Genomic DNA, 54,697 nt, shown 5'->3' on the forward strand with positions numbered 1-54,697 from the left:
CGCTCAAACCCGCAATGTCAAAAGACGCTGCGGGTTTTTTTAGCGTCATGATGGGACCGGTACCAAAATCTTGCTTCATCGTATTGACTCATACGAAAGTCGTACTATACTTCTTTTCATATCGCCGGCGGGCGATTTGCTTATCTCCTCCGAAAGGCCTCTGGCCTTTCTCGCACTTGGCCTCCTAGTTTCTAGGGGGCTTTTTTTTGTCTGAATTCAGGTGCGGGCGTCGCATGGTTTGCGGCTGCGTTCTCTGGAAGACTATCCGCAGATGCACGCAGATTACGCCGATGGCGAAAACGCTGCGCGTCGATGTTTTGGGAATTGTGGCGCCACGACTCTTAATCACCCATTCAAGCGCTCAAGATAGCCCCTGGAGCTATCGGCAAAGAGATACACGGCTCTTGATCCTGGGTTAATCATCGTGGCGTAACGACTCGCCAACTGTGGCGCCCGGGTCTCAACGGGTACCCGATAACACGACCGCCATCTGCGTAATCTGCGTCCATCTGCGGATTGCCTGAAAGAACGAGGCCCCTTCCCGAAAACGAAGACGAAGACGAAAAAAAGCACCTCCGAAGAGGTGCCTTTTCTATCCGCCGGGAATAGCGCCGAAGCTATTCGTCGGCGGGCGTGGTGTCTTCGCCGCCGGCTTCGTCTTCGGCCAGTGCCTTGATCGACAGGCGCACACGGCCTTGGCGATCGACTTCCAGCACCTTGACGCGCACGACCTGGCCCTCGCTGAGCTCGTCGGTGACGTTCTCGACGCGATGCGCGGCGATCTGCGAGATATGCACCAGACCGTCACGGCCCGGCGCCAGATTCACGAACGCCCCGAAGTCCACGATACGCACGATCTTGCCCTCGAAGATCTGCCCCGCCTCGATATCGCGGGTGATGTCTTCGATACGCTTGATCGCCATATCGGCGGCTGTTTTATCGACCGCCGAGACATGGATGGTGCCATCGTCTTCGATATCGATGCCCGCACCGCTTTCTTCGGTGATCGAGCGGATCGTCGCCCCACCCTTGCCGATCACGTCACGGATCTTGTCCGAGTTGATCTTGATGGTGAAGATACGCGGCGCCCATTCGGAGACTTCCTCGCGCGGGGCGGCGATCGCATCGTTCATGGCCGAGAGAATGGTCATGCGACCGTCCTTGGCCTGGCCGAGCGCGACTTCCATGATCTCACGGGTGATGCCGCCGATCTTGATATCCATCTGCAGCGCAGTGATGCCGTTGGCCGAACCGGCGACCTTGAAATCCATGTCGCCCAGATGATCCTCATCACCGAGGATATCGGTCAACACGGCGAACTTGTCGCCCTCCTTGATCAAGCCCATAGCCACGCCGGCCACCGGGGCCTTGATCGGTACGCCGGCATCCATCAGCGCGAGGCTGGTGCCACAGACCGAGGCCATCGAGGACGAGCCGTTGGATTCGGTCACTTCCGAGACCACGCGCATGACGTAGGGGAACTCTTTTTCCAGATCCGGCATCACGCCCTGAATCCCGCGCTTGGCGAGCTTGCCGTGGCCGATCTCGCGGCGCTTGGGGCTGCCCACGAAGCCGGTCTCGCCCACGCTGTACGGCGGGAAGTTGTAGTGCAGCATGAAGGGCTCTTCATACTTGCCCTCGACGGCATCGATGAGCTGGGCGTCGCGGCCCGTGCCAAGCGTGGCCACGGCCAGTGCCTGGGTCTCACCGCGGGTGAACAGCGCCGAACCGTGGGTACGCGGCAATACACCGGTACGGATCGAAAGATCGCGCACGGTACGCGTGTCGCGGCCGTCGATACGTGGCTGGCCTTCGAGAATACGCGAGCGCACGGTGGTCTTTTCCAGACCCGCCAGCGCGTCTTTTACGTCGCCCTTGGCATAACCCGCGTCCTCGTCGCCGCCGACGAGCTCGGCCACGACCTTGTCCTTGATCTCGGACAGACGAGCCTGGCGCTCCTGTTTGTCGGCGATCTGATAGGCCGCGACGACGTCGGTTTCGGCGATACGCTTGACCGCATCGGCCAGAGTCTCGTCCTTGGCGCTGGCCTGCCAGTCCCAGGCCGGCTTGCCGGCGTCTGCCGCCAGGGCCTCGATCGCCTTGATGGCGGCCTGGAGCTGTTCGTGACCGAACAGCACTGCGCCCAGCATCACTTCCTCGGAAAGCTGCTTGGCTTCGGATTCGACCATCAGCACGGCATCTGTCGTGCCGGCCACCACCAGATTCAGCTCGCTTTCCTTGAGCTGGCTGGCGGCCGGGTTCAGCAGATAATCACCGTCGGCATAGCCGACGCGCACGCCGCCGATCGGGCCGTCGAATGGCAGACCGGACAAGGCAAGTGCGGCCGAGGCGCCCAGCATGGCCGGGATATCGGCATCAATTTCCGGATCGACCGACATCACCGTGGCAATGATCTGGACCTCGTTATAGAAGCCCTTGGGGAACAGCGGACGCAGCGGGCGATCGATCAGCCGACAGGTCAGCGTTTCTTTCTCGCCCGGACGGCCTTCGCGCTTGAAAAACCCGCCCGGAATCTTGCCACCGGCATAGGTGCGTTCCTGATAGTTGACCGTCAGCGGAAAGAAGTTGGCATCGGGCTTGGCTTCTTTCTGGCCCACGGCGGTGACCAGCACCACGGTGTCGCCCATGCTGACCTTGACGGCACCATCGGCCTGACGGGCGATCTCGCCGGTTTCCAGGGTCACATTGTGTGCCCCGTACGCAAACGTCTGGCGGCTGCTTACTTCTACGTTACTCACTCTTTATCTCTGCCTGCTTACTTTTCGGAAACAAAAAAGCGCCCGACCCGGATCATACCGAGGGGCGCTTGTCGCGATCGACCGTGGCCGGGCTGCGCTTAGCGGCGCAGGCCCAGATCCTGGATGAGCGACTTGTAGCGTTCTGCGTCGTGCTTCTTGACATAGTCGAGCAGCTTGCGCCGACGGTTGACCATCTTCAACAGGCCACGACGCGAATGATGATCCGCCTTGTGAAAGTTGAAGTGGTCACCGAGCTGCACGATGCGCGTGGTCAACAGCGCGATCTGCACGTCGGGCGAACCGGTATCACCGGGGCCGCGGCCGAATTTGGCGACGACGTCTGCTTTTTCTTCGTTGGATAGTGCCATGATTGACTCCTTGGGGACGTGGGCCGCGTGCAGCGAATCGACATGGCATGACGCATGTAGCGCGTCTGGCGAATGCCGCGGGGACGACCTGTTAAGAGCCGCGTATTCTACGCCGCGTGCCACCGTGCCGCAACGCACACGGCGCCGCGCGCCAGCAACACGCGTCAAGCGATCAGATACCGGGGCCGAACATCTAGGCCAATGGACGCGAGAACAGGCGCAGCGGCGAGAGACCGTTCGGCGGCTTGTGTTGCCCAAGCCCGATCACGCGACCATCGGGGCCGTTCAAGCGAATCGAGCCGGCCGGCAGATCCGGGTAACCGCCAAGTGTCTGGCCCATACCAATCCGGCTGGCCTGCGCCTCGTCCAGATCGATATGCACCCAACCGGCCAAGAGCTGCGAGACCGGAAGCAGCCAGGCCGGCAAGGCCGTGCCGTCCGGCACATCCGGATCGTGACAATCTGAGGCAATCTGTGAAAGCGCAACCGTCTGGCCAGCCGCGAACAGATGACCTACGCCCGTGCGCCGCAGGGCTGTCACATGGGCCCGCCCGCCCCAGGATCGTGCGATATCCTCGACCAGGGTGCGGACATAGGTGCCGCCGCTGACCGACACATCAAGCGTCATGGTGGCCGTGTTTTCATCAAAGGACACAAGATCCAGTGCGTGCACGGTAACAGGCCGCGGGGCACGCTCGACGGTCTCGCCCGCTCGTGCATAGGCATACAGCGGTTTGCCATCAACCTTCAGCGCCGAATACATCGGCGGGATCTGCTCGAGCTGACCAACGAAGCCGGTCAATAGATCATGCAACCACTCAGGGCTGGGCAACGCCACGTTGGCGTATTCGGTGGCCTGACCCTCGATATCCCCGGTTTCGGTTTCATGGGCGAGCGAAGCGGTTACACGGTAATGCTTGTCTGCCGAAAGCAGATAAGACGACAGCTTTGTCGCTTCACCGAAACACAGCGGGAGCAAGCCGGTCGCCAACGGATCCAGGCTGCCCGTATGGCCGGCTTTCTGGGCGTTCAACAAACGCCGAACCTGTTGCAGCGCATCATTGGACGACACGCCATAAGGTTTATCGAGCAGCACGACGCCGTCCAGGGCGCGGCCTTTTTTACGACGCGCCACGATCCTCGGGCGGCTGCCCGTCATCCGTGTCGGTCGCCTCACCCGAGACCGCTTCGTCGGAGGCAACCGCCGACTCGATCAGCCGGTCCATCTTCTGGGCGTCACGCTCGGTGGTGTCCTCGATGAAACGCAGCTCTGGCATCACACGCAGCCGAAGACGTTGGCCGAGTTTCTTTTTCAAGAACCCCTCGGCCGCCTTCAAACCCTCGATGGCTCGTGCCGCCCGATCGTCGTCGGCCGTCACGTCAAAGTTGGCCACATAGACCTTGGCGTGCTGAAGATCCGCAGAGAGCTCGACCTCGGAAATCGAGACGAACTGTACCCGTGGATCCTTCACCTCACTGGTGATGAGGAGCCCCAGCTCTCGCTGGAGCTCTTCGGCCACGCGGTGTCGGCGTGAAAACTCGCGCGCCATGAGCTAGGCCGTCTCGGCCACATCGACCTTGCGCTGGATCTCAGTCCGTTCATAGACCTCGATCTGATCGCCCGGCTTGATGTCGTTGTAGTTCTTCACGCCGATACCGCACTCGGTGCCGGCCGGCACGCGGTTGACGTCATCGCGGTGACGACGCAGCGACTCGAGCTCGCCTTCGTAGACGACCACGTTGTCGCGCAACACACGAATCGGTTGGCCACGAACCACCGCACCATCGGCGACCAGACAGCCGGCAACAGCCCCCAGCTTGGACGAGCGGAACACATCGCGCACTTCGGCCAGGCCGATGATCTCTTCGCGCAACTCCGTGCCCAGCAGGCCGTTGACCGCGTTGGTCACGTCCTCGATGGCTTCGTAGATCACGCTGTAATAGCGCACATCCGTACCCGATTCGCTGATCGACTTGCGCGCCTTGTTGTCGGCACGCACGTTGAAACCGATGATGATCGCCTGCGAGGCCATCGCCAGTTCCACGTCGGATTCGGAGATACCGCCAACGCCGCTGGAGATGATCCGGATCTTGACCTCTTGCGACGGGATCTTGCGCAACGATTCGACCAGCGCTTCCACACTGCCCTGCACATCGCCCTTGACCAGCAGATTGAGATCCTTGGTCTCGGCCGGGCCGTTTTCGCCCATCGCCGAAAAGACCTCTTCCAGGCGGGCTGCCTGTTGCTGCGCCAGCTTGGTATCGCGCTGCTGTTCCTCGCGCTGGGCCGCAATTTCCTTGGCCTTGCGCTCGTTGGCCACGACAAAAGCCGAATCGCCGGCTTCCGGTGTGCCCGACAAGCCCAGCACCTCGACCGGGATCGACGGGCCGGCTTCTTTCACCTGCTCGCCCAGCTCGTTGAACATGGCACGCACGCGGCCGTGGTGTGGCCCCGCCAGAATCGTGTCGCCACGCTTCAAACGACCGGCCTTGACCAGGATCGTGGCCACCGGCCCGCGACCCTTCTCCAGGCTGGATTCGATGACGACACCGCGTGCCGGCACATCGATCGGCGCCTTGAACTCGCTGACCTCGGCCTGGAGCAGCAAAGCATCCAGCAGATCATCCACGCCTTCGCCAGTTTTCGACGAGACAGGCACCACCTGAATATCGCCACCCCAGCTTTCGGGAATGAGATCCTCGGCTGCCAACCCGGCACGTACCTTTTCCAGATCCGCGCTGGGCACGTCCATCTTGGTTACGGCCACGACGATCGGCACACCGGCCGCCTTGGCATGCTGGATGGATTCCTTGGTCTGTGGCATGACGCCGTCGTCGGCAGCCACGATCAGAATGGCGATATCGGTGATTTCGGCACCGCGGGCACGCATGCGGGTGAAAGCCGCGTGGCCCGGCGTGTCGATGAAGGTCACCGCACCCTTGTCGTGGATGACGTGGTACGCGCCGATATGCTGCGTGATGCCGCCGGCTTCGCCTGCCTGCACCTTGGTGCGACGGATATAATCGAGCAACGAGGTCTTGCCGTGGTCGACGTGGCCCATGATGGTCACGACCGGGGCACGGGTCACACCCTCGACCTGCTCTTCCTCGGCGTGCACTTCCTGCTCGAGCGCTTCTTCCGCGGATTCGGCGGCCACCGGTTTCGGGTTGTGGCCCATCTCCTCGACGATGATGGTGGCGGTGTCCTGGTCGACCGTCTGGTTGATGGTCGCCATGACGCCAAGCTTCATCATGCGCTTGAGGACTTCGCCGCCCTTGACGGCCATCTTCTGCGCCAAATCGGCAACCGTGATCAGCTCGGGGATTTCGATATCCCGGATGACCGGCGCGGTCGGGCGCTCGAAGGTGTGCTCGGTGGCCACGTTGACGTTCTTCTGACGTCGGCCACCGCCACCACGCTTCTTCTTGTCCTTACGCCGGCCCTGCTTGCCCTCGGCAACGTGCAGCTCCTTGCGCTTGGCGGCTTTTTCGCCCTGCTCGCGCTCTTTTTCGCGCTTGATGTCGTCGTCGGTACGCCCGTGGCTCTCGGCGGCACGACGCAGGTTCTCCTGAACCCGTGAACGCGTTGTGTCGGTCTGGACCGCCTGCTTGCCGTGCTTGGCACGCTCGCGCTCCATGGCCTCGCGACGCGCCTTGTCCTCGGCCTCTTTCTGAGCCGCGATATCGGCCTGCCGCTTGGCCTCGTTCTCGGCACGCTGACGCTCTTCCTCGTCGCGCTGAGCCTGCTCGGCCGCAGCCTTGCGCTGCTCTTCCTCGCGCTTGGCGTTCTCGGCCGCCTCGGCTTCGGCGCGCTCTTGTTCGAGCTGCTCGGTACGTGCCTCGGACACCTCCTCGGCAACCGGCTCTTCGTCGGTCTGCTCGTTGCCCTTGTCGAACGTACGACGCTTGCGCACCTCGACATTGACGGTGCGCCCCGACGTGCTGCCGCGCCCGGTGTTGACCTTCAATTCGGACGTCGAGCGGCGTCGCAGCGACACCGAGGAGCGTTTGGCACCGAGCTTGCCGCCCGAGCGTGCGCTCTCGGCGTTACGCAAGTGACTCAACAGCTTTAGCTTGTCTTCGTCGCTGATTTGATCTTCGGCCGAGCGCGCTTCGACGCCCGCTTCCGCCAAGCGCGAGACGAGCCGCTCCACCGGAATGCCTGTTTCCGATGCCAGCTGCTTGACTGTCGTTTGCGCCATACTCTGTCTACTCCGTGGTGCCCGCGCATGCGGCGGGCGATCCAATTTACGTTTCGTTACGCTCTAGCTCTGGCTGATCAGGCTTGCTCGTCGGCAAACCAGTGCGCCCGCGCTGCCATGATCATCTCGCCGGCCTTGTCTTCTTCGATGTCGATAAGCTCCAGAAGCTCATCAGCGCCCAACTCGGCCAGGTCGTCACGCGATTTCACGCCGCCCTGTGCCAGCTTGCCGGCGAGGGTTTCATCCACGCCGTCCACTTCGAGCAGGTCGGCATCGTACTCTTCATCGCCGCCTTCGGCACTCGAAATCGCTTTCGAGAGCAAATAATCGCGTGCGCGATTACGCAATTCCTCGACCACGTCTTCGTCGAACTCCTCGATTTCGAGCAGTTCTGTGTCCGGCACGTAAGCGATCTGCTCGGTCGAGGTGAAGCCTTCCTGGACGAGAATCGCGGCCACTTCCTCGTCGACGTCGAGCTGGGTCTGGAACATGCCCTGAAGCTCTTCGGTTTCGGCTTCGCTTTTTTCTTCAGCGTCTTCCAGCGTCATGACGTTGAGCTGCCAACCGGTCAACTCCGAAGCCAGACGAATATTCTGCCCGCCGCGGCCGATCGCCTTGGCCAGCGAATCCTCGGATACGGCCAGATCCATGCTGCCCGAATCCTCGTCCAGGACAATGGATTCGACATCGGCCGGTGCCATCGCATTGATGACGAACTGGGCCGGGTTTTCATTCCACATGATGATATCGATGCGCTCGCCGGCAAGCTCGTTCGAGACACTCTGTACGCGCGAGCCGCGCATGCCGACGCAGGCCCCGACCGGATCAATACGACGATCCTTGGCCAGCACGGCGATCTTGGCACGCAGGCCCGGATCGCGCGAGGCGCCGCGCAACTCGATAAGCCCCTGACCGACTTCCGGCACCTCGAGCTTGAACAGCTCGACCAGGAATTCCGGCTTGCTACGGGACACGAACAGCTGTGGGCCGCGTTGTTCCGGGCGCACGTCATACAGATAGCCACGCACCCGGTCGCCCGGACGCATCGGCTCGCGCGGGATCATCTGATCACGCGGGATGATCGCCTCGGCGTTACCGCCCAAATCCATGATACAGGCGCCGCGCTCCATGCGTTTGACCAGCCCGGTGATCAGCTCACCCACGCGATGCTTGTAGGCATCCACGATCTGGGCACGCTCGGCCTCGCGCACTTTCTGCACAATGACCTGTTTGGCAGCCTGGGCGGCAATCCGACCAAACTCCACGGCCTTGATCTGCTCTTCGATGTACTCGCCCGAGCTGATCTCCGGGTACTTTTCCTGGGCACGCTCCAGCGAAAGCTCACGGTCCGGCGCTTCGATGAAACGCATCTCGCCGTCGGCGTCTTCCTCGCCCGGGTCAATGATCAGCCAGCGGCGGTAAGCAACGTAATCGCCGGTCTTGCGATCGACTTCCACACGCACGGCGATCTCGCCGCCGTTCTTCTTGCGGGTGGCCGAGGCCAGGGCAGCTTCGATCGCCTCGAAAATGATTTCCTGGTCGACGCCTTTTTCGTTGGAAACCGCTTCGGCGACCAAAAGTACGTTCTTGCTCATAAAACCACCCGCATGTCTGGAAAACAGGCCGCAAGGCCTTTCGCGTCACGGTCAATCGTGCGCGTTATTTTTCGAATACCGGATCCAATCGCGCTTTCGCCATGTCACCAATCGGCAGACGATAGATGGCGTCACCGCAGTTCAGATCAACCGTATCGGCCGAAACCGCCACGATCTCACCCTTGAACTTACGCTGGCCCTCGACCGGGGCAAACATATTCACACGTGCCCGTTCGCCGGCGAATCGCTCGAAGTGCTCGGCACTGACCAACGGTCGATCCATGCCCGGCGACGACACCTCGAGGCTATAGGCTGCACCGCCCTCGTCTTCGACATCCAGCGCGGCGCTCACTTCACGACTGACGGCTTCACAATCCTCGATATCGATGCCTTCCGCGGCATCGATATAAATGCGCAGCACGGCGTTTCTGCCCTGGCCGACCGATTCGATATGCCAAAGCTCATAGCCGAGATCGCTAACGATCGGCTCAATAAGAGAGTGAAAACGTGGCGTCATGACACCGTCTCGCTGACGATTTTTCGTTACCAACAAAAAAGCCCCTCATCGGGGGCTTTTTCGATAACCAATATGTGGTAGCGGGGGTAGGATTCGAACCTACGACCTTCGGGTTATGAGCCCGACGAGCTGCCAGACTGCTCCACCCCGCACCCGATGAACGCGAGACTATAAATAGTAACCAGAACGGTTGCAAGCTGCTCGTCTATGCCTGCTTTTGTCTGGCCAGTTGACTGTGCCAACCGCTCAACGTGGGCATAAGTTAACACGTTGTTTTAGCGACGCAAGTCTTTTCGATGAAAGTTTTTCAGGGCCCGGGCGAAAGCCCGAGATGACGCGATTTCAAGCCGTCAAAAACTCCGTTCCGCGCGCTCCGCAGCCACCATGATTGCGCAATTCAGCCCGTGAGACGGCTCCTGATTATCGGCAATGCCGGTGCTTGATCGCTCTCAAAGTCGAGGCGTGGTCGGTCTGTTTTGAGCAAAACCTGTCCGCAAATGAACGCGAATAAAACAGCAATAAAATAGGGCAAAGCCCACGCTCAGATCTCTAGGGCGTGTCGTCATAAGATAAGTCGGCGCACCGGCGGCCAAGCTGCGGCAAGACAAGGCATCGCGAGTGCGGCGTGGTTATTCCACGTAAACGAGCCCCTAAAAATCGACTATGGCGCCAGATTGCCGGGGCTTGGCCACCGGCCCATTCGGGTTGCCCGCGCCGGACGCGCCATGCCGCTGACGGGCCTTGACCGTGGCGGGCCACGCTCGGCGGCCCGCGCCTTGCCTGACACGCCCGGCGCGGGCAATGCGACGGCATATCTTAACGCCCTAGGCGCCCCACTGCGCTGGGCATATGATCAACACGATTCAAAGCGCTTGCGCCAGACATAAAAAAGCCGCATCCATAGGATACGGCTTTGGTGTCGATCTAAGATCGACAGGTTGGTGCCGACGGCCGGATTCGAACCGGCACAGCTCTCGCTACTGCCCCCTCAAGACAGCGTGTCTACCAATTCCACCACGTCGGCGGTGTTCTAATCAGCTCACTCCGGGATTTTCGGCCCGTTGTCCTGATCAGCGGACGGCTTCTCGTCGCCCGCATCGTCTTTTGGCTGGGCCGACTGCTGCACGGCTGGCGCTTGGCCCAGCTGATCGGTCACGCTGCCCGAGCCCGTACTGGGTCCGGCACCGTTGACGATATAAGCCAGCGTCAGACTGCTCAGGAAGAACAGCGTGGCCAGCCCGGCTGTCGCGCGGCTCATGAAGTTGGCCGAGCCTTTCGCACCGAAAACCGTGCCCGAGGCCCCGCTGCCAAAGGCAGCGCCGGCGTCGGCACCCTTACCGTGCTGTAGCAGGATCAAAGCGATGAGAGACAACGCAATGACGACCTGCACGATGATCAGAATGGTGTAGATCATTCAGTCAGCTCATGCGCCATGCGAGGGCATCGCACGCGCTATATCGGCAAATGAATCGGCTTTGAGCGATGCGCCGCCAACGAGCGCGCCGTCGACATCATCACCCGCGAAAATCGCTTCTGCATTGTCTGGCTTAACACTTCCGCCGTAGACGATGCTTAACGAGCGCGAGAGTGTATCACTTCGCTCGGCAATTTGGGAACGCAGAAACGCATGAATTTCCTGGGCCTGCTCGGGCGTGGCCGAACGCCCGGTGCCGATCGCCCAGACCGGCTCATAGGCGAGAACAATTCGGCCCAGCTCCTCGTCGCTGCAGCCATCGAGCACCGCACCCAGCTGGCGCTTGAGGACGGTTTCGACCGTATCGGCTTCGCGCTCTTCCAGGGTTTCCCCCACGCAGACGATCGGCTGAATACCGCAGGCGATGGCGGCACGCGTCTTGGCCACAACGATATCGTCGGTCTCGCCGTACATCGCACGGCGCTCGGAGTGACCCACCACAGTGAAGGTGGCGCCACAGTCCGCGAGCATTGTGCCGCTGACTTCGCCGGTGAACGCCCCAGGCTCGATTTCCGTGGCCACGTCCTGCCCGCCGGTGGCGATATCACTGCCCTTCAGGCGCTCGGCCAGGCGTGCGACGTAGACAAACGGCACGCAGACGGCCAGGCCACAGGAGATGTCCGCGGCGCGCGCGGTCAACGCATTGGAAAAGGTGTCGATATCGGACAGGCTGCCGTTCATCTTCCAATTGCCGGCAACGAATGCTCGATCGGTCATAGCTGTTCCTTGTTTGAAAATCAGGCCGTGGCCGTGTTCTTGGACATCATGCCGCAGCCGAGCGTTCGACCACGTCAGCCAGCGCCCGAGCGTGACGATCGACGCGATCGGCGTCCAGGCCTTCGACCATGACGCGCAGCAACGGCTCGGTGCCGGAGGGGCGCAGGAGCACGCGGCCCTTGCTGCCAAGATCCCGCTCGACCTTCTGCACGGCCTCGCGCACTTCGGCGGCGGCCATGAGCGTGGTGGCCGCACCGCGACCGATACGGACGTTGATCAGGGTTTGCGGGCATTTCTCGACAGGTGCCACCAGCGAGGCCAGTGACTGTTCGCGACGCGCCATGGCGGCCAGTACCTGCAGCGCGGACACCGTGCCGTCGCCGGTCGTGGCCCGGTCCAGGCACAGCAGATGCCCGGAGGACTCGCCGCCCACGATGCCGCCGAGCGCCACGAGGCGCTCGAAGACATAGCGGTCACCGACCTTCGCGCGCTCGAAGACGATATCGCGGGCTTCCAGGGCCAGCGCCAGACCCAGATTGCTCATCAGGGTGCCCACCACCGGGCCGGCGAGCGTACCGGTCTGCTGGCGATCTTCGGCAAGCGCGAACAGCAGCTGATCGCCGTCCACGATCTGCCCGGCGCCGTCGACCATGATGCAACGATCGGCATCACCGTCGAGGGCAACGCCAACGTCGGCACCGCGCCGCACGACTTCTTCGGCCAGGTGCTCGGGATGCGTCGAGCCGCAGTCGAGGTTGATATTCAGCCCGTCCGGCGTGTTGCCGATGGTGTGCACGGTCGCGCCCAGCTCTCGAAAGACCTCGGGCGCGGTCTGATAGGCCGCCCCGTTGGCACAGTCAACGACCAGATGCACGCCGCGCAACCCGCCCTCGGGCAGGCGCGCCGTGGATTTACAGAACTCGATATAGCGCCCGGAGGCGCTTTCCACGCGCTTGGCACGGCCCAGCGCATCAGCGCCGGCCGTCACCAGCGGCTGATCCAGCATGGCCTCGATATCGGCCTCCACGGCATCGGCCAGTTTCTGGCCGTACTGAGAGAAGAACTTAACGCCGTTATCAGCGAACGGATTGTGCGATGCGCTGATGACCACACCCGCCAATGCCCGGAACGTACGGGTGAGATAAGCGATACCCGGCGTGGGCAACGGGCCGACCAACAGCACATCGACGCCGGCCGCAGCAAAACCGGCCTCCAAGGCAGATTCGAACATATAACCCGACAAGCGGGTGTCCTTGCCGATCACCACACAAGGGCGAGCCGCGTTGTGTGCCTCGCGCTGCCCGCGGGCCAGCTGATCGAGCAGTACGCGCCCGGCGGCCCAGCCCAGATGAAGCGCGAAATCCGGTGTCATCGGCGCCTCGCCGACCGTGCCCCGGATACCGTCCGTACCGAAATAGCGTTGCGCCATGGCGCCCCCGTTGTCGTGTGGTTGTCTTGTTCAGTCGGTCAGTGCGTGCGCAAGCGTAACCATGTCGGCCGTCTGCTGCACGTCATGTGCGCGGATGATACCCACGCCGCGGCTGGCCGCCCAAAACGCGGCCCCGAGGCTGCCGTTCAGGCGGGCCTCTGGTGTATCGCGCGCGTAGAGTTTGGCGAACATGGATTTGCGCGATACGCCCATCAGCACCGGGCAGCCGGCCACACTCATCGTATCCACCGCGCCCAGCAACGACAGGTTGTGCGACAAGCTCTTGCCGAAACCAAACCCCGGATCAACCACGATCTGTTGCGCTGGCACCCCGGCAGCGATAGAGGTGTCGACCCGCTGTGTCAGGTATTCGCGAATCTCGGCGACGATATCGACGTAGCTGGGCGCGGCCTGCATGACCGCCGGCTCGCCTTGATGATGCATGACACAGACCAGCGCGCCCGTGGCCGCGACCACGTCAAGCGCGCCCGGCGCCTCCAGGCCTCGCACATCGTTGATCATCGCCACGCCGGCATCCAGCCCGGCCTGCATGACGGCGGGGTTGCTGGTATCCAGCGATAGCATCAGATCGGGGTGATCCGCGCGGATACGCTTGATTACCGGCATTACCCGCGCCAGTTCTTGCTCGGTGGTCACGGGCGTGGCCCCCGGCCGGGTGGATTCACCGCCAATATCGATGATGGATGCGCCGGCCGCGGCCAGTGCCGCGGCCCGCGCGCTGGCCTGTTCCGGCATCGTGTAGCGCCCGCCATCGGAAAACGAATCCGGGGTGACGTTGATAATGCCCATCACCGCGGTCGGCGTTAACGAAAGCATTTGTCCGCCGGGCGCCTGCAACGCCCGGCGTGGCGGAATGGAGGTGGCGTTAGTGGCGCTGGGCATCATTCGAGTCGGTGATTGTCGGTTGATCAAATATATCGCCGCGCATGAAAAAGGCCGACAGCCCGAAGACTGCCGGCCTCGAAAAGCGCATCATCCGCGCCGATCAGGACTGGCGATTGTGGGCCGGGCTCGGCACCTGGTCCCGCGAGGTATCGCGATCGGTATTGTCCGGCTTGGCCTCGGCTTCATCGGCACTGGCGTTCGGCCCGCTACCGTTGTTACCGGACGGGTCCGAATCGTTCCAGCTGTCCGGCGGGCCGGGCTCGTTGCCCTGCATGATCTCGTCGATCTGCTTGCGATCGATGGTCTCGTATTTCATGAGCGCATCGGCCATCAGATGCAGCTTGTCCATATTGTCTTCGAGGATCTGGCGCGAGCGCTCATAGCAGCTGTCGATAATCGCGCGCATTTCCTCGTCGATGGCATGCACGGTTTCATCAGATACGCCGCCGCCCTGGGCCGCAGAACGACCGAGAAACGGCTCGCTGTCCTCGGTGTTGTAGGCGATCGGGCCCATGCGCTCGGACAGGCCCCATTTCGTGACCATGTTGCGAGCGATCTCGGTGACGCGCTCGATATCGTTGGATGCACCCGTGGTGACCATATCGGCGCCGTAGATGATTTCCTCGGCCAGGCGACCGCCGAACAACGAACAGATCTGGCTGTTGAGCCGCTGCTTGGAATAGCTGTAACGATCTTCTTCCGGCAAGAACATCGTGACACCCAGCGCGCGCCCACGCGGCACGATGGTGACCTTATGCACCGGATCATGCTGCGGCACGCTCAGACCGATGATCGCATGCCCGGCTTCGTGATAGGCCGTCATGCGCTTGTCGTCCTCGTTCATGATCATGGACTTGCGCTCGGCGCCCATCATGATCTTGTCCTTGGCGCGCTCGAAGTCATCGTGGGTGACTTCCTGGCGATTGGCACGGGCGGCGAACAGCGCGGCCTCGTTGACGAGATTGGCCAGGTCAGCGCCCGAGAAGCCCGGGCAGCCACGCGCGAGGATACTGGGCTGTACACGCTCGTGGATCGGCACGTTCTTCATGTGCACTTTAAGAATCTGCTCACGACCGCGCACATCCGGCAGCGGCACCACCACCTGTCGGTCGAAACGGCCCGGGCGCAGCAGCGCCGGGTCGAGCACGTCGGGACGGTTGGTCGCCGCGATGACGATCACGCCTTCGCTGCCCTCGAAGCCGTCCATTTCGACCAGCAGCTGGTTGAGCGTCTGTTCGCGTTCGTCGTGCCCGCCGCCAAGACCGGCGCCGCGCTGGCGGCCGACCGCATCGATCTCGTCGATGAAGATAATGCAGGGCGCCTGCTTCTTGGCCTGCTCGAACATGTCACGAACGCGCGAGGCACCCACGCCGACGAACATCTCGACGAAATCGGAACCCGAGATCGAGAAGAACGGCACGCCGGCCTCACCGGCGATCGCCTTGGCCAACAGCGTCTTGCCGGTACCCGGCGAGCCCACCATCAACACGCCGCGCGGAATCTTGCCACCGACCTTCTGGAACTTGGTCGGATCGGAGAGAAACTCGACCAGCTCCTGGACTTCCGACTTGGCTTCTTCCACGCCGGCCACGTCGGCAAACGTCAGCTTGACCTGATCGGCCGACATCATCTTGGCCTTGGACTTGCCGAACGACATCGCGCCGCCGCCCTTGCCACCGCCCTGCATCTGGCGCATGAAATAGATCCACACACCGATCAGCAGCAGGAAAGGGAACCAGGAGATGAGAATCTGCTTGAGAAACGAGCCTTGATTCGGCGGCTCACCGGTGATGGTCACGTTGTGATCCATCAGCGTGCCGATCATGGCCTTGTTATCCGATTCCGGGCTGTAAGTGTTGAACTTCTGGCCCGACGTCATCTGCCCGGAGATCTGATGATCCTCGATATTGACCTGGGCGATGTTGCCCTGGTCCACACGGGTCAGAAACTCGGAGTAAGCGATACTGTTACCGCTTGAGCCGGACGGCGCAAAGCTTGAGAACACGCTCATCAATACGAGCGCGATCACAACCCATAGCAGCAGATTCTTGGCAAGTTCGTTCAAGATCGTCGTCCTCGATCAGGTGGGCCCGATCGTTTGGTTGTCGCGTTACACGTTGTCAATGACCAGTATAAACGATCGGTCATCGACACAGGCTCGCCCGGCCTGAGCGCACCTGTATCAGGGATTACGCCAGCCACGCCCCAACAGATACATCTCACGGCTGGCGTCCCGCGATGCATTCGGCTTGCGCGAGGCCACCTTGTCGAAACGCTGTTTCATGTCAGCGAACAGCTCATGAAAGCCTTCGCCCTGAAACACCTTGATCAACAAATGCCCGCCCGGCGCCAGAACGTCCTGGCACAGCGCCAGTGACAGCTCGGCCAGCTGCATCACGCGGGCTTGGTCAGCTGCCTTCACTCCCGTGAGATTGGGGGCCATGTCAGAAAGTACAAGATCGACCGGCCGGTCACCGATTGCCGCCAGCAAAGCATCGAGACCGGCTTGTTCATCGAAGTCGGCCTTGACGAAGGTGACCCCGTCGATCGGCGTCATATCCAGACGATCAATAGCCACGACATGGGCATCGGGGGCCTGGCGTCGACAGTACTGGCTCCAGCCACCGGGTGCCGCCCCCAGATCGACCACGCAGCGCGCGCGCGCCAGCAGATGATCCTTGTCGTCGACCTCGGCGAGCTTGTAAGCCGCCCGCGAGCGGTAGTTATCCGACTGTGCGGCCTTGACGTAAGGATCGGCCCGATGCTTGGCCAGCCATCGTTTGGTGTCGCTGCGCTTGCTCACGATGCTTATACTGGCGCGTTTTCAACGCTTACGCGATAGGTCATGACGTTACAACTCGATAAGGAAACCCGGCAGGCGCTCAAGAAACAGGCGCATCATCTCAAACCGGTGGTACAAAGCGGGGCCGCCGGCGTGACCGACCCCGTACTGGCCGAGATCGATCGGGCGCTGACCGATCACGAACTGGTCAAGATCAAGCTCGTCGCCGACGACAAACCGGCCTTCAAGGCCGATGTCGCCACGGTGTGCGAGCGTCTGGGCGCTGTCGCGGTTCAGGAGATCGGCCGCATGGCAACGATCTATCGGCCCAATCCGGACAAGAACTAGACAGCGCTAGATATAGCGCACCTCGACAATCTCCAGGGTGCGCTTGCCGCTGGGTACATCCACGTCGACGACATCGCCTTCGCTCTTGCCGATCAGGGCCCGGGCGATCGGCGAGGCGAACGAGAGCTTGCCCTGTTTGATATCGGCCTCGTCCTCGCCGACGATCTGATAGGTCAGCTCTTCACCCGAATCCTCATCGGCCAGATCCACGGTCGCGCCAAAGATGATGCGCCCGTTGGCCTGGGCACCGGCCTGGGTCACGTCGATGATCTGGGCTGAGCCGATCTTGCCCTCGATCTCGGCGATACGGCCTTCGTTGAAGCCCTGCTCTTCCTTGGCCGCGTGATATTCCGCGTTCTCCTTGAGATCGCCATGCGCCCGGGCTTCTTCGATGGCCGCGACGATGCGCGGACGTTCGGTTTTCTTCAGCCGTGTCAGCTCGGCGCGCAAGGCATCGGCACCGGTCTGCGTCAATGGCGTGCGATCCATGACAACCACCTCGGATAATCACTATCAGTTAGAAACAAAAAGGTCGCCGAAGGCGGCGACCTCGAACCATGTGTAGAACCCATGCCTTCGGCATCGATCCAATCGAGCAGGCTAGCAAGCCAGCCCGATCAAGTCGAGACAGCGATATCGATGCCTTCGCTGAGCGTGGCCGCCAAGTGATCGATCTGCTCGGGCGTGATCACATAGGGCGGCATGACATACATCGTATCGCCCAACGGCCGCAGAAGCGCCTGGCGCGTCAGCCCGTGCCGGTAGACGGCAAGCCCGCGCCGCTCGCGCCAGTCGAAAGGCTCGCGCGCCGCTTTGTCCTTGACCATCTCCACGGCCAGGATCATGCCGGTCTGGCGCACCTCGGCGACATGCGGATGATCCACCAGGTGTGCAGTGGCATCACGCATGCGCTGGATCAGCGCCTGATTCGCGGTGATCTGATCGCGTCGCTCGAACTCGTCAATGGTGGCAATGGCCGCCGCGCAGGCCAACGGGTTTCCCGTGTAGGAATGCGAGTGCAGAAACGCCGACAGATTTTCATAGTCGTCGTAGAACGCGTCGTAGACCGTATCGCTGGTCAGCGTGACCGACAACGGCAGATAGCCGGCCGTGATGCCCTTGGACAGACACATGAAATCCGGCGAGATCCCATTCGGGCCAGCCTGCTCACAGGCAAACATCGTACCGGTACGGCCAAAGCCGGTGGCGATCTCGTCGGCGATGAGATGCACGTCGTAGCGCGTGCAGGCCTCGCGCAACAACTCCAGATACACCGGGTCATACATGCGCATGGTCCCGGCACACTGAACCAGCGGCTCGACGATGACGGCACAGGTTTCGTGTGCGTGCTCGGCGAGCAGGGCCTCCATCTCGGCGAAACACGCCCGGCTGTGCTCGGCCCAGGACACACCCGGCTCGCGGTGAAAACAATCCGGCGAGCGCGCGGTCAGCGGCTTCAGCAACAGCGGCTCGTAGGTTTTCTTGTAGAGCGAGACATCCCCCACGGCCAGCGCGCCGAGGGTTTCACCGTGATAGCTGTTGGTCAGATTGATGAAGCGGGTCTTTTCACCATGGCCGGTATTACGCCAGTAGTGAAAGCTCATCTTGAGCGCGACCTCCACCGCGGCCGAGCCGTTATCAGAATAAAAGACCTTGTTCAGCCCGGGCGGCGTGATACGCACCAGCCGCTCGGCCAGCGCCACGGCCGGCTCGTGGGTGAAGCCCGCCATCATGACGTGCTCGACCTGATCCAGCTGCGTCTTGATCGCGGCGTTGATCACCGGATTGGCGTGGCCAAAGATATTGACCCACCAGGAACTCACGGCATCGATATACCGATTGCCGTCGAAATCCTCCAGCCACACGCCCTCGCCGCGACGCATGGGTACCGGGGGCAACGAGGCCAGATCCTTCATCTGGGTACAGGGGTGCCAGAGCACGGCCAGATCACGATCGATGATGTCTTGATTGGTGGTCATGAAACGTCGTTATGGTTGGAGTCGCGAAGTCCGCGATTAAACATCAGGATCAGCCGTGTTCCACGATCGAGAGCACCGTATAAGGCGCCTCGTGCGGCTCGCGGGCATCGCGATGATGATCGGCCTCCAGCGCCAGCACGCGATCCGGATCATAAACCACGAACAGCCGCCCGTCGGCCAGCACGGCCAAGCCTTCGGCCTTGTTGGCGAACTCCAGCGGCTCGCCCGTGTCATCAGCCACCAGAACCGGCGCCCGGCCGGCATGGAAATCGTCGAACGACAGCGCCCAGAGATAAGCGCCCAGCCGGTCACCGCCCTGGCCGTCGTCAACCTCGAAGCTGGTCAGGAAATACAGGCGCTGGGTGGCCGGGTCATATTCCAGACTCGACAGGCCGACCTCGAAGCGCACGCCCGGCCAGGCCGCCGGCTCGAACTCATAGACCAGCTCGAACAGGCCGGTGAACGCCAGCATGCCCTCAGCGTCCACGCGATACGGTGCGGCCACCACCTGAGCCACATAAGAGAAGTCCTCGTGGCTTTGACCGACTTCGCGAACACCGAATAACAGTAGCGGATCACCGCCGGCTTCGCCCGGCACGCTGGACAGGCCCTCGACCTTGAAATACGGCGCGCCGAGCGCGCTGGCCAGATCCTCGCGCAGGCCGAGCGAGCTAAGCACCCCGTCGTTGTCGCGATCGGCGATGAGCTGGACGCGGTCCGGCTCGCCGCAGGGCCAGATCAGCAGGCGGTTATAGACATCCTGGTCCGCGGTCTGGCGATCCACGCGGTCGAAGCCGGTCGTGGCGATCAGATAGTCGCCGCCATCGGTCAGCGCGAAGTCTTCATATTTCTCGGCCGACGTGATCAGGCCGGCCGTGTAGTAGGACAGCGACTCGGCCACGGGTGCGGCCTGGTCATCGATATCCAGCGCGAATACCGGCGAGCGATGATCGCCGGGCACGTTCTTATCGCTGCCGAAAACCAGGCGATGCCCGTTCCAGGCCACGGCCGATATCTCGACGTTGACCGCGTCGCCGGTCGGGTCGGACAGATCGCGCTCGAAACAGGCAAACAACCCCTTGTGATCGATACGTGCCTTCATGAAGCCTTGTCTCTTGAAATAGAACGATGATGCGGCGCGGATCAACCAAGCGCCAGATCGACAACGAGGCCGATGAAGATCAGACCGCCGAGATAATTGTGTTGCATGAATGCAGAAAAACACGAGGCCCTGTCACGGCCGCGCGTCAGCCATTGATGATAGATCGACATGCCAACGGCGGCGGCAAGCCCCAGATAATAGGCAAGTCCCAGGCCGAATAGCGCGCCCACCGCGACGAGCAACGCATAAAACAGGCATTGGAAGCCGCCAATCATCGCGCGGTCGTATCGGCCCCAGAGCACGGCGGTCGATTTCACGCCGATCTTCAGATCATCGTCGCGATCGACCATGGCATAGAACGTGTCGTAAATGAGCGCCCAGATCAGCGTGGCCACGAACAGCAGCCAGGCCCCGGCCGGCACATGCCCGGTTTCTGCAGCGAAGGCCATTGGTACCGCCCAACCGAACGCCGCGCCAAGAAACATCTGCGGCCAGTGCGTGGCCCGCTTGGTAAACGGGTAAAGAACAGCCAGGAACACGGCGATAACCGACAAGGCGATCGTCGCCGCGTTCAAGGTGAGCACGAGTACAAACGCCAGGAGGCACAGTACGGCGAACACGACCAGCGCCTCGCGCGCCGTCACTTCGCCCGTCGCCAACGGGCGGGCCTTGGTGCGCGCGACATGACCGTCGATCTTGCGATCGGCGAAATCGTTCATCACGCAGCCGGCCGAGCGCATGAGCACAGCACCCGCCACGAACACGAAAAGCACCCAGGCACCCGGCACCCCGTCGGCGGCCAGCCAAAGCGCCCAAAGCATCGGCCAAACCACCAGAAAGATGCCGATGGGCTTGTTCAGGCGTGTCAGGCGCAGATAACGGTCGAGCCGGCTGGCCGGCTGTGCGGTACTCGACATGCACGGGCTCCGGTAATGTGACAACACAAGGCGATATCCGTGGCTTTACCAACTACCGCCTCGGGAGCTTGAAACGGTACCATGCGCGAAATTGTTGCGGCAGGGCCGTTCTTGCCCGGCTGCTTTTCGGAGACCACATGTCCGCTCCTTCGCAATCCGGTGGCGCGTCGATCACCGACGAACGCCAACTCGTCGAATATTTCGAGAACGCCTGCAAGCCGCCCAGTCGCTGGCGTTTGGGTACCGAACACGAAAAATTCGTTTTCGATCGCGAGACCCTACGCCCGCTGCCCTATGAAGGTGACCAGAGCATCTCGGCCTTTCTCGAGAAGCTGACCCGCTTTGGCTGGACGCCGATGCAGGAAAACGGACGCACGGTTGCCCTGGAAATGGGTGATTGTCATATCACGCTGGAGCCGGGCGGCCAGCTCGAGCTGGCGGGCGCGCCGCTCTATACCATCCACGAGACCTGCGACGAGATCCATACCCATCTGCGCCAGGTCAAGGAAGTGGCCGCGGACATGAACGTGGGCCTGATCGGCCTGGGCTTTCAGCCCAAGTGGTCGCGCGCCGAGTCGCCCTGGATGCCCAAGGAACGCTACGAGATCATGGGCAACTACATGCCCAAGGTCGGCAATCTCGGCCTGGACATGATGCTGCGCACCTCGACCGTACAGGTGAATATCGACTACGGCTCGGAAAGTGACATGATCAAGAAGTTCCGGGTCGGCCTGGCGCTTCAACCGATCGCCACCGCGCTGTTTGCCAACTCGCCGTTCACCGAGGGCAAGCCCAACGGTTTCGTCTCGTATCGCAGCCAGATCTGGACCGATACCGATCCCGATCGCTGCGGCATGCTCGACTGGGTGTTCGAAGACGAGATGGGATTCGAGCGGTACAAGGATTTCGCGCTCGACGTGCCGATGTATTTCGTCTACCGCGACGGCCATTACATCGATGCCGCCGGCCAGTCATTTCGAGACTTCATGGCCGGCAAGCTGCCCGCCCTGCCCGGTGAGCGCCCGGTGATGAGCGACTGGGACGACCATTTGACCACGTTGTTTCCCGAAGTGCGCCTCAAGCGTTTCATGGAAATGCGCGGCGCTGACGGCGGCCCGTGGCGCCGTCTGTGTGCCCTGCCCGCGCTGTGGGCCGGGCTGTGCTACGACAGCACCGCCCTGGACGAAGCCTGGGCGCTGGTCGCCGATTTCACGCCCGCCGAACGCAACCACCTGCGAGACCAGGCCCCGATCCACGGCTTGGCCACCCCGTTCCGTGGCGCCACGATGGGTGGTATCGCCCGCGAAGCCGTGGCGATCGCCCAGCGCGGTCTCTCGCGCCGCGCCAATCTGGACGGCCAGGACCGCGACGAGGCCATGTACCTGGATCAGCTGGCCGAAATTGCCGAAACCGGCATCACCCCGGCCGAACACCTGCTATCGCTCTACGAAGGCCGCTGGAACCAATCCGTGGACCCGGTCTTTCACGAGTTCGCCTACTGATCCGGCCCGCGGGCGCGTCTTTTGGCGATGGTCCGCGAATAAGCGCGAATAAAAGAAAAGCAATCCGCAGATGGACACCGATGGCCGCAGATTGAAAGACAGATTGTGCAGGGGTTGTTCGTGCACCGGCACGCTTGATCAGCTAACGACTAATCAGTCGAGAATCTTCTTTTTCATCTGCGGCTGAATGCGCGTATTCAGCCGCGGGCGTGTCTTTTCAATCGTCCGCGAATGAACGCCAAAAAACGCGAATGAAAGAAAGATGATCCGCAGGCCTTGGTCGATATGGCGAGCTCCGAGCCACCCGCTCGGCAGCCCAATAATCAGAAACCTAATCTGTGAAATTTGCGTAATCTGCGGATGCATATCTTGTTGAACCGGTCTTTGATTTCAAACGATCGTCTTCTTCATCTGCGGCCATCGGCGTTCATCTGCGGATAAATGCCTGTATTCATTCGCGGGGAGGTCTTTTTAATCGTCCGCAAATAAACGCGAATAAAAGAAAGACGATCCGTGGGTCATGGCCGATACAACGAGCTTTGAGCCACCCGCTCAGTAGCCCAATAATCAAAAACCTAATCGGTAAAGTCTGCGTAATCTGCGGATGGATATCTTGTTCAATCGGTCTTTGATTTCAGACGATCGTCTTCTTCATCTGCGGATGAATGCCTGTATTCAGCCGCGGGCGCGTCTTTTTAATCGTCCGCGAATGAACGCAAATAAACGCGAATAAGAGAAAGACGGTCCGCGGAGCTTGGTCGATACGGCGAGCTCCGAGCCACCCGCTCAGTAGCCCAATACTCAAAAACCTAATCTGTGAAATCTGCGTAATCTGCGGATGGAAAGCTTGTTGAATCGGCGTTCGATTTCAGACGGTTGTCTTCTTCATCTGCGGCCATCGGCGTTCATCTGCGGATTGTCTTCTCGCCTGTATTCATTTGCGCTTATTCGCGTTGATTCGCGGACAGTGTTTGACTTAGTCGCGCTTGAGCCACGGATATTCGCCGCGGGCATCGGCGCTGGGTAGCGGCGATTTGACGGCTTCGCGGCCGTAGAACTTGATGCCTTTCTGGATCCGCTCGCGACCCATCTCCTGACGGTGGCGATTGGTGTCGCGCAGGCTGTAGACACAGCCGCAGTATTCCTGCTGATAGAACGACTCGCGCTTGGCGATCTCGATCATGCGCGCGGCCCCGCCCTTCTTGCGCCAGTTGAGCGTCCAGTAGGTTACCTCGGGATAACGCGAAGTCGCGCGCACGCCGGCCTCGTTGATCTGCTCCATGTTCTTCCAGCGCGAGATGCCCAACGTGGATGACACCATGTGATAGCCGTTTTCAGCGGCAAACAGCGCGGTACGCTCGAAGCGCATATCGAAACAGACCGTGCAGCGCCGGCCACGCTCGGGCGCATCCTCCAGGCCGCGGATACGATCAAACCAGTTGTCGGTATCGTAATCGCCGTCGATATGCGGGATGCCCAGTTCCTCGCAGTAGCGCGTGTCCTCGGCCTTGCGCATTTCATACTCGGCCTGCGGATGGATGTTCGGGTTATAGAAATACACCGTCACATCGATGCCCGAGGCCTTGACCGCGGCCAGTACTTCGCCCGCACACGGCGCGCAGCATGAGTGCATGAGCAGCTTTGTGCCGGGTTCGGGCGGCACGAGCGTAGGGCGTTCGTAATCGTCGAGCTTGTACGGGTTCATGGCGCGACCTGCCGGGTCAATTAAACGATGCGATAATGGCGCGTATTGTCCGCATTGCAGCGGGCGTCGTCCATGTTTGGCTTCAAGGCAGCGTTTCTCATGCAGAAAGGCAGTATTTCTCTCGCGATCGTCTGGATGGTCGTCATATCGCTGGTTCTGTTCTGGCTGCCGGTCGCCGGGCCGTTACTGGCAGGCTTTGTTGGCGGGCGCACCGCCGGCAGCGTCGGCCGCGGTATCTGGGCCGCGATCCTGCCCACCGTCATCCTGTGCCTGATTCTGCTGGGTGCGGGCACCGCCCTGACCGGCTTGCCCGTAATCGGCGTCATCGCCTCGATCAGCCTGTTCCTGGTCATCGCCATCCAGCTCATCCCGCTGATCGCCGGGGCCATCATCGGCGGCTTGATGGCCTAGCTTTTATTCGTCCGCGACGTAAAAGAAAAGACAATCCGCAGATTTCGCAGATGACGCAGATTGCTTGGTCGATACGGCGAGCTCCGAGTTATCGCGCTCACTGGATTAATGATCAAACAAAACTAATCTGTGAAATCTGCGTAATCTGCGGATGAAAATCTTGTTCAATCGGTCTCTGATTCCAGCGGATCGTCTTTTTCATCTGCGGCCATCGGCGTTCATCTGCGGATAAATGCCTGTATTCCTTCGCGCTTATTCGCGTTCATTTGCGGATAAACAAAAAGAAAGGCCCCGATCACTGACCGGGGCCTTTTTTCATCTGATCCGCTAGCAAAAGCGTTGGATCAGTCGTTCGGCGGCACGTACGCGCCGTCTTCGTCGTGGATCTCACGACCGGTGACGGGCGGGTTGAAGGCACAGACCAGCTTCATCTCGGTCTTGGCTTTCAAGGTGTGCTTGTCGTGGTTGTCCAGCGCGTAGACCGTGCCCGGCTTGATCTCGAACTCTTCGTTCGTATCGCGGTTCACGATCGTGCCTTCGCCCTGATAACAGAACACGGCTTCGAAGTGGTACTTGTACCACATGTCGAATTCCAGGCCCGGCGGGAAGGTGGTTTCGTGGAACGAAAAACCCATGCCGTCCTTGGCCAGCAGCCAGCGCACGCTGGTCCAGCCGTCGGGGCTGACGACTTCACGGTCGGTGCCACGCAGGTCTTCGGTCTTGATGATCTTCATAAGCAGTCCTCTTTGAGGTGTTGTTCTACTGCATCGTACACCCGCGCGACGTGGTCAGACGCCACGTCGCACGGTTTGTTTTCCGGATGCGATCAGGCCGCGTTCGAGAGCAGGCCGTGCTTGTCGAGCACGGTATGAATCGCCTGTTCGAGCGTATCCAGGCCTTTCTCGATGTCGTCGTCCGGGCTGATCAACGGCGGCATGACCTTGATCACGTTGTCGTCGGCACCGGCGGTCTCGAGAATCAGATGATGCTTGAAGCACTCGGCGGCGATTTCATCGGCCAGCTCGTGCTGCTCGCAGTCGATGCCGATGAAAAATCCGCGGCCGCGCACTTCGGCCTTGAAGCCCGTCTGCGAAATAATGCCGTCCAGACGCTCCTTGATGCGATCGCTCATGCGCAGCACGTTTTTTTCGAGCTTATCGTCTTTCCAGTAGTGCTCAAGTGCGGCGATCGCGGTGATGAAGGCATGGTTGAAGCCACGGAACGTGCCGTTGTGCTCGCCCGGCTCCCAGATATCGTATTCCGGCTTGATCATCGTGATCGCAAGCGGCGTGCCGTAGCCCGACAAGCTCTTGGACACGGTGATGATATCCGGCGAAATACCGGCCGGCTCGAAGGAGAAGAACGGGCCCGTACGACCCACGCCGGCCTGGATATCGTCGACGATCAGCAGCATGTCGTGATCACGACAGAGCGTCTCGATCTTCTTCAGCCAGTCGAAATCGGCGACGTTGATGCCGCCCTCGCCCTGCACCGTCTCGACGATGATCGCGGCCGGCTTCTCGTAGCCCGAGGAGCTGTTTTCGAGCAGCATGCGCAGGTCGTCGGCGGTATCGCGATCCGGGCCGAAATAGCCCGAGAACGGCACCGGCGAGGAGTGACACAGGCACACGCCGGCACCGGCCCGCTTGGAGGCGTTGCCGGTCACGGCCAGCGCACCGAGCGTCATGCCGTGGTAAGCGTTTGTGAAGAACAGCACGCGGTCACGCCCTTTCACCTTGCGCGCGATCTTGAGCGCGGCCTCGACCGCGTTGGTACCGGTCGGCCCCGGAAACTGGATCTTATAATCCATGCCGCGCGGCTTCATGATCACGTCCTCGAAGGTTTCGAGGAACCGGATCTTGGCGTCCGTGGCCATGTCCAGGCCGTGGGTGATGCCGTCGGACTCGATGTAGTCCAACAGCGCTTTCTTCATCACGTCGTCGTTATGGCCGTAGTTGATGGCCCCGGCGCCGGAGAAGAAATCCAGATATTGGGTGCCGTCTTCCGCGGTCAGCCAGTTGGCTTTACCGGTAGAAAAGACTTTCGGAAATGAACGGACATAGCCGCGGACTTCCGATTCCAAACGATTGATTGTTTCCATTAGAAAACTCCTGACTACGCAGGCTGTGCGTCGTATTTAAGAGGAAAGCGCGCTGACGGCATCGGCGTCAAATGGCCCGATACGAAACAGAATCTCCGGCTCGTGGGGGTCGTGCGGTTCGCCTTCGTCGAAAGCATCGAACAGCTCGGCCGAAAACAACTCGGTTTCGTCGATACGGGCGTTCAGACGACGCGCCAATCCACGGAACAGCCCTTGGGAAGGCTCGTTAGTCGGCCCGACGGTGGTATCCAGATAGCGCACATCGGCACAGGCCGGTCGCTTGAGGATCTCGGCGAGCATGCGCGTGGCAAGCCCTTTGCCGCGCCCGGCCTGGGCCACACCGACCTGCCAGACAAACAGCGTCTCGGGATCGGCCGGCAACAGATAGCCGGAGATAAAGCCGCCCAGCTCGCCGTCGATTTCAGCGACCACGCTCGTGCCGGCGTGGTGTTCGCCGATGAGCATATAGGCATAGGCCGAGTTGATATCAAGCACGCCCAGGCGATGAACAAGCGTGAGGATGCCGGCCCCGTCTTCCTTGCCCGGCGGTCGAAAGATCACGTCTTCCGACGAGGGGTGATCCGATTTAGAAATGGTCTTTTCTGATTCGAATGATGCCCCGAGTATAACGAGTCGCGCGTACTCGTGCTGCGCGCGCGACCCGTGAGATGCCCTAAGCGCTGACTTCGGCCTGGATCGATTGCAGGGAATAGACATCCAGCGCGCGTTCGTCGGACAGCGCCGTGGCGCTGGCGAGCCCGCCGGCGATCGTCGTGAAATAGCTCACCTTGTAGCGCAGTGCGGTCATGCGGATCGAGCGCGATTCCTCGATAGCCCGCTTGCCCTCGGTGGTATTGACCACCAGCGCAAATTCGCCGTTCTTGATCATATCCACGATATGCGGCCGGCCTTCCTTGACCTTGTTGGCGATCTGGCATTCGATGCCGGCCTCGGTGATCACGCGCGCCGTACCGCGGGTAGCCGCAAGTGAAAACCCGGCCGCGACCAGTTCGCGCGCCATGTTGACCGCGAGCGGCTTGTCGGCATCGCGAACCGTGATCAACGCCAGGCCGGGCGGCGTGGGCAGGCCGACACCGCTTGCCAGCTGTGACTTGGCAAACGCTTCGCCGAACGTCTTGCCCACGCCCATGACCTCGCCGGTGGATTTCATTTCCGGGCCGAGCAGCGGATCCACGGTCGGGAATTTGGAGAACGGGAACACCGCCTCCTTGACCGCGTAGTGCGGAATACGACGCTCATCGCCAGCGTTCTGGCTCACCAGGCTCTGGCCGGCCATGCAACGCGCCGCGATCTTGGCCAGCGGCATGCCGGTGGCCTTGGACACGAAGGGCACCGTGCGCGAGGCCCGCGGATTCACTTCCAGCAGATAGACTTCACCCGCGCGGATGGCGAACTGTACGTTCATCAGGCCCACCACCGACAGGCCACGGGCCAATGCCCCGGTCTGTCGCCGGACCTCGTCGAGGACCGTGTCGTCCAGGGAATACGGCGGCAGGCTGCAGGCCGAGTCACCCGAGTGCACGCCGGCCTGTTCGATATGCTCCATGATGCCGCCGATAAAGACATCGGTGCCGTCACAGATGGCATCCACGTCCAGCTCGATCGCGTCCTCGAGGAAACGATCAAGCAAAACCGGCGAGTCCGGAGAAACCTTCACCGCGGCCGACATATAGCGCTGCAGATCCTCCGGCCCGTAGACGATCTCCATGGCCCGGCCGCCCAGCACATACGACGGACGCACGACCATGGGAAAGCCGACCTCTTCGGCCAGGCGCATGGCCTCGGCCTCGGAGCGTGCCGAGCGGTTGGCCGGCTGTTTCAGGCCCAGTTTGTTGACCAGGTTGAGGAAACGATCACGATCCTCGGCCAGGTCGATGGAATCCGGTGTGGTGCCGATGATCGGCGCGCCGGCGGCTTCCAGACGACGTGCGAGTTTCAACGGCGTCTGGCCGCCGTACTGAACGATCACGCCCTTGGGTTTTTCGATGTCGATGATCGACATCACGTCCTCGAAGGTCAGCGGCTCGAAGTAGAGCCGGTCCGAGGTGTCGTAGTCGGTCGAGACGGTTTCCGGGTTGCAGTTGACCATGATGGTTTCATAGCCGTCCTCGCGCATGGCGAGCGCGGCATGCACGCAGCAATAATCGAATTCGATACCCTGGCCAATGCGATTGGGCCCGCCGCCCAGCACCATGATCTTGTCGCGATCACTGGGCGCGGCCTCGCATTCGTCGTCATAGGTCGAGTACTGATAGGCCGTGGCCGTCGGGAACTCGGCCGCACAGGAATCCACGCGCTTGTAAACCGGCACAATGCCCTGGGCCAGACGCGCACGGCGTACGGCGAACTCGTCGCAGCCGAGCAGGGTTGCCAAGCGTAGATCCGAAAAGCCCTTGCGCTTGTAGGCCCGCAAGGTGTCGCTGTCCAGATCGCCGATGGTCGAGGTGGCCAACTCGCCTTCCATCTCGATCAGCTCTTCGATTTGATCGAGAAACCAGGGGTCGACATGCGTGAGCGCGTGCACATCGGCCACCGTGAATCCGGCCCGGAACGCATCGCCGATGTACCACATCCGGTCATAGCGCGGTGTGGACAGCTCGCCGCGCAGGGTGTCCTTGGTCGCATCGGTGGATACATCATCGAGCTTCGGCTCAAAGCCGTCCGAGCCGATCTCCAGGCTACGCATGGCCTTGTGCAGCGACTCCTGGAAGTTGCGCCCGATGGCCATCGCCTCGCCCACCGATTTCATCTGGGTGGTCAGGCGATCATCCGCGGCCGGGAACTTCTCGAAGGTGAAGCGCGGCATCTTGGTGACGACATAATCGATCGATGGCTCGAACGAGGCAGGGGTCGCGCCGCCGGTGATCTCGTTGTCCAGCTCGTCGAGCGTATAGCCCACGGCCAGCTTGGCCGCGACCTTGGCGATCGGAAAGCCTGTTGCCTTGGAGGCCAACGCGGAGGATCGAGAAACACGCGGGTTCATCTCGATGACGATCATGTCGCCCGTGTCCGGGTCGATGGCGAACTGGACGTTCGAGCCGCCGGTATCCACGCCGATCTTGCGCAGGCAGGCGATGGAGGCATCGCGCATGACCTGATACTCGCGATCGGTCAGCGTCTGGGCCGGGGCCACGGTGATCGAGTCGCCGGTGTGTACGCCCATCGCATCGACGTTTTCGATGGCACAGATGATGATGCAGTTATCGGCGTGATCCCGCACGACCTCCATCTCGTATTCTTTCCAACCCAACACGCTCTGCTCGAGCAGTACTTCGTTGGTCGGCGAGAGCTCCAGGCCACGAGAGAGCAGATCCTCGAACTCTTCCTTGTTATAGGCGATGCCGCCGCCGGTGCCGCCCAGCGTGAACGACGGCCGCATGATGATCGGAAAACCGATGCCGGCCTGCACGGTCTCGCCCTCGGCCATGGTGTTCACGGTCTTCGAGGCCGGGGTCTTTAACCCGATTTCGGTCATCGCCTCACGGAACGCGGTGCGGTCCTCGGCCATATCGATGGCATCGCGCGAGGCGCCGATCATCTCCACGCCGTGTTGTTCCAGCACACCGTTGTAGTAGAGATCCAGCGCACAGTTCAGAGCGGTCTGGCCGCCCATCGTGGGCAGCAACGCGTCCGGCTTTTCGACGTCGATGATCTTGGCCACCGTCTGCCAGTCGATCGGCTCGATATAGACCGCATCGGCTGTTTCCGGATCGGTCATGATCGTGGCCGGGTTCGAGTTGACCAAGACCACACGAAAGCCCTCGTCCTTGAGCGCCTTGCAGGCCTGCATGCCGGAATAGTCGAACTCGCAGGCCTGGCCGATCACGATCGGCCCGGCGCCGATGACCAGGATGCTTTTTAGATCTGTGCGCTTGGGCATAGGAGATAGTCCGCAAATGAACGCAAATGCGCGCAAATGATCACAATCAAATCCGCGACGAGTCGTCGTAAGATTTTACGATACGTTTGACGCCCAGACGGGGCGTCCCGAAATTCAATATCAAGCCCACTGAAATACCGGTGGCTTGCAGATAATTCATCAATTGCGCTTCGTGTACGGCTGTAATACTCGAAAGCGCTTTGATTTCCACGATCAGTCTTTGCTCGATAACCAGATCAGCAATGTAATGACCGACAACCGCGCCTTTGTAACTTACATCCAGTGCCTTCTGCCGCTCGAAGGCCGGCCCAGCCTGGGCAAGCTCAAGCGCCAGCGCATTCTCGTAAACCGCTTCTAAGAACCCGGCGCCTAACGTGTTACTGACCGCAAAAGCACAGCCAATGACACGCTCAGAAATTGTCTTTTCATTTGCGCTCATTGGCGTGCATTCGCGGACTATTGTCTTTCGTGAATCACAGCCATGAAGCGCGCAAAGATCGGTGCGACGTCATGCGGGCCCGGGCTGGCCTCCGGGTGGCCCTGGAACGAAAAGACCGGGGCGTCGACGACTTCGATGCCCTGCAGGGTCTGGTCGAACAACGAGCGATGCGTCACCCGCACCGTGTCCGGCAGGCTGGCCTCGTCGATGGCAAAGCCGTGGTTCTGGCTCGAGATCATCACTTCGCCGCTGGCCGTGTCGATGACCGGATGATTGGCACCGTGATGGCCGAACTTCATCTTCAGGCTCTTGGCACCGGCGGCCAGGCCCAGAATCTGGTGCCCCAGACAGATACCGAGTGTCGGCACGCGACGCTCGATCAGCTCACGACAGGTGGCGATCGCGTAATCCAGGGGCTCGGGGTCACCGGGGCCGTTGCCCAGCAGCACGCCGTCCACACCCAGTGCGAGCACGTCGTCGACCGAGGTTTTGGCCGGTACGACGGTCACCTTGGCGCCGGCGTCCACGAGCTGGCGCAGGATGTTGTACTTGATACCGTAATCATAGACCGCGACGTGACAAGACGGCTCGGCCGGCGCATGACGATCATTCGGGCCGATCCACGTGCCCTCGGTCCACTCATAGGACGCGCGCGTACCCGCATCGGCGGCCAGATCGGCGCCCTTCAGACCGGCAAAGCCGCGAGCGGCCTCGACGGCGGCGGCTTCGTCGATGTTCTCGCCGGCCACGATGGCCCCGTTCTGGGCACCTTTTTCGCGCAGCAGACGGGTCAGACGGCGGGTGTCGATATCACCGATGCCCACGATGCCGTTGGCTTCGAGATAGCCGATCAGGCTGTCGTTGGATCGCCAGTTGCTCGGCGCACGCGGAACTTCGCGGATGATCAGGCCGGCCGCCTGGATACGATCGGATTCGATATCCTGATCGTTGGTGCCGGTGTTGCCGACGTGCGGATAGGTCAGAGTGACCATCTGCTGTTGGTAGGAGGGATCGGTCAGGATCTCCTGATAGCCGGTCATGGCGGTATTGAATACCACCTCGCCGACGGTCCGGCCGTTAGCGCCAATGGCGCGGCCGTGGAAGATACTACCGTCTTCGAGCGCAAGTACGGCTTTGGCGCGCAATACATCTCTCCAGTCGCTGGATGCCAGTGGGCTGCCCGGAGGCGGCGAGAGTATAGCGGCTTGGCGCCCGGCTCGCCAGCCGTGGCCGCACAAACAATCAACGGGCGTCGGTCAGACCCAGCACGTCGTTCATGCCGTAATGGCCGGCGCCCTGGTCGGCGGCCCAGACGGCCGCGCGCATCGCGCCGCCGGCAAACGTCTGGCGCGAGGTCGCTCGATGCGTGATTTCCAGGCGCTCACCGGCCCCGGCAAAGAGCACCGTGTGCTCGCCCACGATCTCGCCGGCCCGCACGGTGGCAAAACCGATCGCCGCCGGCGGGCGTGCGCCGGTCTGGCCTTCGCGTGTATAGACCGCTGACTCGGCCAGGTTCTGGCCCCGTGCATGGGCCGCAACGTCGCCAAGCTTCAAGGCCGTGCCCGAGGGGGCATCGACCTTGTGGCGATGATGGGCCTCGATGATCTCGATATCCACGTCGTCGCCGAGTGCGGCGGCTGCACGCCCGACCAGGTCCAGTGTCAGGTTCACCCCGGCACTGTAATTCGGTGCCTGGACGATCGCGATCTCGTCAGCGCCAGCATCGATCTCGGCCTGTTGTGCATCGTCGTAGCCGGTCGTGCCGATCACCATGGCCGCGCCTTGGGCGCGACACACCGCCAGCGCAGCCATCGACGGACCCGGCAAGGAAAAATCGACCAGCACATCGAAAGCCGTATCGGCCATCGTTTCGGACGAAACCAGAGCCACGCCCAGCTCATCGGTGCCGGCGATACGCCCGGCGTCCACGCCGAGCTGGCCGCTGCCCGGCGCGCCGAAGGCAGCCACGAGCGCCAGATCGTCGCGCGCCTGGCTGGCCACAATCAGCTCCCGGCCCATGCGACCGGACGCCCCGTTGATGGCAAGACGGGTGGTCATGATCAGTTCAGGCGCTCACCGAAGAAACGCTTGGCCTTGTCCAGCCAGCTGGTCGTGGCCGGGCTGTGGCTGTGCCCGCTTTCATCCAGCGATTCCTGCAACTCTTCCAGCATCTTCTTCTGCTTGGAATTGAGATTGACCGGCGTCTCGACGCTGACCTTGACCAACAGATCGCCCGGCGAGGAGGTACGCACCGATTGCACGCCCTTGCCGCGCAGCCGGAAGGTCTTGCCGGACTGTGTCTCGGCCGGCACCCGCAGCGACACCTTGCCTTTCATGGTCGGCACGTCGATGTCGCCGCCAAGTGCGGCGGTGATCATGTCGACCGGCACGTTGGCACGCAGGTTGTTGCCGTCGCGCACGAAGAATTCATGCGGCTTGACGTTGATCTGTACGTAGAGATCACCGGCCGGGCCGCCCATTTCGCCGGCTTCGCCTTCACCGGACAGACGGATCCGATCACCGTTGTCCACGCCCGGCGGCACTTTCACCGACAGCATCTTCGACGACTGCACGCGCCCGTCGCCGTGACATTTCTTGCAGGGGTTACGTACTTTCTTGCCGGCACCCTGGCAGTCCGGGCAAGCCTGCTGGATCGAGAGGAAGCCCTGCTGGATACGCACCTGGCCCTGGCCCTTGCAGGTGTCGCAGGTATCGACCGGCGAGCCCGGCTCGGCGCCGTCGCCGCCACAGGTTTCACACTGCTCCAGGGTCGGAATACGAATTTCGATCGTATCGCCCTCGATCGCGGTTTCCAGGTCCAGATCCAGGTCATAGCGCAGATCGGCACCGCGGGCCGCCCGCGAGCGGCCGCCGCCCATGCCACCACCGCCGAAGATATCGGAAAAGATATCGCCGAAGATGTCGCCAAAGCCGGCACCACCGCCGCCGAAGCCGCCGCCACCGCCGGCTGCACCGCCCATGCCGGCGTGGCCGAACTGATCGTAGGTGGCTTTCTTCTGGTCATCGGAGAGCACTTCGTAAGCCTCGGAGGCTTCCTTGAAGCGGGCTTCCGCGTCTTCATCGCCCGGGTTGCGGTCCGGGTGATTCTTCATGGCCAGACGTCGATAGGCCTTCTTGATATCGTCCTTGGACGCGCCTCTGGATACGCCCAGCACTTCGTAATAATCGCGTTTCGCCATGGTCGTCGTCTTTCAAAATCCCTGATTGAACCGTCCGGCATGACCAGCCGGCTTAATCAGAAATCTCGTGTTCCTTGAATCAAAAATGCCGGGGCGGTTTTCACCGCCCCGGCGCCTTGCGGGCTATCGCCTCGTCTTACGAGTTGGTACCCGACTTCTTGTCGTCGTCCTTGACTTCTTCGAAGTCGGCATCGACGACGTCGTCATCGCTGTTGGCCGACGACTGCTGGCCGTCTGCGGCCTGCTCGCCCTCGGCGCCTTCTTCGCCCTGACCGTAAGCCTTCTGCATGATCGGGGCCGAGGCCTCCGACAGCTTCTGGGTCTTGGCTTCGATGTCGTCCTTGTCGTCGCCTTCGAGTGCCGTGCGCAGCTCGGCGATGGCGTCATCCACCGGCTTCTTCTCGTCCTCGGAGATCTGGTCAGCCAGATCCTTCATGGACTTCTCGATGCCGTGGATCAGGCCGTCCGCCTGGTTGCGCGCCGTGATCAGCTCGTTGAACTTGGCGTCTTCCTCAGCGTGCGCTTCGGCGTCCTTGACCATCTGCTCGACTTCGTCGTCGGACAGACCGGAGGAGGCACGAATCTCGATCGACTGTTCCTTGCCCGTGGCCTTGTCCTTGGCCGACACGTTGAGGATGCCGTTGGCGTCGATATCGAAGGTGACTTCGATCTGCGGCGTGCCACGCGGTGCCGGCGGGATGTCCGACAAGTCAAAGCGTCCCAGCGACTTGTTGGCGGACGCCTGCTCGCGCTCGCCCTGCAGGACATGCACGGTCACGGCCGGCTGGTTGTCCTCGGCGGTCGAGAAGGTCTCCGACTTGCGGGTCGGAATGGTCGTGTTCTTGTCGATGAGCTTGGTCATCTTGCCGCCGAGGGTCTCGATACCGAGGCTCAGCGGGGTGACGTCCAGCAACAACACGTCTTTGGTGTCGCCCGACAGGACCGAGCCCTGAATCGCGGCACCCACGGCCACGGCTTCGTCCGGGTTGACGTCCTTGCGCGCTTCCTTGCCGAAGAAGCTCTTCACCGCTTCCTGTACAGCCGGCATGCGCGTCTGGCCACCGACCAGGATCACGTCGTCGATGTCGGATGTCTTGAAGCCGGCATCCTTGAGCGCGGTACGGCACGGGTCGATCGTACGAGCGACCAGATCCTCGACCAGGCTTTCCAGCTTGGCGCGGGTCATCTTCATGTTGAGATGCTTCGGACCCGACGAATCGGCGGTGACGTACGGCAGATTGATTTCGGTCTGCTGCGTGGAGGACAGCTCGATCTTGGCTTTCTCGGCGGCTTCCTTCAGACGCTGGAGTGCCAGCTTGTCCTTGCGCAGATTGACGCCCTGCTCTTTCTCGAACTCGGCCGCGATGTGCTCGATGATGGCGTTGTCGAAGTCTTCACCACCCAGAAAGGTGTCGCCGTTGGTGGCGTGCACTTCGAACTGGTGTTCGCCGTCGATCTCGGCCACTTCGATGATCGAGATATCAAACGTACCACCACCCAGGTCATAAACGGCAATCTTCTTGTCGCCGCCTTTCTTGTCCATGCCATAAGCAAGGGCTGCCGCGGTCGGCTCGTTGATGATGCGCTTGACGTCGAGGCCGGCAATACGGCCGGCGTCCTTGGTGGCCTGACGCTGGGCGTCGTTGAAGTAGGCCGGCACGGTGATGACCGCTTCGGTGACCTTCTCGCCCAGATAATCCTCGGCGGTGGCCTTCATCTTCTGCAGCACCTTGGCCGAGATCTCCGGCGGCGCCATCTTGTTGTCGCCGACCTGGACCCACGCATCACCGTTATCGGCCTTCACGATCTGGTACGGGACCGTGTCGATGTCCTTCTTGGTGGTCGGATCATCAAAGGTGCGTCCGATCAGACGCTTGATGGCGTACAGAGTGTTGGTCGGGTTGGTGACAGCCTGGCGCTTGGCCGGGCGGCCCACCAGCGTTTCGTTGTCGTCAGTGAACGCAACAACGGACGGCGTGGTGCGCTCGCCCTCGGCGTTCTCGATGACCTTGGGGTTGTCGCCTTCGAGCACCGCGACACACGAGTTCGTGGTGCCAAGGTCGATACCGATAATCTTGCCCATGGCTTGTTATCCCTCTTTGAAGTCTGTCTTTGCCGCATTGCGGCCGATAAATGATGTCTGGAAGTCGATTTGGGGCACCGGCCGGTGTTTTTCAACCGACGGCGATCGTGCGCTAGGGCCTGTTGCCGTTTCGTACGAGTCCGCGCCAAGCGCTGTTTTGAGGCAAGACAAGGCGCAGCCCACGCCGCGCAGTCATTCTGCGCAAGTGGGCTAGAACGCTGGATTGCCTCAAAACAGCGCTTGTCCCGAAGGGTTGGGCCCAAAATCTGGCCATGCGGCGTTGCTCACCTTGATCGTGGCACGCCACGACCTGCGACTCGCGCCTTGCCTGGCCAGATTTTGGGCGCCAACGCGGCGCTCATACGAAACGGCAACAGGCCCTAGCCTTTGTCAGCCGGCTTGGCCACGGTGACCATGGCCGCGCGCAGCACGCGCCCGTTGAGGGTGTAGCCTTTCTGCATCACGGCGGCCACCGAGTTGGCCGGCAGCTCGTCAGTGGGCTGTGTAGACACCGCCTCGTGAAACTCCGGGTCGAAGGTTTCGCCCTCCGGGTTGATGGCTTCGATACCCACCTTTTCCATGCTGGAGGCCAGCATGCGCTGGGTCATGTCCATGCCTTCCTTGAGCTTGTCGAAGTCACCGGCGTTGTCCTCGGCGGCTTTCAGGCCCAGCTCCAGGCTGTCACGCACGCCGAGCAGCTCGGTGGCGAACTTTTCGATGGCGAACTTCTTGGCGGCTTCTACATCGCGCTGGCTGCGCTTGCGGATGTTTTCCATTTCCGCAGCTGCACGCACCGCCTGGTCGCGATACTTTTCGGCATCGGCTCGAGCGGCTTCGAGCTCGGCCGCCAGCGTTTCAACATCCGGGTCACCGGCGAGCACGGCATCGGCCTCGGCGGCCGTCTCGATCTCGCCTTCGACCTGTGCGGTGTCCTCGACGTCCTTCGCGTCGTCGGGCGCCTCTGACTTGTCCTTCTGGCTCATGAAATCCCCACCTTTTGGATGTGTTGCAGCGAATACGGCGTGGGCGCATCACCACGCCTCGCTCGACACGTTCCAGAATTGGGCTCGCGTTCGGCTTTTCAAGCAGAGCCGCGTCACGATGTGGGCGTTCGTCGGTGCCGCCGAACCAGCCAGCCATTGAAATCGAGCGCGCGAGGGTGAATGCTTGTGCCACTCATCCGGCGCCCGACGTGTGTCCCATGGCCCATTCCAAGGCACGTTCACAGGACGCGCCCTTCAACACCATCGGTATTTTTGCCAAGCGGCACGATGACGGCGTGGCCGAGACGCTGGCTGCGCTGGCCGCCGATCTGACCGCGCGCGGTAAGACCGTTCTCCTCGACGACAACCACGACACGACGAACTACCCGGTCACACCTTGTGCCCGCGACGCCCTGGGCGCGGCGTGTGATCTGATCGTCGTGGTCGGCGGCGACGGCACGCTGCTGGATGCCGGGCGTGCCGTCGCCGCATCGGGCACGCCGCTTCTGGGCATCAATCTCGGGCGGCTCGGTTTCATGGTCGATGTGTTGCCATCGGACATGACAAAGACACTGGACGAAGTGTTTGCCGGCAACTACATCGCCGAATCACGGCTGATGCTTTCGGCCTGGGTCAGGCGCGGCGGCCAGATCATGGATGAAGCCCCGCTTCTGGCGATCAACGAGTGCGTCATTCGTAACCAGGCGTTTGCCCGTGTTCTGGATTTCGATACCTACATGAACGGCGACTTCATCAGCCATCACCGGGCTGATGGCATGGTGGTGGCCACACCTACGGGCTCCACCGCTTATGCCCTGTCTGGCGGGGGGCCGGTTTTGCATCCGGGCCTCAACGCCCTGGCGCTGGTGCCGATCTGCCCGCACACGCTGTCGGATCGGCCCCTGATCGTGGACGGCGATCATGAGATCGAGATCCACGTGGCCGACTCGCTGGACGGCAATGCCCTGTTCACAAGCGATGGCCAGGTCAGCCGCGCCCTGGATGCCGGCGATAGCGTGGTCATCTCCCGAGCCGATCATGATCTGGCGCTGATTCACCCGCCCGGCTACGACTACTTCAACATCCTGCGCAATAAACTCCACTGGGGGCGCGGGCAGGCGGTATCCAGTCCATAGCCCATCAAGGGGCGCCGGCTTGCGCGCCCGCCCGACTTGCCATCGAACAGTGGACGTGATGTAAGCTGTATCTTCATACAGTTCATACAGGTCACGGCCTGTTCATCGCGAGCGCACCGCCATGCTGGCAGAAATCTCGATCCGCGACTTCGCCATCATCGATCGTCTATCGGTCGAGTTCGGCCCGGGCATGACCGTGCTTTCCGGCGAGACCGGCGCCGGCAAATCCATTCTCATCGATGCCTTGAACCTCATCCTGGGCGAACGCGCCGACGGCGCGGCCGTACGCGAAGGCGCGGCCCGCTCGGACATCACGGCCCGTTTCACCCTGGCGGATGCGCCGGCGGCCTCGGCCTGGCTGGCCGAGCACGAGCTGGACGGCGACGAGGAATGCGTTATTCGTCGCGTGGTGGCCAAGGAAGGCCGCAGCCGCGGTTGGGTCAACGGCACACCAATGCCCGTACGCGAGCTCAAGGCGCTCGGGCGCCTGCTGGTCGATATTCACGGCCAGCATGCCCAGCAATCACTGCTCGGCCGCGATGCCCAGCGGGATCTGCTGGATGCCTACGGCGAGCACGCCGAACTTCAGGCCCAGGTCGCGCATGCCGCCGGCACGCTGAAAGCCACGCGACGCGCGATCGCTCGGATCGAACAGCGCGACGGTGACGGCGACAGTCGCATTGACCTGTTGCGTTATCAGGTCAACGAGCTGGACGCGCTGGATCTGGGCGACGACGAGCTCGAAACGCTGGAAGCCGAGCACAAGCGCCTGGCCAGCGCCGAGCGCCTGATTGGCGACGGCCAGCGCGCCCTGGCCCTGCTCTACGAGGCCGAGGACGGCGCCGCGGCCGAGCGCCTGGGCACCGCCGAGCGCCTGGTGGGCGAGCTAAACGCCATCGACCCGGGCTTCGAGGCCACGCTGGAGCTGGTGGCCAGCGCGCTCATCCAGACCCAGGAGGCGGCGGACACGCTGCGACGTCACATCGAGAACCTGGATATCGATCCCGAGCGCTTCAACGAGGTCGAGACACGCCTGGGCACGATTCGCGACATGGCACGCAAGCATCATGTCGCCGCTGCCGAGCTACCCGCCCTGGCCGAGCGCCTACGCGGCGAGCTGGCCGAGCTTGAAGGCGCCGGCGAGCAGCTGGCCGTGCTCAAGCACGACGAGCAAACACAGGTAATCGCCTACCGCGAGGCCGCGGATGCGCTGAGCCAGGCCCGCATAGCATCGGCCGAGACACTCGGCGCCGCGATCACCGACATCATCCAGACGCTGGGCATGCCCGAGGGCGAGTTCGGCGTGCGTGTACGCCCCCAGGCCAGCGATCGCATCAGCGAGGCCGGCACCGATCACATCGAGTTCCTGATCGCCGCCAACCCCGGCCAGAGTGCACGCCCGCTCGATCGGGTAGCCTCGGGCGGTGAGCTGTCGCGCATCAGCCTGGCCATCGAGGTGATCGCGGCCAGCCGTACCCGTGTGCCCACGCTGGTCTTCGACGAGGTCGATACCGGCATCGGCGGCGGCGTGGCCGAAATCGTCGGCCGCCAGCTGCGCCGGTTGGGCCACGCCGGCCAGGCGCTGTGCGTCACGCACCTGCCGCAGGTGGCGGCCCAGGCCGCGCATCATCTGTATGTCGCCAAGCACGTGCGCGACGGCACCACGCGCACCCGTATCCAGGCCTTGGACGATGCCGATCGCATCGAGGAATTGGCACGCATGCTCGGCGGCGTGGAGCTGACCGAGCAGACCCGTGCCCATGCCGCCGACATGATCGCGCGGGCCGGCGCGCAGACCGCCTGATCCCTGGTTTCGGGCCGATACGTTTGGCAGGGTAAAAACGCCTGCCGTATCATGCGCCCAAGCGATACGGGGGCAGACACCTCCTGCCATGCCGCGACGGATCATAGGGGTTGATCGGCGGCGCACGACCGACAAGGAGCGCGATTTGCCGACCGCAACCAACCGACACGGACTCTTCTCGATCAAGACAGTGGCCGTGGTCGCGCTGACGCTGAACCTGGCCGGCTGCGGCCTGCCCGTGTTCTTCCGCGTGCCCGTGGTTCAGGGCAATATCGTGACCGCCGATCAGGTTGAAAAACTTGAACGCGGCATGAGCAAGAAACAGGTGGCCTACGTTCTGGGCACGCCGTTGATCTCGGCGCCGTTCGAAACCGATCGCTGGGATTATGTCTTCTATTATCGGAATCCGCGTGCGCATGTGCGCCAATCCGAGCTGACCGTCTATTTCGTCAATGACAAGCTGGCCGATCTTACCGGTGAGCAGGAATATGAAGCGGCCATGCTCAAGATGGGCAACCAAGAAGACGGCAACAACGACGCACCGCTACCCGGCGGCACCAGCTCAACCGGCAGCCTGCTGGGCGTGGGCGCAATCCCGGGCGTACCAATCCCGGCCGGCGGCGCCAGCGACGCGCCGCCAGACGCCGACCAGCCACAGAGTCTGGATAGCGAAGGCGTCAACGACGATGCCGACAACGCCGAATATGTCCCCGAGCGTGCCCTGCCCCGCAACCAGCAGCCAAGCGACATGGGTAACGACCGCGGCGCCCCGCCGCTACCCGGTCAGTCCGGTATCTGATCACCCGCGCGCCGGCGCGCAGCGCGCGCGCTGGCAACACGGTTATGGCGCGCGGCCTTCGGGTCGATCGTCAGCGCGCGCAACACCTCGATGCGCACCCCGTGACTCGTGAGATGGTCACCGCCCACACGCCGACCATGAATGCCATACGCCGATGGCCACGCGCCGGCCACGTCATGACAGAGCTGATCCAACGCCGAGGCCGCGACTGCCCGGCCCACGGTGGCCGCTGCGTCGCCGTAGACCCAGCGGCGATGACACGTTTCCGGCAAGGCCAGGATCACTTCGACACAGAACGACTCGCTCACGAAACACTCCAGAAACGACGCACCAGCGCCACCAGCCCCAGGGTTTGACAGCCCACCATGATCACGCCCAGACGGGCCGGGTGCCGCAACAGGGCCTGCCATATCTGCGAGGCCCCGGGCAAGCGCCTGCCGGCCAGTGCGGGCTCGCCGAACAACGTGGCGGGCGGAATCAGAACCCCAAGCAGAAAGACCAGCCAGAGGGCGGTCAACGGGAAGACGATATCGGCGGCCAGCATCGTCAGCAGATCGAAAAACCGCGGCTGGCCGTCGACGGCCACCGCCAGATCATGCTGGACGCACAGTCCCAGAATAAGCAACAGGCCCGCCAGAGATAGCGCGCTACGCGCTCGCGATAGCCCGCTTGCCAGCACGAGCGTCTGTAAAAGCACTTCAAACAGCGCGATCGCGCTCGATAGCGCCAGTATTGTCAGCAGCGCGTAAAACAGGCCGAGATCCAGACGATCAGCCAACGCGGCCGGCGCGTGTTGTAACACGGCCGTTATGCTCGCCAGCTGGGCCAATGCCCCCGGCTCGAATATCATCGGCCAGGCGAGGCAACTCGCCAGACCAATCGCCGCCACCAGCAACACCGCCAGCCCGGCAGATCGGAACACGGGCGTATTGGCTGTCATCGTCTGCCCGAGCGCCAGCGCCACCCCGCTGCCCAGGCCCAGCGCATAAAACGCCTGCGTGATCGCCACCAGACCGTCCCCAACGCGCATCGGGCCCGGCGCCAACAGATCGCCGAAGCGCGCCGAATCGAAACCGTGGCCGTGCAGGGCCAGCGCGACGACCAGGCAAAACGCCAGGCCGAACAGCCCCGCCAACGCCCGCCATACCTGTCGGGCGTTGAACAACGCGGCCACAAGCGCGATCACGATCCAGAACAACAACAGCCAGCCCAGCCCACGTTCCGGCTCGCGCAGAAACTGCGCGAAGTCGTTACCCAGGGCAACCGATGTTTGACCCGCGATATCACCGCCCAGCGCACGCGCGGTATAAGCCAGCACCCAACTCGTCACCACCGCGTACACCGCCAGCAGTGCCGCGATCGCCACGAGCAGACAGCCACCCACCAGGCGCGCGACCGGCGCCCACGGCTCAGGCGTACGATGGGCCAACAGCCGCACCAGATCACCGCCCTGGCCGCGCGTCAGGAGCAGTTGGCCGGCCAGTAAAGGCCACCCCATCGCGATGAGCGCCAGGCCATACACGGCCAGGAAATACATGCCGCCATGCTGGCCGGCCAGATACGGCAGGCGCCAAATACCGGCCATGCCGGTCACGGCCATGACCAGCCCGAGCGCCAGCCAACGACCGGGCGCCATCAGCTGGCCACGAAAAAACGCGTACGCAGACATGACGCGCAGCTTGCCTCTAGCGCTATACTAAGTCCATATGAGCAAGGCTAAAGACAACAAGACACCGCAGGGCTCGACCATCGCGCTGAACCGTCGCGCCCGCCACGACTACTTCCTGGAAGACAAGTTCGAGGCCGGGCTCGTGCTGGAAGGCTGGGAGGTTAAATCCCTGCGCGCCGGCAAAGGCCGCGTGGCCGAAGCCTATGTCCTGATGAAGGACGGCGAAGCGTTTCTGCTGGGCAGCCATATCCAGCCGCTGGAATCCGCCTCGACGCATGTCCTGGCCGATGCCACACGCACGCGCAAGCTGCTCCTGCACGACCGCGAACTGGCCTCGCTGATCGGCGCGACCGAGCAGAAAGGCTATACCATCGTGCCGACCGCCATGTATTGGCGCCGCGGCAAGGCCAAGCTGGAAATTGCCCTGGCCAAGGGCAAGGCCAAGTACGACAAGCGTCAGACCAAAAAGACCCAGGACTGGCAGCGGCGCAAGGCCCAGATCATGCGTAGCGACGGCTAGATGCCATTTAGTTGAAAAACAGGCGACCCGCTCCATCATTCAGGGTGTTACACTGAACGCTTAGTTTTCGGGGGCGACATGGCTTCGACGCGGATGTCAAAACCCAAGGTGCATGCCGAGGTTGCAATCTTCCTCGTTAATCCGGTTGCAACTTAAGCTAGTTGCGAACGACGACAACTACGCACTAGCGGCTTAAACCCCGCTAGCGTCCGCCTGGTGAGTGTCTGTGCTCCCAGCAACGGATGTCATATTACATAGACTCGCGGTAAAGCCCCGTTTCGGGCTGATCCGTTAAGAACAAACGAAGCTACGCGCAGGTTGTCCCTTTTCGTCGGGTAGCCTGTGCCGACAATCAAAGACGAGATAAGCATGTAGATCCAAGGGTCGAGAATCCGCGGACGCGGGTTCGATTCCCGCCGCCTCCACCATTTGAAACCCCTGCCGGGTAACCGACAGGGGTTTTTCATTGTCTGACGGCAGCATCTTGCAGCGTTTACGGGGCAAGCGTGGCGCCTGTTAAGCACCACCGTCGCTGACCGCTCAACGCTGAGATACTGACGCTCTTGTCTATCTCGGCGCTGGCCGGCTGGCCAAGACCCACTGCCCCACGGCCTATGCCGTTATCAACGGCTTGGCCAGCATGAAGATCGCGATCACGACCATCGCGATCGCGAACACCCGTTGGAGCTGCTGCCCGGCCAGGCGCTCGGCGCCGTAACGACCGAGCGTCATGCCGAGCAGCCCGCCGAGGATGAAGCCGGCGGCGATGATCGGGTCGAAGACACGCCCAGCCGCCAGCGTGGACACGACACCCGAGAGCCCGATTAATACGATTACGAAAAGCGACGTGGCCACCGCGCGATGAATGCCCATCTCGGTGATCCACACAAGCGCCGGCACGATGAGAAAGCCGCCGCCGACACCGAAAAACCCCGACCCCACGCCCACCAACAAGCCAACGCCGGCAAGTGCGGCGCTGCACGGGGCATTCAGTCGCAGGCGTCCATCGGTGGCGTAGCGACACACCGTGGCCGCATCGTCGCCGGCGCGCTCAGCGACACGGGCCCGCACGACTCGGGCATCCTGCGGCGAACGCGCCGCACGTACGAGCATGCGCGTGGCAACGCCAAGCATCAGGACCGCAAAGGCCAAAAGGGTCGCGGTTTCGCTGACCCGATCGCCCATCCAGACGCCGACCGGTGCGGCGACCATGCCGGCCAAGGCGAATATAACGCCCGCGCGCCATTCGATCACGCCGCGGCGGGCGGCCTGCACGACGCCCGAAGCCGCGGTGAGTGCGACGGCCACCAGCGACAGGCCGATCGCCTGGCGTGGCGCCACGCCAAGACCATAGATCAACAGCGGCACCGCGAAGATCGAGCCACCGCCGCCGGTCAAACCCAGCGCCAGGCCCACGATCGTGCCAAAGACGATACTCAGCACGCGCACACCCCGATCTGTAGGAATACTGGATTTATCATGCGATAAGGTTATTTGGTTATGCGCTGACTACAGGGTACGGCCCGATACATGACGGCTCAACACGAACCCATCGCTTGGCGGCATGTCCATAATGGGCTAAGGCCTCTAAGCGCAGCGCAATGACCGAAACCAATATCATCCTGTTCGTGGTGGGCCTGATTCTGTTCCTGAGCGTGATGGCCAGTGCGCTATCGCGCTTCGGCCCGCCGCTGCTGTTGATCTTTCTGGTCTGCGGGATGCTGGCCGGCAACGACGGGATCGGCCAGATCGGCTTTTCAAACGTGCCGGTGACGTATTTCATCGCCAATCTGGCATTGGCGATCATCCTGCTGGACGGCGGGCTGCGTACCCCGTTCAAGTCGTTTCGCGTGGGCCTGCGACCGGCGTTATCTCTGGCGACGGCCGGCGTGCTGGTCTCTGCCTCATTGGCCGGTGCCTTCATCGCCTTCGTGCTTGAGGTGGACTGGCGCTATGGGCTGCTGCTGGGCTCGATCGTGGCCAGCACGGATGCCGCGGCCGTGTTTTCGCAGCTGCGCAGTACCGGGGTGGCATTGAACGAGCGTGTATCGGCCACGCTGGAAATCGAGTCCGGCACGAACGATCCGATGGCGATCTTTCTGGTCACGTTTTTGATGACTGCCATCGGCAATGACGCGCCCTTTCAGGTCGGCACGGTGGCCATCGAGCTGATCCAGCAGTTCGGCATTGGCATCATCGGCGGCCTGACGCTCGGCACGGCACTGGCCTGGCTGGTCGCGCGCATCCCGCTGGTCGAGGGCCTGTATGCGCTGTTGATCGCATCCGGCGGGGTGATGGCCTTCACGGCGATCAACCAGCTGGGCGGCAGCGGGTTTCTCGGCATCTATCTCGTGGGGCTCGTGATCGGCAACCGACGCAATCAGGCCACCGAGCATGTCTTTCGCGTCATGGACGGACTGGCCTGGCTGGCTCAGGCCGGGATGTTCCTGCTGCTGGGCCTGCTGGTCAATCCCAGCCAGATCTGGGCCGATGCCGTACCGGCGTTTCTCATCGCCCTGTTTCTGATCTTCATCGCGCGGCCGGCTGCGGTATATGTCAGCCTCTTGCCGTTTCGATTTCCGATACGCGAGCAGGGTTTCATCGCCTGGGTGGGCCTGCGCGGGGCGGTGCCGATCGTGCTGGCGCTGTTTCCCTTGATGGCCGGGCTGCCGGATGCCCAGTTTCTGTTCGACATCGCGTTTGCCGTGGTGCTGCTGTCGTTGATCATCCAGGGCACGTCGCTGGGCGGCATGGCACGCCTGCTTAAACTGGAGGTGCCGCCGGAGCCGGAGCCGGTGGCCGCCTTTGCCCTGGAGGGCCAGCGCGGCGATGGCTATCAGCTGCTGGGATATCGCATCGAGAGTGCATCGATCATGTCGGGCGCCGGGGCCGCGCCCCTGCATCGGCTGGCCGATATTCGCGTGGCCGCCGTTGCGCGTCGTGGCCGGCTGATCCTGCCCAAGACCGGATTCACCTTCGCCTTTGACGATCTGGTCTACCTGATCGCCCCCAACCAGGCTCGTCACGAGCTGGCACGGCTGTTCCAGGGCGAAACCCGGGACCCGATCACCCAGCCCAATCGTTTCTTTGGCCCATTCACGATTCATGCCGATGCGCCGGCTGGCGAATTCGCACGGCTTTATGGCATTACATTGAACGGCGAGGAAGCCGATTTCACGCTGGGCCGGCTGGTGCGCCAACGCCTGCGCCGGCGCCCGGTCACCGGCGATGAAATCTATCTGGGCAGCGCTCGCCTGATCGTGCGCGAGATCGCCGACGGCATGATTTCAGAGCTGGGCCTGCAACTCGTGGAGCCGGAAGCCGAACGCGAGGCGCGCGGCTAGATACCGTCTAGCGCGTATCGTCGCGCGGCCGGTTGGCACCGCCGAAGCCGTGGCCCTGGGCCAGGCAATAGGCCAGCCATTTGTTGAGCAGCAGATTGCGTGGCCATTGCTCGGAGAGCACGTCTTCATCGATATTCGGTACGCCGGCCAGCGCGGCATAGCGCGAGCGTGCATCGCAATAGATCGCCTCGGCCAGTTCGGCATCGCGGTACACGCGCAGCGTGATGTCCGGATCGGCACGCGCGGCCTCGCCTTCACCGAACCAGTAGGTCAGGTTGAGCGTGGTCGTATAGCGACACCGCTCGATCACGCGAAGATACAGCGTGGCCTCTTCCCCGAGCGAGCGCGCCGTATCAAACGGCAGATCCAGCTCCGGGGCCAGGCGCTCGAAGCGCCGGAAGTTACTCTCGTAGAGCCCCATGAGGCCGGTAAAGCTGCGCGGCTCGGCGCCGGCCAGCCAGTGATTTCGCTTGAGTCTGGGCATCGCGTGAATATACGCCCGCGTGGGCGCTTTTCAAATCAGAACGAGCGCCGCCGCAGGCCACGGTCCTGCATGATCACGGCCGCAACCTCTTCAATCGAGCGGTTGGTGGTCTCAACGTAAGGCACACGGTGGCGCTTGTAGAGCGATTCGGCCTGGCGCAGCTCGTAGCTGACCTGGCCCATGGCGGCATACTGACTGCCGCGGCGACGCTCGCTGCGGATCTGATGCAGCCGATCGGCGCCGATATACAGCCCGTAGAGCTTATCGCGATGCGGGGCCAGTGCCGCCGGCAGGTGGCGAGACTCGAACTCGTCTTCGGTCAGCGGATAGTTGGCGGCGAAGATGCCGTGCTGCATGGCCATGTAGATACATACCGGTGTCTTGCCACAGCGCGAGGGTGCCATGAGGATCACCTCGGCCCGCGCGTAGCCGTTTTCGCCCACGCCGTCGTCGTGGGTCAGGGCATAGTTCATGGCATCAATTCGTGATTCATAGACCGCCTGGTCGGCGATGCCGTGGGCGCGGCCCATCTGATGCGACGACTTGGCCTCGAGTGCGGCCTCCAGCTGCGGCACGAAGGCATCGAACAGGTCCAGGAACACGACGTTGCCGCCGCGCAGCACCTCGCGCACCTCGTCGGAAACCGTGGTCGAGAACACGATGGGCCGGGTGCCCAGCGAGCGCCCGGTATGCTCGATGTATTCCAGCGCCTGACGGGCCTTCTCGGCCGAGTTGATGAACGGCAGCGTGGATTGTCGGAACTGGCGTTCATCGAACTGGGTGAGCAGCGTTGCCCCCAGCGTCTCGGCGGTGATGCCGGTCCGGTCAGAGACAAAGAAGACCGGGCGCTGGCCGCTATCGGATGTCGTAGTCATCGTGGCATGGTGCCGTGAATCATTTACCGCGTCGATGACACGACAGCCCTGTCATGACGCGGCCACCCGGCGCGCTACGTGGGCCGGAATCGTTCCCATGCGGGCACATGATTCCGGCTGTGTAGAATGCGGGCCGTTACAACTTGCCCAGTCAGAGGAAGTCACGCGTGAATAACTCGCAAGTGGTCTGGTTCAGCCAGCTTGGTATGAACGACGTCGAATCGGTCGGCGGCAAGAACGCCTCGCTGGGCGAGATGATCAGTCATCTGGCTGATGCCGGTGTCTCTGTGCCCGACGGCTTTGCCACCACGGCCGATGCCTATCGCGCGTTCCTGGCCCACGACGGCCTGGCCGACAAGATCAATGCCGCGCTGGATGATCTGGATGTCGACGACGTCGATGCCCTGGTTGCCACGGGCGAAAAGATCCGTAACTGGGTCATCGAACACCCCTTCCCGCCCGAACTCGAAGACGCGATTCGTGACGCCTTCGCGCAGCTCGCCGACGGTCATGATGATATCGCGGTCGCGGTGCGCAGCTCGGCCACGGCCGAAGATCTGCCCGATGCCTCGTTTGCCGGCCAGCAGGAGACGTTTCTCAACGTCCGCGGGCTGGATAACATCATGCTGGCGATCAAGGATGTCTTCGCCTCGTTGTTCAATGACCGGGCGATCTCGTATCGCGTGCACAAGGGCTTCGAGCACAGCCAGGTGGCCCTGTCGGCCGGTATCCAGCGCATGGTGCGCGCCGATACCGGGGCCAGTGGCGTGATGTTCACCATCGATACCGAATCCGGTTTCGACAAGGTGGTTTTCATCACCAGCTCCTGGGGCCTGGGCGAGGCCGTGGTTCAGGGCGCGGTCAATCCCGACGAGTTCTATGTCTACAAGGACAATATCGATGCGAGGCGCCCGGCGATCCTGCGCCGCGTGAAAGGCGGCAAGGCCATCAAGATGGTCTATACCGCGGATCGCAGCCACGGCAAGACCACCGAGTTCGTGGACGTGGCGGCCGCCGATCAGGCGAAATTCTCGCTCACCGACGCCGACGCCGAAGCCCTGGCCGCCCAGGCCCTGATCATCGAGCGCCACTATGGCCGGCCGATGGATATCGAGTGGGGCAAGGACGGCGAGACCGGCCAGCTGTTCATTCTTCAGGCCCGGCCCGAGACCGTGAAATCCAACGCCACGACGCTTGAGCGCTATCAGCTGGATTCGGCCGGCCATGACGTCGTGGTCGAAGGCCGCTCGATCGGCCAGCGCGTGGGTGCGGGCCGCGTGCGCAACGTCGCCTCGATCAAGGAGATGAACAAGGTCGAGGACGGCGATATTCTGGTCACCGACATGACCGATCCCGACTGGGAACCGGTGATGAAACGGGCCGCGGCCATCGTCACCAATCGCGGGGGGCGCACCTGTCACGCGGCCATCATCGCCCGCGAGCTGGGTATTCCGGCGGTCGTGGGCTGTGGTGATGCCACGGAAAAACTGGCCGACAAGGCCGAAGTGACCGTCTCGTGCGCCGAGGGCGATACCGGCTATGTCTACGACGGCATCATTGATTTCAATATCGATGAAGTCTCGCTCGACAAGATGCCCGAGATCGACACCAAGATCATGATGAACGTGGGCAACCCCGAGCGGGCCTTCGATTTCGCCGGTATCCCCAACGCCGGCGTCGGCCTGGCGCGGCTGGAGTTCATCATCAACCGCCAGATCGGCGTGCATCCGAGAGCGCTTCTCGAATACGACGCGCAGCCCGAGGACTTGAAGCGCCAGATCGATGCGCATATCGCCGGCTACAACAGCCCGCGTGAGTTCTATGTCGACCGGCTGGTCGAGGGCATCTCGACCCTGGCTGCGGCCTTCTACCCCAAGCCGGTGATCGTGCGCCTGTCGGATTTCAAGTCCAACGAATACGCTAACCTGCTGGGCGGCGCGGCCTACGAACCGGAAGAAGAAAACCCCATGATCGGCTGGCGCGGCGCCTCGCGCTATCTGGCCGCGGACTTCCAGGCCTGCTTCGAGCTGGAGCTGGAGGCCATGAAACGCGTACGCGGCGACATGGGCCTGACCAACGTGCAGATCATGATCCCGTTCGTGCGCACGCTGGGCGAGGCCAAGGGGGTCTCCGAACTACTCGAGTCCCACGGCTTCGTACGCGGCGAAAACGATCTCAAAGTGATCATGATGTGCGAGCTGCCCAGTAACGCCGTGCTGGCCGACGAGTTCCTCGAATACTTCGACGGCTTCTCGATCGGCTCCAACGACATGACCCAGCTCTCGCTGGGGCTGGATCGCGACTCGGGGCTGATCAGCCACCTGTTCGACGAGCGCGACCCGGCGGTCAAGATCATGCTGGAAAAAGCCATCTCGGCCTGCAAGCGCAACAACAAGTACGTGGGCATCTGTGGCCAGGGGCCCTCGGACTATCCGGATCTGGCCAAGTGGCTGCTGGAGCAAGGCATCGAGTCCATGTCGCTCAACCCCGATACGGTGGTCTCGACCTGGCTGTATCTCGCGGGCAAGAAAGTCTGAATATCGCAGCCAAGCTGTTGGGCGACGCCCCACGACCGGATCTACCGAGCACGCCGACCGATCATTTTGACGGTCGGCGTTTCTTCTATCCGGGGCGCGCCGAGACGCCGTGCCGACAGCGCGATCTGTGGCGCTGGCTCATCACGCGCCGGGCGAATCTGGTGGCCTGGACGCCCGCGCCACGCCAGCCGCGTGTTCCCGTTGCCGAGCGCGTGGCGGGCTTACGTGTCACCTGGATCGGCCACGCCACGGCGCTTATCCAGATCGCCGGGGTCAATGTTCTCACCGATCCGGTGTTCGCCGACACGGTCAGTCCGTTGCCGGGGATCGGCCCAAAGCGTGCCCATCCGCCGGGGATCGCCTACGGCGATCTGCCGCCCATTGATGTCGTGCTCATAAGCCACGCCCACTATGACCATCTCGAAGCCGCCACGATTCGGGCACTCGCTAGCGACCATGCGCCCTGCTTTGTGGCCGGTCTGGGGCTTCATGTCTGGTTGGAGAAGCACGGCGCCGCACGGGTCACGACGCTGGACTGGTGGCAGGCCGGCCATGTCGGCGCGCTGACGATCACTGCCACGCCGGCCAAGCACTGGTCTCGGCGCGGTGTGTTTGATCGCAACCGCGTGCTGTGGTGTGGCTATGTCATCGCCTGTGGCGGGCAACACGTTTATTTTGCCGGAGATACCGGCTATGACGCTGCGTTGTTCGCGGCGATCGCCACGCGTTTTCCGGACCTGGGCTGTGCCCTGCTCCCCATCGGCGCCTATGAGCCACGCGTGTTCATGGCCGCCCAGCACATGAACCCCGCCGAGGCGGTACAGGCCTTTGAAGCATTGGCGCCTGCATCGGCGATCGCGATTCATTTCGGCACGTTCCGATTGACCGACGAATCCCGTGAGGCCCCGGCACGCGATCTGGCGGCGGCCTTATCGACGACTCAGGCCACGCGTTTCATCGTGCCGGTATTCGGCGCACCGATTGATTTGGACCGGCGCGCCCCCGATTAACGCTGGCGCGCTTCGCCGAGCGGCACACTCTTGGCCACCAGGGCCTCGTACAGGCTATCGAACGCCTCGGCGGCCACGCCTGGCATGCCGCTCACGCCGAACTCGATGGCGCGACGGCCGTCGGCTGCCGGCAGGCAGGCAATGCGCGCGCCCGGATGGGCATTCATGACCGACTGCATCAACTCGATCAACGCGCTTTCCGGGGTATCAAACACCTCGACCAGATATTCAACGCGCCGCTCGTGGCTGTGTAGTGCGGCGTAATGTGTGTCGAGCACCCACTCGATCATGGGCCAGGCCATGTTGGGAAAGCCGGGCACGAAATGATGATCGCCCAACGAGAAGCCGGGCACCTGATTGATCGGGTTCGGTATAACCTTTGCCCCGACTGGCCACTCCACCATATGAATACGCTGGGGATAGGCCTTGTCGCCCCATTTTTCTTCAAGAATCGCCCGGCCATCGGCGTTGAACTCGAGTGCGACACCGGCCGCGGCCGCCGCGCACTGGCGCGTCCGGTCATCGGGCGTGGCGCCGATGCCGCCAAAGCTGAACACGATATCCGGGCTCGACAGCGTTTCACGCAACGTGCGTGTCAACAGATCGGCGTCGTCGCCGACCATGCGCGCCCATGACAATTCCATGCCGCGCGCTGAAAGTCGCTCGATCACGGCGGGCATGTGCTTGTCGGCGCGTTTGCCGGAAAGCAGCTCATCACCGATCAATACGATACCGAGACGAGGCGTCGGAGAATCTTGTGTCATGGGATCGTCGCGTTCATTAAAAAGGCCGGCGAGAAGCCGGCCTTTTCGTTTGAGGTGCGTCGCTTACGAGGCGCTGCCGGCGCTGGCGTTTTCCAGCATGGTCTTCAGCTCGCCCGACTGGAACAGGTCGATGATGATATCCGAGCCACCCACCAGCTCGCCGCTCACGAACAGCTGCGGAATCGTCGGCCAGTTGGAATAGACCTTCACGCCCTGGCGATAGATTTCTTCGTCGTCGAACACGTTGACCGCCTTGAAAGCCACGCCACAGGCCTTGAGCGCTTCGGCGCTGCGTGCGGAAAAGCCGCACTGCGGGAAATCGGGCGTGCCTTTCATGTACAGCACGACCGGGTTGGTCTCGACTTCGTTCTTGATGACTTCCATGGCCTTGGCACTCATCAGCGAATCCTTTATCGGCTGGAGATATGTGATCAATGGCCGAATATAGGTGCCAACGCGCCATGATCAACCCCCGGCAAGGACTCCTACCAAACAGCAACAGCCGCTAATGCGATAAAGGCTTTGAAAAATATCGGTCAAACCTTATATAAATAGGAGACGTCAATTCATTTGCGTCATCAAAAGGACGACAACATGGCATTTGAACTGCCCGACCTGCCCTATGACTACGACGCGCTCGAGCCCTATATCGATGCGCGCACGATGGAAATCCATCATCAGAAGCATCACAACGCTTACCTGACGAAGTTCCAGAAAGCGATCGAAGGCACGGAACTCGAAGACCAGGATCTGGAAACGATTCTGGCCAAGGCCGGCCAGCACGGTTCCGGCGTGCGCAACCAGGGCGGTGGTTATTTCAACCACATTCTGTTCTGGGAATCGATGAGCCCCAACGGTGGCGGCAAGCCCAGCGGTGCGCTGGCGGATGCCATCGATTCCAGTTTCGGCTCGTTCGACGACTTCAAGGAGAAGTTCACCGGTGAGGCCACCGGCCTGTTCGGCTCCGGCTTTGTCTGGCTCGTGCCGGACAACGGCAAGCTCAAGATCGTGCCCACGCCCAACCAGGACAACCCGGTCATGGACGTGGTTTCGGAATCCGGCAAGCCGATCATGGGTCTGGACGTGTGGGAACACGCCTTCTATCTGAAGTATCAGAACAAGAAGCCGGACTATGTTGAAGCCTGGTGGAGTGTGGTCGACTGGGACGGCATCTCCAAGAAGTTCGACGCCGCCGGCTAAGCCAGCGCGCATGTCGCCAGTCCGAGGCCTCGTCGCATTGCGACGGGGCCTTTTTTATTGGACGATAGCCGATTGTCTCGTGTGCCCCGACGTAGCCGCCCAGACCGCTGCCCGGCCACGAGCGGCCCACGCCTACACAATCCGACGCTCATGACCGCGCGACATTTTCTAAGCCTCGACGATCTCGGTCGCTCGGGTATTCTTTCTGTCATCGAAAGCGCAATTGCCCGCAAGCAGCGCGCGCCAGCCGATCGCCCGTTCGTGGGCAAGACGCTGGCGATGGTCTTTGAAAAAGCCTCGACCCGTACCCGCGTGTCGTTCGAGGCGGGCATGACCCGGCTGGGCGGCCATGCGATCTTTCTGTCGCCCGGGGATACCCAGATTGGGCGCGGGGAGCCGGTCGCGGATACGGCGCGTGTCTTGTCCGGCATGTGCGATGCAATCATGATTCGTAACCACTCGCACGCCGTGCTCGAGGAGTTTGCGGCGTATTCGCGCGTGCCGGTCATCAACGGGCTGACCGATCGCCTGCATCCCTGCCAGCTGCTGGCCGATCTACAGACCTACGTCGAGCATCGCGGCGATATCACCGGCCGGACCGTGGCCTGGATCGGTGATGGCAACAACATGTGTCATTCCTATATCAATGCCGCGCGGCTTCTGGGCTTCACGCTGAAAATCGCTACCCCCGCAGGCTATGCCCCGGACGCCGATATCCTGGCGCGCGGCGGTGATCATGTGGTGGTCTGCGACTCGGCACACCAGGCCGCGGACAACGCCGATCTGGTGGTTACCGACGTATGGGCCAGCATGGGCGATGAACAGAGCCGCGAGAAACGCCTGGCTGATTTCGCCGCGCATCAGGTCAACGATGCCTTGATGCGTCAGGCCAAGGCCGATGCGTTGTTCATGCACTGCCTGCCGGCCCATCGCGGCGAAGAAGTCAGCGCCAGCGTCATCGACGGCACCCAGAGTGTGGTCTGGGACGAGGCCGAGAACCGCCTGCACGCACAGATGGCGCTGCTGCTCAAACGGCTCGGTATCGCGTCATAACCCGCCCCGCGCGCTGGCCACGCTAGGGCCTGTTGCCGTTTCATGCGAGTCCGCGCCAAGCGCTGTTTTGCGGCAAGACGAG

Annotated in this window: 48 protein-coding genes, 2 tRNA genes and 1 other RNA gene; 13 read left to right on the top strand and 38 right to left on the bottom strand. The window is 62.2% G+C overall.

Going from position 1 to position 54,697, the window contains the following annotated elements:
• Positions 1-617: 617 nt before the first annotated feature.
• The 15 genes from pnp to SAJA_RS06445 all read right to left on the bottom strand — a co-directional run bounded on the left by pnp (position 618) and on the right by SAJA_RS06445 (position 16,770).
• Entirely contained in the window at positions 618-2,759 is a 2,142-nt protein-coding gene (gene pnp / locus SAJA_RS06375) for a polyribonucleotide nucleotidyltransferase (protein WP_123657834.1), read from the bottom strand.
• A 98-nt stretch (positions 2,760-2,857) separates the two neighbouring features.
• Positions 2,858-3,127 (bottom strand): 30S ribosomal protein S15, encoded by a 270-nt coding sequence (gene rpsO / locus SAJA_RS06380; protein WP_123657835.1) that lies wholly within the window; start codon positions 3,125-3,127, stop codon positions 2,858-2,860.
• Positions 3,128-3,320: 193 nt separating this feature from the next.
• Positions 3,321-4,262 (bottom strand): tRNA pseudouridine(55) synthase TruB, encoded by a 942-nt coding sequence (gene truB, locus SAJA_RS06385; RefSeq protein ID WP_221180148.1) that lies wholly within the window; start codon positions 4,260-4,262, stop codon positions 3,321-3,323.
• The gene (gene rbfA / locus SAJA_RS06390) at positions 4,249-4,677 is read right to left on the bottom strand and encodes a 30S ribosome-binding factor RbfA (RefSeq protein WP_123657837.1); all 429 of its coding nucleotides are present in this window, start codon (positions 4,675-4,677) and stop codon (positions 4,249-4,251) included. The genes truB and rbfA overlap by 14 nt, the downstream gene beginning before the upstream one ends.
• Positions 4,678-4,680: 3 nt before the next feature.
• A complete protein-coding gene (gene infB, locus SAJA_RS06395; RefSeq protein WP_123657838.1) occupies positions 4,681-7,329 on the bottom strand; it encodes a translation initiation factor IF-2 in 2,649 nt (882 codons plus the stop codon).
• Positions 7,330-7,406: 77 nt separating this feature from the next.
• Positions 7,407-8,924, bottom strand: a complete 1,518-nt coding sequence (gene nusA / locus SAJA_RS06400) for a transcription termination factor NusA (protein ID WP_123657839.1) — start codon at positions 8,922-8,924, stop codon at positions 7,407-7,409.
• Positions 8,925-8,988: 64 nt separating this feature from the next.
• Positions 8,989-9,441 (bottom strand): ribosome maturation factor RimP, encoded by a 453-nt coding sequence (gene rimP / locus SAJA_RS06405; protein WP_123657840.1) that lies wholly within the window; start codon positions 9,439-9,441, stop codon positions 8,989-8,991.
• A gap of 75 nt (positions 9,442-9,516) precedes the next feature.
• Positions 9,517-9,593 (bottom strand) — tRNA-Met (locus SAJA_RS06410).
• A gap of 787 nt (positions 9,594-10,380) precedes the next feature.
• Positions 10,381-10,465 (bottom strand) — tRNA-Leu (locus tag SAJA_RS06415).
• 15 nt (positions 10,466-10,480) lie between these two features.
• The gene (secG, locus tag SAJA_RS06420; protein WP_123657841.1) at positions 10,481-10,855 is read right to left on the bottom strand and encodes a preprotein translocase subunit SecG; all 375 of its coding nucleotides are present in this window, start codon (positions 10,853-10,855) and stop codon (positions 10,481-10,483) included.
• Between the two features lie 9 nt (positions 10,856-10,864).
• A complete protein-coding gene (tpiA, locus tag SAJA_RS06425) occupies positions 10,865-11,632 on the bottom strand; it encodes a triose-phosphate isomerase (RefSeq protein WP_123657842.1) in 768 nt (255 codons plus the stop codon).
• 46 nt (positions 11,633-11,678) lie between these two features.
• Positions 11,679-13,061, bottom strand: a complete 1,383-nt coding sequence (glmM, locus tag SAJA_RS06430) for a phosphoglucosamine mutase (RefSeq protein ID WP_123657843.1) — start codon at positions 13,059-13,061, stop codon at positions 11,679-11,681.
• Between the two features lie 30 nt (positions 13,062-13,091).
• Positions 13,092-13,964, bottom strand: a complete 873-nt coding sequence (folP, locus tag SAJA_RS06435) for a dihydropteroate synthase (RefSeq protein ID WP_245963243.1) — start codon at positions 13,962-13,964, stop codon at positions 13,092-13,094.
• 103 nt (positions 13,965-14,067) lie between these two features.
• Positions 14,068-16,032 (bottom strand): ATP-dependent zinc metalloprotease FtsH, encoded by a 1,965-nt coding sequence (gene ftsH / locus SAJA_RS06440; RefSeq protein WP_123657844.1) that lies wholly within the window; start codon positions 16,030-16,032, stop codon positions 14,068-14,070.
• Between the two features lie 117 nt (positions 16,033-16,149).
• Positions 16,150-16,770 carry an RlmE family RNA methyltransferase gene (locus tag SAJA_RS06445; RefSeq protein ID WP_123657845.1) on the bottom strand — a complete coding sequence of 207 codons (621 nt, stop codon included), beginning with the start codon at positions 16,768-16,770 and terminating at the stop codon, positions 16,150-16,152.
• Between the two features lie 42 nt (positions 16,771-16,812).
• Between SAJA_RS06445 and SAJA_RS06450 the strand changes: the two genes are divergently transcribed.
• Positions 16,813-17,097 (top strand): YhbY family RNA-binding protein, encoded by a 285-nt coding sequence (locus SAJA_RS06450; protein ID WP_123657846.1) that lies wholly within the window; start codon positions 16,813-16,815, stop codon positions 17,095-17,097.
• A gap of 6 nt (positions 17,098-17,103) precedes the next feature.
• Here SAJA_RS06450 and greA read toward each other — a convergent pair whose 3' ends face one another.
• From greA to ubiA, 4 genes are all read right to left on the bottom strand, one after another.
• A complete protein-coding gene (gene greA, locus SAJA_RS06455; protein WP_123657847.1) occupies positions 17,104-17,586 on the bottom strand; it encodes a transcription elongation factor GreA in 483 nt (160 codons plus the stop codon).
• A gap of 128 nt (positions 17,587-17,714) precedes the next feature.
• On the bottom strand, positions 17,715-19,076 hold the full coding sequence (locus tag SAJA_RS06460; protein ID WP_123657848.1) for an adenosylmethionine--8-amino-7-oxononanoate transaminase: 1,362 nt from the start codon (positions 19,074-19,076) through the stop codon (positions 17,715-17,717).
• 49 nt (positions 19,077-19,125) lie between these two features.
• Entirely contained in the window at positions 19,126-20,178 is a 1,053-nt protein-coding gene (locus tag SAJA_RS06465) for a hypothetical protein (RefSeq protein WP_123657849.1), read from the bottom strand.
• A gap of 41 nt (positions 20,179-20,219) precedes the next feature.
• Positions 20,220-21,095 carry a 4-hydroxybenzoate octaprenyltransferase gene (gene ubiA / locus SAJA_RS06470; RefSeq protein WP_123657850.1) on the bottom strand — a complete coding sequence of 292 codons (876 nt, stop codon included), beginning with the start codon at positions 21,093-21,095 and terminating at the stop codon, positions 20,220-20,222.
• Between the two features lie 137 nt (positions 21,096-21,232).
• On the opposite strand from ubiA, the gene SAJA_RS06475 reads away from it, so the two are divergent.
• Entirely contained in the window at positions 21,233-22,597 is a 1,365-nt protein-coding gene (locus SAJA_RS06475; protein WP_123657851.1) for a glutamate--cysteine ligase, read from the top strand.
• A 153-nt stretch (positions 22,598-22,750) separates the two neighbouring features.
• Here SAJA_RS06475 and SAJA_RS06480 read toward each other — a convergent pair whose 3' ends face one another.
• Positions 22,751-22,963: a hypothetical protein gene (locus SAJA_RS06480; protein WP_123657852.1), complete on the bottom strand. Its 213-nt coding sequence runs from the start codon at positions 22,961-22,963 to the stop codon at positions 22,751-22,753.
• Positions 22,964-23,573: 610 nt separating this feature from the next.
• Positions 23,574-24,302, bottom strand: a complete 729-nt coding sequence (locus tag SAJA_RS06485; RefSeq protein ID WP_123657853.1) for an epoxyqueuosine reductase QueH — start codon at positions 24,300-24,302, stop codon at positions 23,574-23,576.
• A 72-nt stretch (positions 24,303-24,374) separates the two neighbouring features.
• Here SAJA_RS06485 and SAJA_RS06490 point away from each other — a divergent pair, with 72 nt between their 5' ends.
• Positions 24,375-24,713, top strand: a complete 339-nt coding sequence (locus tag SAJA_RS06490) for a hypothetical protein (RefSeq protein WP_245963244.1) — start codon at positions 24,375-24,377, stop codon at positions 24,711-24,713.
• A 344-nt stretch (positions 24,714-25,057) separates the two neighbouring features.
• Here SAJA_RS06490 and SAJA_RS06495 read toward each other — a convergent pair whose 3' ends face one another.
• The 10 genes from SAJA_RS06495 to grpE form a co-directional block, all read right to left on the bottom strand.
• Complete coding sequence (locus tag SAJA_RS06495; protein ID WP_123657854.1) at positions 25,058-25,447, bottom strand: ectoine synthase; 390 nt, start codon at positions 25,445-25,447, stop codon at positions 25,058-25,060.
• A gap of 92 nt (positions 25,448-25,539) precedes the next feature.
• Entirely contained in the window at positions 25,540-26,814 is a 1,275-nt protein-coding gene (ectB, locus tag SAJA_RS06500; RefSeq protein WP_123657855.1) for a diaminobutyrate--2-oxoglutarate transaminase, read from the bottom strand.
• Between the two features lie 36 nt (positions 26,815-26,850).
• Positions 26,851-27,375: a diaminobutyrate acetyltransferase gene (gene ectA / locus SAJA_RS06505; protein WP_184999777.1), complete on the bottom strand. Its 525-nt coding sequence runs from the start codon at positions 27,373-27,375 to the stop codon at positions 26,851-26,853.
• Positions 27,376-27,487: 112 nt separating this feature from the next.
• A complete protein-coding gene (gene carB / locus SAJA_RS06510; protein WP_123657857.1) occupies positions 27,488-30,715 on the bottom strand; it encodes a carbamoyl-phosphate synthase large subunit in 3,228 nt (1,075 codons plus the stop codon).
• Between the two features lie 46 nt (positions 30,716-30,761).
• The gene (locus SAJA_RS06515; RefSeq protein WP_123657858.1) at positions 30,762-31,154 is read right to left on the bottom strand and encodes a GxxExxY protein; all 393 of its coding nucleotides are present in this window, start codon (positions 31,152-31,154) and stop codon (positions 30,762-30,764) included.
• 17 nt (positions 31,155-31,171) lie between these two features.
• Complete coding sequence (gene carA / locus SAJA_RS06520; RefSeq protein WP_123657859.1) at positions 31,172-32,299, bottom strand: glutamine-hydrolyzing carbamoyl-phosphate synthase small subunit; 1,128 nt, start codon at positions 32,297-32,299, stop codon at positions 31,172-31,174.
• 97 nt (positions 32,300-32,396) lie between these two features.
• Positions 32,397-33,212 (bottom strand): 4-hydroxy-tetrahydrodipicolinate reductase, encoded by an 816-nt coding sequence (gene dapB / locus SAJA_RS06525; RefSeq protein ID WP_123657860.1) that lies wholly within the window; start codon positions 33,210-33,212, stop codon positions 32,397-32,399.
• A gap of 2 nt (positions 33,213-33,214) precedes the next feature.
• Entirely contained in the window at positions 33,215-34,354 is a 1,140-nt protein-coding gene (dnaJ, locus tag SAJA_RS06530) for a molecular chaperone DnaJ (RefSeq protein ID WP_123657861.1), read from the bottom strand.
• A 136-nt stretch (positions 34,355-34,490) separates the two neighbouring features.
• Positions 34,491-36,437 (bottom strand): molecular chaperone DnaK, encoded by a 1,947-nt coding sequence (gene dnaK, locus SAJA_RS06535; RefSeq protein WP_123657862.1) that lies wholly within the window; start codon positions 36,435-36,437, stop codon positions 34,491-34,493.
• 380 nt (positions 36,438-36,817) lie between these two features.
• Positions 36,818-37,420, bottom strand: coding sequence for a nucleotide exchange factor GrpE (gene grpE, locus SAJA_RS06540; RefSeq protein WP_123657863.1), 603 nt, complete (start codon positions 37,418-37,420; stop codon positions 36,818-36,820).
• A 218-nt stretch (positions 37,421-37,638) separates the two neighbouring features.
• On the opposite strand from grpE, the gene SAJA_RS06545 reads away from it, so the two are divergent.
• From SAJA_RS06545 to SAJA_RS06555, 3 genes are all read left to right on the top strand, one after another.
• Positions 37,639-38,556 carry an NAD(+) kinase gene (locus tag SAJA_RS06545; protein WP_123657864.1) on the top strand — a complete coding sequence of 306 codons (918 nt, stop codon included), beginning with the start codon at positions 37,639-37,641 and terminating at the stop codon, positions 38,554-38,556.
• Positions 38,557-38,677: 121 nt separating this feature from the next.
• Positions 38,678-40,360, top strand: coding sequence for a DNA repair protein RecN (recN, locus tag SAJA_RS06550; RefSeq protein ID WP_123657865.1), 1,683 nt, complete (start codon positions 38,678-38,680; stop codon positions 40,358-40,360).
• Between the two features lie 145 nt (positions 40,361-40,505).
• Positions 40,506-41,159 carry an outer membrane protein assembly factor BamE gene (locus SAJA_RS06555; protein WP_184999778.1) on the top strand — a complete coding sequence of 218 codons (654 nt, stop codon included), beginning with the start codon at positions 40,506-40,508 and terminating at the stop codon, positions 41,157-41,159.
• Here the strand turns inward: SAJA_RS06555 and SAJA_RS06560 are convergent.
• Both SAJA_RS06560 and SAJA_RS06565 read right to left on the bottom strand, forming a co-directional pair.
• The gene (locus tag SAJA_RS06560) at positions 41,144-41,467 is read right to left on the bottom strand and encodes an RnfH family protein (RefSeq protein WP_184999779.1); all 324 of its coding nucleotides are present in this window, start codon (positions 41,465-41,467) and stop codon (positions 41,144-41,146) included. The genes SAJA_RS06555 and SAJA_RS06560 overlap by 16 nt on opposite strands.
• Positions 41,464-42,828: an SLC5/6 family protein gene (locus SAJA_RS06565; protein ID WP_123657868.1), complete on the bottom strand. Its 1,365-nt coding sequence runs from the start codon at positions 42,826-42,828 to the stop codon at positions 41,464-41,466. Before SAJA_RS06565 ends, SAJA_RS06560 begins: the two co-directional genes overlap by 4 nt.
• Before the next feature lie 37 nt (positions 42,829-42,865).
• Between SAJA_RS06565 and smpB the strand changes: the two genes are divergently transcribed.
• A complete protein-coding gene (smpB, locus tag SAJA_RS06570) occupies positions 42,866-43,348 on the top strand; it encodes an SsrA-binding protein SmpB (RefSeq protein WP_123657869.1) in 483 nt (160 codons plus the stop codon).
• A gap of 69 nt (positions 43,349-43,417) precedes the next feature.
• Positions 43,418-43,776, top strand: a transfer-messenger RNA (tmRNA) gene (gene ssrA / locus SAJA_RS06575).
• Between the two features lie 184 nt (positions 43,777-43,960).
• Here ssrA and SAJA_RS06580 read toward each other — a convergent pair.
• Complete coding sequence (locus SAJA_RS06580; RefSeq protein WP_221180149.1) at positions 43,961-44,791, bottom strand: sulfite exporter TauE/SafE family protein; 831 nt, start codon at positions 44,789-44,791, stop codon at positions 43,961-43,963.
• 158 nt (positions 44,792-44,949) lie between these two features.
• Between SAJA_RS06580 and SAJA_RS06585 the strand changes: the two genes are divergently transcribed.
• Positions 44,950-46,692, top strand: a complete 1,743-nt coding sequence (locus SAJA_RS06585) for a potassium/proton antiporter (RefSeq protein WP_123657871.1) — start codon at positions 44,950-44,952, stop codon at positions 46,690-46,692.
• Between the two features lie 7 nt (positions 46,693-46,699).
• On the opposite strand, the gene SAJA_RS06590 is transcribed toward SAJA_RS06585, so the two are convergent.
• Positions 46,700-47,176 carry a DUF1249 domain-containing protein gene (locus SAJA_RS06590; protein WP_123657872.1) on the bottom strand — a complete coding sequence of 159 codons (477 nt, stop codon included), beginning with the start codon at positions 47,174-47,176 and terminating at the stop codon, positions 46,700-46,702.
• Positions 47,177-47,211: 35 nt separating this feature from the next.
• On the bottom strand, positions 47,212-48,051 hold the full coding sequence (gene ppsR, locus SAJA_RS06595) for a posphoenolpyruvate synthetase regulatory kinase/phosphorylase PpsR (protein WP_123657873.1): 840 nt from the start codon (positions 48,049-48,051) through the stop codon (positions 47,212-47,214).
• A 167-nt stretch (positions 48,052-48,218) separates the two neighbouring features.
• Here ppsR and ppsA point away from each other — a divergent pair, with 167 nt between their 5' ends.
• Together ppsA and SAJA_RS06605 are read left to right on the top strand one after the other, a co-directional pair.
• Positions 48,219-50,588, top strand: coding sequence for a phosphoenolpyruvate synthase (gene ppsA / locus SAJA_RS06600; protein WP_245963245.1), 2,370 nt, complete (start codon positions 48,219-48,221; stop codon positions 50,586-50,588).
• Between the two features lie 17 nt (positions 50,589-50,605).
• Positions 50,606-51,598: an MBL fold metallo-hydrolase gene (locus SAJA_RS06605; protein ID WP_184999780.1), complete on the top strand. Its 993-nt coding sequence runs from the start codon at positions 50,606-50,608 to the stop codon at positions 51,596-51,598.
• On the opposite strand, the gene SAJA_RS06610 is transcribed toward SAJA_RS06605, so the two are convergent.
• Positions 51,595-52,362 (bottom strand): competence/damage-inducible protein A, encoded by a 768-nt coding sequence (locus tag SAJA_RS06610; RefSeq protein WP_123657875.1) that lies wholly within the window; start codon positions 52,360-52,362, stop codon positions 51,595-51,597. The genes SAJA_RS06605 and SAJA_RS06610 overlap by 4 nt on opposite strands.
• A gap of 63 nt (positions 52,363-52,425) precedes the next feature.
• Positions 52,426-52,761 (bottom strand): Grx4 family monothiol glutaredoxin, encoded by a 336-nt coding sequence (gene grxD, locus SAJA_RS06615; RefSeq protein ID WP_245963246.1) that lies wholly within the window; start codon positions 52,759-52,761, stop codon positions 52,426-52,428.
• Between the two features lie 195 nt (positions 52,762-52,956).
• Here grxD and SAJA_RS06620 point away from each other — a divergent pair, with 195 nt between their 5' ends.
• On the top strand, positions 52,957-53,562 hold the full coding sequence (locus SAJA_RS06620) for a superoxide dismutase (RefSeq protein ID WP_123657876.1): 606 nt from the start codon (positions 52,957-52,959) through the stop codon (positions 53,560-53,562).
• 150 nt (positions 53,563-53,712) lie between these two features.
• Complete coding sequence (gene argF, locus SAJA_RS06625) at positions 53,713-54,615, top strand: ornithine carbamoyltransferase (RefSeq protein ID WP_123657877.1); 903 nt, start codon at positions 53,713-53,715, stop codon at positions 54,613-54,615.
• Positions 54,616-54,697 lie beyond the last annotated feature (82 nt).

It is taken from the genome of Salinisphaera japonica YTM-1 (assembly GCF_003788585.1).
GTDB classification, from domain to species: Bacteria; Pseudomonadota; Gammaproteobacteria; order Nevskiales; family Salinisphaeraceae; genus Salinisphaera; species Salinisphaera japonica.

Bases quoted from the DNA above. Each gene is read 5' to 3' on its own strand.
- rpsO (WP_123657835.1), bottom strand. From the start codon at position 3,127: ATGGCACTATCCAACGAAGAAAAAGCAGACGTCGTCGCCAAATTCGGC.
- rbfA (WP_123657837.1), bottom strand. From the start codon at position 4,677: ATGGCGCGCGAGTTTTCACGCCGACACCGCGTGGCCGAAGAGCTCCAG.
- infB (WP_123657838.1), bottom strand. From the start codon at position 7,329: ATGGCGCAAACGACAGTCAAGCAGCTGGCATCGGAAACAGGCATTCCG.
- nusA (WP_123657839.1), bottom strand. From the start codon at position 8,924: ATGAGCAAGAACGTACTTTTGGTCGCCGAAGCGGTTTCCAACGAAAAA.
- rimP (WP_123657840.1), bottom strand. From the start codon at position 9,441: ATGACGCCACGTTTTCACTCTCTTATTGAGCCGATCGTTAGCGATCTC.
- secG (WP_123657841.1), bottom strand. From the start codon at position 10,855: ATGATCTACACCATTCTGATCATCGTGCAGGTCGTCATTGCGTTGTCT.
- tpiA (WP_123657842.1), bottom strand. From the start codon at position 11,632: ATGACCGATCGAGCATTCGTTGCCGGCAATTGGAAGATGAACGGCAGC.
- glmM (WP_123657843.1), bottom strand. From the start codon at position 13,061: ATGGCGCAACGCTATTTCGGTACGGACGGTATCCGGGGCACGGTCGGC.
- folP (WP_245963243.1), bottom strand. From the start codon at position 13,964: ATGCCCAGCGCCACTAACGCCACCTCCATTCCGCCACGCCGGGCGTTG.
- SAJA_RS06450 (WP_123657846.1), top strand. From the start codon at position 16,813: ATGACGTTACAACTCGATAAGGAAACCCGGCAGGCGCTCAAGAAACAG.
- greA (WP_123657847.1), bottom strand. From the start codon at position 17,586: ATGGATCGCACGCCATTGACGCAGACCGGTGCCGATGCCTTGCGCGCC.
- SAJA_RS06460 (WP_123657848.1), bottom strand. From the start codon at position 19,076: ATGACCACCAATCAAGACATCATCGATCGTGATCTGGCCGTGCTCTGG.
- SAJA_RS06465 (WP_123657849.1), bottom strand. From the start codon at position 20,178: ATGAAGGCACGTATCGATCACAAGGGGTTGTTTGCCTGTTTCGAGCGC.
- ubiA (WP_123657850.1), bottom strand. From the start codon at position 21,095: ATGTCGAGTACCGCACAGCCGGCCAGCCGGCTCGACCGTTATCTGCGC.
- SAJA_RS06475 (WP_123657851.1), top strand. From the start codon at position 21,233: ATGTCCGCTCCTTCGCAATCCGGTGGCGCGTCGATCACCGACGAACGC.
- SAJA_RS06480 (WP_123657852.1), bottom strand. From the start codon at position 22,963: ATGCATCCGCAGATTACGCAAATTTCACAGATTAGGTTTCTGATTATT.
- SAJA_RS06485 (WP_123657853.1), bottom strand. From the start codon at position 24,302: ATGAACCCGTACAAGCTCGACGATTACGAACGCCCTACGCTCGTGCCG.
- SAJA_RS06490 (WP_245963244.1), top strand. From the start codon at position 24,375: ATGTTTGGCTTCAAGGCAGCGTTTCTCATGCAGAAAGGCAGTATTTCT.
- SAJA_RS06495 (WP_123657854.1), bottom strand. From the start codon at position 25,447: ATGAAGATCATCAAGACCGAAGACCTGCGTGGCACCGACCGTGAAGTC.
- ectB (WP_123657855.1), bottom strand. From the start codon at position 26,814: ATGGAAACAATCAATCGTTTGGAATCGGAAGTCCGCGGCTATGTCCGT.
- carB (WP_123657857.1), bottom strand. From the start codon at position 30,715: ATGCCCAAGCGCACAGATCTAAAAAGCATCCTGGTCATCGGCGCCGGG.
- SAJA_RS06515 (WP_123657858.1), bottom strand. From the start codon at position 31,154: ATGAGCGCAAATGAAAAGACAATTTCTGAGCGTGTCATTGGCTGTGCT.
- dapB (WP_123657860.1), bottom strand. From the start codon at position 33,212: ATGACCACCCGTCTTGCCATCAACGGGGCGTCCGGTCGCATGGGCCGG.
- dnaJ (WP_123657861.1), bottom strand. From the start codon at position 34,354: ATGGCGAAACGCGATTATTACGAAGTGCTGGGCGTATCCAGAGGCGCG.
- dnaK (WP_123657862.1), bottom strand. From the start codon at position 36,437: ATGGGCAAGATTATCGGTATCGACCTTGGCACCACGAACTCGTGTGTC.
- grpE (WP_123657863.1), bottom strand. From the start codon at position 37,420: ATGAGCCAGAAGGACAAGTCAGAGGCGCCCGACGACGCGAAGGACGTC.
- SAJA_RS06545 (WP_123657864.1), top strand. From the start codon at position 37,639: ATGGCCCATTCCAAGGCACGTTCACAGGACGCGCCCTTCAACACCATC.
- recN (WP_123657865.1), top strand. From the start codon at position 38,678: ATGCTGGCAGAAATCTCGATCCGCGACTTCGCCATCATCGATCGTCTA.
- SAJA_RS06565 (WP_123657868.1), bottom strand. From the start codon at position 42,828: ATGTCTGCGTACGCGTTTTTTCGTGGCCAGCTGATGGCGCCCGGTCGT.
- smpB (WP_123657869.1), top strand. From the start codon at position 42,866: ATGAGCAAGGCTAAAGACAACAAGACACCGCAGGGCTCGACCATCGCG.
- SAJA_RS06585 (WP_123657871.1), top strand. From the start codon at position 44,950: ATGACCGAAACCAATATCATCCTGTTCGTGGTGGGCCTGATTCTGTTC.
- SAJA_RS06590 (WP_123657872.1), bottom strand. From the start codon at position 47,176: ATGCCCAGACTCAAGCGAAATCACTGGCTGGCCGGCGCCGAGCCGCGC.
- ppsR (WP_123657873.1), bottom strand. From the start codon at position 48,051: ATGACTACGACATCCGATAGCGGCCAGCGCCCGGTCTTCTTTGTCTCT.
- SAJA_RS06610 (WP_123657875.1), bottom strand. From the start codon at position 52,362: ATGACACAAGATTCTCCGACGCCTCGTCTCGGTATCGTATTGATCGGT.
- grxD (WP_245963246.1), bottom strand. From the start codon at position 52,761: ATGAGTGCCAAGGCCATGGAAGTCATCAAGAACGAAGTCGAGACCAAC.
- SAJA_RS06620 (WP_123657876.1), top strand. From the start codon at position 52,957: ATGGCATTTGAACTGCCCGACCTGCCCTATGACTACGACGCGCTCGAG.
- argF (WP_123657877.1), top strand. From the start codon at position 53,713: ATGACCGCGCGACATTTTCTAAGCCTCGACGATCTCGGTCGCTCGGGT.